The sequence below is a fragment of the Cupriavidus sp. 05L310 genome (assembly GCF_056398185.1).
The window spans coordinates 168,019-224,030 of sequence record NZ_JBFTOX010000007.1; the positions used below are offsets into that span (position 1 = coordinate 168,019).

The 56,012-nt window shown below is 65.1% G+C and carries 54 protein-coding genes, 2 tRNA genes, 1 pseudogene and 1 riboswitch (2 of these 58 only partly in view); of the genes and pseudogenes, 36 read left to right on the forward strand and 21 right to left on the reverse strand.

The features are described from left to right. Positions 1–1,014, forward strand: partial view of a kynureninase gene (kynU, locus tag AC1DS6_RS06805; protein WP_441624807.1) — the 3' portion only. It extends 243 nt beyond the left edge of the window; 1,014 of the gene's 1,257 nt are visible here — the last part of the coding sequence; its start codon lies beyond the left edge, outside the window; its stop codon occupies positions 1,012–1,014. Positions 1,015–1,053: 39 nt separating this feature from the next. Further along, on the forward strand, positions 1,054–1,917 hold the full coding sequence (gene kynA, locus AC1DS6_RS06810) for a tryptophan 2,3-dioxygenase (protein WP_441625010.1): 864 nt from the start codon (positions 1,054–1,056) through the stop codon (positions 1,915–1,917). A gap of 51 nt (positions 1,918–1,968) precedes the next feature. Here kynA and AC1DS6_RS06815 read toward each other — a convergent pair whose 3' ends face one another. Further along, complete coding sequence (locus tag AC1DS6_RS06815; protein WP_441624809.1) at positions 1,969–2,784, reverse strand: IclR family transcriptional regulator; 816 nt, start codon at positions 2,782–2,784, stop codon at positions 1,969–1,971. Between the two features lie 212 nt (positions 2,785–2,996). Here AC1DS6_RS06815 and AC1DS6_RS06820 point away from each other — a divergent pair, with 212 nt between their 5' ends. Continuing rightward, the gene (locus AC1DS6_RS06820; protein ID WP_035863960.1) at positions 2,997–4,190 is read left to right on the forward strand and encodes an acyl-CoA dehydrogenase; all 1,194 of its coding nucleotides are present in this window, start codon (positions 2,997–2,999) and stop codon (positions 4,188–4,190) included. 162 nt (positions 4,191–4,352) lie between these two features. On the opposite strand, the gene AC1DS6_RS06825 is transcribed toward AC1DS6_RS06820, so the two are convergent. Further along, positions 4,353–4,991: a peroxiredoxin gene (locus AC1DS6_RS06825; protein WP_441624812.1), complete on the reverse strand. Its 639-nt coding sequence runs from the start codon at positions 4,989–4,991 to the stop codon at positions 4,353–4,355. A gap of 229 nt (positions 4,992–5,220) precedes the next feature. On the opposite strand from AC1DS6_RS06825, the gene AC1DS6_RS06830 reads away from it, so the two are divergent. The 5 genes from AC1DS6_RS06830 (at position 5,221) to AC1DS6_RS06850 (ending at position 9,837) form a co-directional block, all read left to right on the forward strand. Beyond that, positions 5,221–5,538, forward strand: coding sequence for an ElaB/YgaM/YqjD family protein (locus tag AC1DS6_RS06830; RefSeq protein ID WP_324291756.1), 318 nt, complete (start codon positions 5,221–5,223; stop codon positions 5,536–5,538). A gap of 170 nt (positions 5,539–5,708) precedes the next feature. Beyond that, positions 5,709–6,089 (forward strand): phage holin family protein, encoded by a 381-nt coding sequence (locus AC1DS6_RS06835; RefSeq protein WP_441624814.1) that lies wholly within the window; start codon positions 5,709–5,711, stop codon positions 6,087–6,089. Continuing rightward, positions 6,086–6,586: a DUF3318 domain-containing protein gene (locus AC1DS6_RS06840; protein WP_441624816.1), complete on the forward strand. Its 501-nt coding sequence runs from the start codon at positions 6,086–6,088 to the stop codon at positions 6,584–6,586. The genes AC1DS6_RS06835 and AC1DS6_RS06840 overlap by 4 nt, the downstream gene beginning before the upstream one ends. A 148-nt stretch (positions 6,587–6,734) precedes the next feature. After that, positions 6,735–7,895: an AI-2E family transporter gene (locus tag AC1DS6_RS06845; protein ID WP_441624818.1), complete on the forward strand. Its 1,161-nt coding sequence runs from the start codon at positions 6,735–6,737 to the stop codon at positions 7,893–7,895. Positions 7,896–7,941: 46 nt separating this feature from the next. Next, positions 7,942–9,837: a S9 family peptidase gene (locus tag AC1DS6_RS06850; RefSeq protein ID WP_477102313.1), complete on the forward strand. Its 1,896-nt coding sequence runs from the start codon at positions 7,942–7,944 to the stop codon at positions 9,835–9,837. Positions 9,838–9,946: 109 nt separating this feature from the next. Here the strand turns inward: AC1DS6_RS06850 and AC1DS6_RS06855 are convergent. The 10 genes from AC1DS6_RS06855 to ybgC form a co-directional block, all read right to left on the reverse strand. After that, positions 9,947–10,022 (reverse strand) — tRNA-Lys (locus AC1DS6_RS06855). Positions 10,023–10,093: 71 nt separating this feature from the next. After that, positions 10,094–11,209 carry a YeeE/YedE family protein gene (locus AC1DS6_RS06860; RefSeq protein ID WP_477102314.1) on the reverse strand — a complete coding sequence of 372 codons (1,116 nt, stop codon included), beginning with the start codon at positions 11,207–11,209 and terminating at the stop codon, positions 10,094–10,096. Positions 11,210–11,292: 83 nt separating this feature from the next. Then, positions 11,293–11,976, reverse strand: coding sequence for a 7-cyano-7-deazaguanine synthase QueC (queC, locus tag AC1DS6_RS06865; protein ID WP_441624824.1), 684 nt, complete (start codon positions 11,974–11,976; stop codon positions 11,293–11,295). Positions 11,977–12,115: 139 nt separating this feature from the next. Beyond that, complete coding sequence (gene ybgF / locus AC1DS6_RS06870; protein WP_035863945.1) at positions 12,116–12,874, reverse strand: tol-pal system protein YbgF; 759 nt, start codon at positions 12,872–12,874, stop codon at positions 12,116–12,118. An 18-nt stretch (positions 12,875–12,892) separates the two neighbouring features. Beyond that, positions 12,893–13,408, reverse strand: coding sequence for a peptidoglycan-associated lipoprotein Pal (gene pal / locus AC1DS6_RS06875; protein WP_441624826.1), 516 nt, complete (start codon positions 13,406–13,408; stop codon positions 12,893–12,895). A gap of 17 nt (positions 13,409–13,425) precedes the next feature. Continuing rightward, positions 13,426–14,754 carry a Tol-Pal system beta propeller repeat protein TolB gene (gene tolB, locus AC1DS6_RS06880; protein WP_441624828.1) on the reverse strand — a complete coding sequence of 443 codons (1,329 nt, stop codon included), beginning with the start codon at positions 14,752–14,754 and terminating at the stop codon, positions 13,426–13,428. 225 nt (positions 14,755–14,979) lie between these two features. Then, complete coding sequence (gene tolA, locus AC1DS6_RS06885) at positions 14,980–16,140, reverse strand: cell envelope integrity protein TolA (protein WP_477102315.1); 1,161 nt, start codon at positions 16,138–16,140, stop codon at positions 14,980–14,982. 15 nt (positions 16,141–16,155) lie between these two features. After that, entirely contained in the window at positions 16,156–16,593 is a 438-nt protein-coding gene (gene tolR / locus AC1DS6_RS06890; protein WP_035863937.1) for a protein TolR, read from the reverse strand. A gap of 43 nt (positions 16,594–16,636) precedes the next feature. Next, positions 16,637–17,320 (reverse strand): protein TolQ, encoded by a 684-nt coding sequence (gene tolQ, locus AC1DS6_RS06895; protein ID WP_035863933.1) that lies wholly within the window; start codon positions 17,318–17,320, stop codon positions 16,637–16,639. Further along, complete coding sequence (gene ybgC, locus AC1DS6_RS06900; RefSeq protein WP_441624832.1) at positions 17,317–17,721, reverse strand: tol-pal system-associated acyl-CoA thioesterase; 405 nt, start codon at positions 17,719–17,721, stop codon at positions 17,317–17,319. The genes tolQ and ybgC overlap by 4 nt, the downstream gene beginning before the upstream one ends. Before the next feature lie 162 nt (positions 17,722–17,883). Continuing rightward, positions 17,884–17,986: riboswitch (ZMP/ZTP riboswitch) on the forward strand. Between the two features lie 123 nt (positions 17,987–18,109). Between ybgC and glyA the strand changes: the two genes are divergently transcribed. From glyA to AC1DS6_RS07000, 20 genes are all read left to right on the forward strand, one after another. Then, complete coding sequence (gene glyA / locus AC1DS6_RS06905; protein ID WP_276287961.1) at positions 18,110–19,357, forward strand: serine hydroxymethyltransferase; 1,248 nt, start codon at positions 18,110–18,112, stop codon at positions 19,355–19,357. Positions 19,358–19,515: 158 nt separating this feature from the next. After that, entirely contained in the window at positions 19,516–19,983 is a 468-nt protein-coding gene (gene nrdR / locus AC1DS6_RS06910; protein WP_035863927.1) for a transcriptional regulator NrdR, read from the forward strand. A 180-nt stretch (positions 19,984–20,163) separates the two neighbouring features. After that, a complete protein-coding gene (gene pilV / locus AC1DS6_RS06915; protein ID WP_441624835.1) occupies positions 20,164–20,751 on the forward strand; it encodes a type IV pilus modification protein PilV in 588 nt (195 codons plus the stop codon). After that, positions 20,751–21,776 carry a PilW family protein gene (locus AC1DS6_RS06920; protein ID WP_477102316.1) on the forward strand — a complete coding sequence of 342 codons (1,026 nt, stop codon included), beginning with the start codon at positions 20,751–20,753 and terminating at the stop codon, positions 21,774–21,776. Before pilV ends, AC1DS6_RS06920 begins: the two co-directional genes overlap by 1 nt. Beyond that, the gene (locus AC1DS6_RS06925) at positions 21,773–22,396 is read left to right on the forward strand and encodes a pilus assembly PilX family protein (RefSeq protein WP_477102317.1); all 624 of its coding nucleotides are present in this window, start codon (positions 21,773–21,775) and stop codon (positions 22,394–22,396) included. The genes AC1DS6_RS06920 and AC1DS6_RS06925 overlap by 4 nt, the downstream gene beginning before the upstream one ends. Before the next feature lie 35 nt (positions 22,397–22,431). Continuing rightward, positions 22,432–26,304: a pilus assembly protein gene (locus AC1DS6_RS06930; RefSeq protein ID WP_477102318.1), complete on the forward strand. Its 3,873-nt coding sequence runs from the start codon at positions 22,432–22,434 to the stop codon at positions 26,302–26,304. Continuing rightward, the gene (locus AC1DS6_RS06935) at positions 26,301–26,744 is read left to right on the forward strand and encodes a type IV pilin protein (RefSeq protein ID WP_441624843.1); all 444 of its coding nucleotides are present in this window, start codon (positions 26,301–26,303) and stop codon (positions 26,742–26,744) included. The genes AC1DS6_RS06930 and AC1DS6_RS06935 overlap by 4 nt, the downstream gene beginning before the upstream one ends. Next, the gene (locus AC1DS6_RS06940; protein WP_441624845.1) at positions 26,741–27,286 is read left to right on the forward strand and encodes a GspH/FimT family pseudopilin; all 546 of its coding nucleotides are present in this window, start codon (positions 26,741–26,743) and stop codon (positions 27,284–27,286) included. The genes AC1DS6_RS06935 and AC1DS6_RS06940 overlap by 4 nt, the downstream gene beginning before the upstream one ends. A gap of 128 nt (positions 27,287–27,414) precedes the next feature. Then, entirely contained in the window at positions 27,415–27,873 is a 459-nt protein-coding gene (locus AC1DS6_RS06945) for a type IV pilus modification PilV family protein (RefSeq protein WP_477102319.1), read from the forward strand. After that, entirely contained in the window at positions 27,870–28,835 is a 966-nt protein-coding gene (locus AC1DS6_RS06950) for a PilW family protein (RefSeq protein ID WP_477102320.1), read from the forward strand. The genes AC1DS6_RS06945 and AC1DS6_RS06950 overlap by 4 nt, the downstream gene beginning before the upstream one ends. Continuing rightward, positions 28,829–29,479: a pilus assembly protein gene (locus tag AC1DS6_RS06955; RefSeq protein ID WP_477102321.1), complete on the forward strand. Its 651-nt coding sequence runs from the start codon at positions 28,829–28,831 to the stop codon at positions 29,477–29,479. Before AC1DS6_RS06950 ends, AC1DS6_RS06955 begins: the two co-directional genes overlap by 7 nt. After that, positions 29,476–31,464 (forward strand): pilus assembly protein, encoded by a 1,989-nt coding sequence (locus tag AC1DS6_RS06960; protein ID WP_477102322.1) that lies wholly within the window; start codon positions 29,476–29,478, stop codon positions 31,462–31,464. Before AC1DS6_RS06955 ends, AC1DS6_RS06960 begins: the two co-directional genes overlap by 4 nt. Positions 31,465–31,579: 115 nt before the next feature. Then, on the forward strand, positions 31,580–32,029 hold the full coding sequence (locus tag AC1DS6_RS06965) for a type IV pilin protein (RefSeq protein ID WP_035863912.1): 450 nt from the start codon (positions 31,580–31,582) through the stop codon (positions 32,027–32,029). 1 nt (position 32,030) lies between these two features. Then, positions 32,031–32,624, forward strand: coding sequence for a pilus assembly FimT family protein (locus AC1DS6_RS06970; protein WP_441624855.1), 594 nt, complete (start codon positions 32,031–32,033; stop codon positions 32,622–32,624). A 46-nt stretch (positions 32,625–32,670) separates the two neighbouring features. Beyond that, entirely contained in the window at positions 32,671–33,789 is a 1,119-nt protein-coding gene (gene ribD, locus AC1DS6_RS06975; protein ID WP_441624857.1) for a bifunctional diaminohydroxyphosphoribosylaminopyrimidine deaminase/5-amino-6-(5-phosphoribosylamino)uracil reductase RibD, read from the forward strand. Between the two features lie 97 nt (positions 33,790–33,886). Next, the gene (locus tag AC1DS6_RS06980; RefSeq protein WP_441624859.1) at positions 33,887–34,516 is read left to right on the forward strand and encodes a riboflavin synthase; all 630 of its coding nucleotides are present in this window, start codon (positions 33,887–33,889) and stop codon (positions 34,514–34,516) included. Between the two features lie 267 nt (positions 34,517–34,783). After that, positions 34,784–35,896, forward strand: coding sequence for a bifunctional 3,4-dihydroxy-2-butanone-4-phosphate synthase/GTP cyclohydrolase II (gene ribBA, locus AC1DS6_RS06985; RefSeq protein ID WP_441624861.1), 1,113 nt, complete (start codon positions 34,784–34,786; stop codon positions 35,894–35,896). Positions 35,897–35,962: 66 nt separating this feature from the next. Next, positions 35,963–36,466, forward strand: coding sequence for a 6,7-dimethyl-8-ribityllumazine synthase (gene ribH, locus AC1DS6_RS06990; RefSeq protein ID WP_035863901.1), 504 nt, complete (start codon positions 35,963–35,965; stop codon positions 36,464–36,466). Next, positions 36,459–36,980, forward strand: a complete 522-nt coding sequence (nusB, locus tag AC1DS6_RS06995; protein ID WP_441624863.1) for a transcription antitermination factor NusB — start codon at positions 36,459–36,461, stop codon at positions 36,978–36,980. The genes ribH and nusB overlap by 8 nt, the downstream gene beginning before the upstream one ends. Positions 36,981–37,133: 153 nt before the next feature. Beyond that, the gene (locus AC1DS6_RS07000) at positions 37,134–38,315 is read left to right on the forward strand and encodes a pyridoxal phosphate-dependent aminotransferase (protein ID WP_441624865.1); all 1,182 of its coding nucleotides are present in this window, start codon (positions 37,134–37,136) and stop codon (positions 38,313–38,315) included. A gap of 149 nt (positions 38,316–38,464) precedes the next feature. On the opposite strand, the gene AC1DS6_RS07005 is transcribed toward AC1DS6_RS07000, so the two are convergent. Then, positions 38,465–39,523: a transglycosylase SLT domain-containing protein gene (locus AC1DS6_RS07005; RefSeq protein ID WP_441624867.1), complete on the reverse strand. Its 1,059-nt coding sequence runs from the start codon at positions 39,521–39,523 to the stop codon at positions 38,465–38,467. A gap of 631 nt (positions 39,524–40,154) precedes the next feature. On the opposite strand from AC1DS6_RS07005, the gene ubiD reads away from it, so the two are divergent. Together ubiD and AC1DS6_RS07015 are read left to right on the forward strand one after the other, a co-directional pair. Then, the gene (gene ubiD, locus AC1DS6_RS07010; protein ID WP_477102323.1) at positions 40,155–41,684 is read left to right on the forward strand and encodes a 4-hydroxy-3-polyprenylbenzoate decarboxylase; all 1,530 of its coding nucleotides are present in this window, start codon (positions 40,155–40,157) and stop codon (positions 41,682–41,684) included. Positions 41,685–41,831: 147 nt separating this feature from the next. After that, positions 41,832–43,856, forward strand: coding sequence for an acetoacetate--CoA ligase (locus tag AC1DS6_RS07015; RefSeq protein WP_477102324.1), 2,025 nt, complete (start codon positions 41,832–41,834; stop codon positions 43,854–43,856). Positions 43,857–43,945: 89 nt separating this feature from the next. On the opposite strand, the gene AC1DS6_RS07020 is transcribed toward AC1DS6_RS07015, so the two are convergent. Continuing rightward, positions 43,946–44,602, reverse strand: a complete 657-nt coding sequence (locus tag AC1DS6_RS07020; RefSeq protein ID WP_441624873.1) for a glutathione S-transferase family protein — start codon at positions 44,600–44,602, stop codon at positions 43,946–43,948. 480 nt (positions 44,603–45,082) lie between these two features. On the opposite strand from AC1DS6_RS07020, the gene AC1DS6_RS07025 reads away from it, so the two are divergent. Then, positions 45,083–46,297 (forward strand): polyhydroxyalkanoate depolymerase, encoded by a 1,215-nt coding sequence (locus AC1DS6_RS07025; RefSeq protein WP_477102325.1) that lies wholly within the window; start codon positions 45,083–45,085, stop codon positions 46,295–46,297. Between the two features lie 46 nt (positions 46,298–46,343). Here the strand turns inward: AC1DS6_RS07025 and AC1DS6_RS07030 are convergent, their stop codons facing one another. Next, a complete protein-coding gene (locus tag AC1DS6_RS07030; RefSeq protein WP_051648237.1) occupies positions 46,344–46,829 on the reverse strand; it encodes a cupin domain-containing protein in 486 nt (161 codons plus the stop codon). A 276-nt stretch (positions 46,830–47,105) separates the two neighbouring features. On the opposite strand from AC1DS6_RS07030, the gene AC1DS6_RS07035 reads away from it, so the two are divergent. Then, the gene (locus AC1DS6_RS07035; RefSeq protein WP_441624879.1) at positions 47,106–48,041 is read left to right on the forward strand and encodes an aldose epimerase family protein; all 936 of its coding nucleotides are present in this window, start codon (positions 47,106–47,108) and stop codon (positions 48,039–48,041) included. A 581-nt stretch (positions 48,042–48,622) separates the two neighbouring features. On the opposite strand, the gene AC1DS6_RS07040 is transcribed toward AC1DS6_RS07035, so the two are convergent. Continuing rightward, a complete protein-coding gene (locus tag AC1DS6_RS07040; RefSeq protein ID WP_477102326.1) occupies positions 48,623–49,510 on the reverse strand; it encodes a phage integrase N-terminal domain-containing protein in 888 nt (295 codons plus the stop codon). A 1,577-nt stretch (positions 49,511–51,087) separates the two neighbouring features. Then, the gene (locus tag AC1DS6_RS07045; RefSeq protein WP_477102327.1) at positions 51,088–51,495 is read right to left on the reverse strand and encodes a hypothetical protein; all 408 of its coding nucleotides are present in this window, start codon (positions 51,493–51,495) and stop codon (positions 51,088–51,090) included. Between the two features lie 127 nt (positions 51,496–51,622). Between AC1DS6_RS07045 and AC1DS6_RS07050 the strand changes: the two genes are divergently transcribed. Then, the gene (locus AC1DS6_RS07050; protein WP_267604026.1) at positions 51,623–51,838 is read left to right on the forward strand and encodes a helix-turn-helix domain-containing protein; all 216 of its coding nucleotides are present in this window, start codon (positions 51,623–51,625) and stop codon (positions 51,836–51,838) included. 89 nt (positions 51,839–51,927) lie between these two features. On the opposite strand, the pseudogene AC1DS6_RS07055 reads toward AC1DS6_RS07050, so the two are convergent. After that, positions 51,928–52,257 (reverse strand): annotated as a pseudogene (locus AC1DS6_RS07055) (hypothetical protein); the annotation flags it as partial. A 375-nt stretch (positions 52,258–52,632) separates the two neighbouring features. Here AC1DS6_RS07055 and AC1DS6_RS07060 point away from each other — a divergent pair. Beyond that, positions 52,633–52,707: transfer RNA gene (locus AC1DS6_RS07060), tRNA-Gly, on the forward strand. Positions 52,708–52,784: 77 nt separating this feature from the next. Next, the gene (gene trmB / locus AC1DS6_RS07065) at positions 52,785–53,552 is read left to right on the forward strand and encodes a tRNA (guanosine(46)-N7)-methyltransferase TrmB (RefSeq protein ID WP_477102328.1); all 768 of its coding nucleotides are present in this window, start codon (positions 52,785–52,787) and stop codon (positions 53,550–53,552) included. 74 nt (positions 53,553–53,626) lie between these two features. Here trmB and AC1DS6_RS07070 read toward each other — a convergent pair whose 3' ends face one another. The 3 genes from AC1DS6_RS07070 to AC1DS6_RS07080 all read right to left on the reverse strand — a co-directional run bounded on the left by AC1DS6_RS07070 (position 53,627) and on the right by AC1DS6_RS07080 (position 55,536). Continuing rightward, positions 53,627–54,508 (reverse strand): undecaprenyl-diphosphate phosphatase, encoded by an 882-nt coding sequence (locus AC1DS6_RS07070; protein ID WP_477102329.1) that lies wholly within the window; start codon positions 54,506–54,508, stop codon positions 53,627–53,629. 163 nt (positions 54,509–54,671) lie between these two features. After that, positions 54,672–55,232, reverse strand: coding sequence for a DUF1439 domain-containing protein (locus AC1DS6_RS07075; RefSeq protein ID WP_477102330.1), 561 nt, complete (start codon positions 55,230–55,232; stop codon positions 54,672–54,674). Between the two features lie 19 nt (positions 55,233–55,251). Then, positions 55,252–55,536, reverse strand: coding sequence for a YkgJ family cysteine cluster protein (locus AC1DS6_RS07080; RefSeq protein WP_477102331.1), 285 nt, complete (start codon positions 55,534–55,536; stop codon positions 55,252–55,254). Between the two features lie 202 nt (positions 55,537–55,738). On the opposite strand from AC1DS6_RS07080, the gene AC1DS6_RS07085 reads away from it, so the two are divergent. Then, positions 55,739–56,012, forward strand: the 5' end (the start) of a protein-coding gene (locus tag AC1DS6_RS07085; protein WP_477102332.1) for a TetR/AcrR family transcriptional regulator. The gene runs 521 nt beyond the window's last position; the window shows 274 of its 795 coding nt (coding positions 1–274); it begins with the start codon at positions 55,739–55,741; the stop codon falls past the right edge of the window.

A 56,012-nucleotide genomic window follows, 5' to 3' on the forward strand; every position in this document is an offset into this window, starting at 1 on the left:
CTGGCACCGCTGGTGGGCGCCGGCGAGGATGAAATCGTCGTCACAGATACCACGTCGATCAACCTGTTCAAGGTGCTGGCGGCCGCGCTGCGCGTGCAGCAGACGCGCGACCCGAAGCGCAAGGTCATCGTCTCGGAGGCAAGCAATTTCCCCACCGACCTCTACATCGCCCAAGGGCTGGCCGACCTGCTTCAGCAGGGTTACTCGCTGCGCCTGGTGAACGCCCCCGAGGAAATCGATGCGGCGGTCGACGCCGACACCGCCGTGCTGATGCTGACCCACGTCAACTACAAGACGGGCGAAATGCTGGATATGGCAGGCCTCACTGAGATGGCGCACGCCCGCGGCGTGCTCACCGTGTGGGACCTGGCCCATTCAGCCGGCGCGGTGCCGGTGGCGCTGAACGCGTCCAAGGCCGATTATGCGGTTGGCTGCACCTACAAATATCTGAATGGCGGCCCGGGCTCACCCGCCTTCCTGTGGGTCGCGCCGGCACTGCGCGACGCCTTCTGGCAACCGCTGTCCGGCTGGTGGGGCCATGCCGCGCCGTTCGCGATGGAACCCGGCTATCGCCCCCGCGAGGGCGTGGCCCGCTTCCTGTGCGGCACCCAGCCCATCACCTCGCTGGCCATGGTCGAATGCGGCCTGGATATCTTTGCCCAGACCGACATGCAGTCGCTGCGCGCCAAGTCGCTGCAGCTGACCGATCTCTTTATCGCGCTGGTGGAGGCACGCTGCGGCCATCACCCGCTCGAACTGGTCACCCCCCGCGCTCACACGCGCCGCGGCAGCCATGTCAGCTTTGCCCATCCGGACGGCTTCGGGCTGGTGCAAGCCCTGATCGAACGCGGCGTCATCGGCGACTACCGCGAGCCGCGTGTCGCGCGCTTCGGCTTCACCCCGCTGTACACCAGCTTCACGGAAGTGTGGGATGCGGTCGAGATCATGCGCGACGTGCTGGACAGCGGCAGCTACAAGGCCGAGCGTCACCAGACCCGTGGCCAAGTGACCTGAGCAGGAGCACGCAACATGAATAGCAACAAAGGATGCCCGATGTCGGGTACGGGCCTGGGTGCAAAAGAGACCGCCGGCGACGACGCCAACTGGCACGACGCCCAGATGGATTTCGCCAAGGAGATGAGCTACGGCGATTACCTGGCGCTGGACAAGATTCTCAACGCCCAGCATCCGCTCTCGCCCGAGCACAACGAGATGCTGTTTATCGTGCAGCACCAGACCAGCGAGCTATGGATGAAGCTGGCGCTGCACGAGTTGCGCGCCGCGCGCGAATGCGTGCGCCAGGACCAGTTGCCGCCAGCCTTCAAGATGCTCACGCGGGTGTCGCGCATCATGGAGCAACTGGTGCAGGCGTGGAATGTGCTGGCCACCATGACGCCGCCGGAATACTCGGCGATGCGTCCCTACCTCGGGATGTCGTCCGGCTTCCAGTCCTTCCAGTACCGCGAAATCGAATTCATCCTCGGCAACAAGAACGCCGCCATGCTGCGCCCGCATGCACACCAGCCCGAACACCTGGCCCTGGTGGAGGAAGCACTGCGCACGCCATCGCTGTATGACGAGGCGATCCGCCTGATGGCACGGCGCGGCTTTGCCATCGATGCGACCTGCATCGAGCGCGACTGGACCCTGCCGGCCGGCGAAAACGCCTCGGTGGAAGCCGCGTGGCTGGAAGTCTATCGCCAGCCGGAGGCGCACTGGGAACTGTATGAACTGGGCGAGAAGTTCGTCGACCTGGAAGACGCCTTCCGGCAGTGGCGCTTCCGCCATGTCACGACCGTGGAGCGCGTGATCGGCTTCAAGCGCGGCACCGGCGGCACAGAGGGCGTCAGCTACCTGCGCAAGATGCTCGACGTGGTGCTGTTCCCCGAATTGTGGAAGCTGCGCACGGATCTGTAGGCGCGACCGCAAGGCGGTGCCGGCCAGGCCGGTACCGCCGCCCCCGAGCGCTCAGAGCGCCGGGTCCGACAGCCGCGCCGCCAGCGCGCGCAAGGCCGGCGCCAGCTTGTCGTGGAATACCGCCTCCTCGACCGAGCCATAGGACGCGCTGCAACTGAGCATGTGCAACTCCTTCTCCCCCACTGGCCGGAACGCCACCGCGCACGCGTGGATGGCAGGATGCCAGTCGCGGAATGACGCCGCGTAACCCAGGGTCGCGGCCTCCGCCACCGTGGCACGCATCGCCGCCTCCTGCGTTTTCCACTGCTCCGGATAGGCCTGGGCAAACTCCGCCAGCACCCGCTCGCGCTTGGCCGCCGGCAAGGCCGCCAGGTAGGCGCGCCCCATCGAGCTCGACACCAGCGACAGGCGCGACCCTACCCCCAGCCCGAGCATCACACCCGCATCGTTCCGGATCGATTCAAGATAGATCACCTCCAGCCGCTCCCGCTTGCCCAGCGAGACGGATACCCCGTAAGCCTGGGCAAACGCCAGCATGTGCGGGCGCGCCAGCGTGACTACGTTGGAAGCGGAGAGGTAAGAATATCCCAGCGCCAGCACGCCGGCGTCGAGCGCGTACTTGCCCAGGCTATCGTCGTAGCGCAGGTAGCCCAGTTGCACCAGCGTGCCGGCCAGCCGGCTCACGGTTGCCTTGGGGAAGCCGGTGCGGCGCACGAAATCCTGGTTGCCGAGCATCGATTCGCCGGTGCGGAAACAACGCAGCAACTCAAGGCCGCGCGCCAGCGCGGTGACGAAATTGGGATCGCTTTCGCGCGGTGTGGCGCTGACGACATCTGCTGCGGGCGTGGCTTGCGATTCGGTGGCCAAAGGAAGTCTCCGCGGGTGGGATGAAGGCGCGCGCCTATTGCACGGACCGCGCATTGCGATATACTACATCATCGGAACAAGGTTCCGCAATGCGGAACTCAAAGAGTCCTCGGCAGAGCGCGGAATGCGCCGATAATTCATGAATTCAGGGCCGGCCCGCGCGGCTGCCCATCCCGACCTGCACCGACCTGCACTATCGAAGGAGACGTAATATGGCTGCCAACGCCGAATTCCACTGGGCCGACCCCCTCTTGCTGGACGACCAGCTGAGCGCCGACGAGCGCATGGTGCGCGATGCCGCACTGGCCTATTGCCAGGACAAGCTCGCACCGCGCGTACTGCAATCGTTCCGCAACGAGAAGACCGACATCGAGATCTTCCGCGAGATGGGCGAACTTGGCCTGCTCGGCCCCACCATTCCCGAGGAATACGGCGGCCCCGGCCTGAACTACGTGGCCTACGGCCTGATCGCGCGCGAAGTGGAGCGGGTGGATTCGGGCTACCGTTCGATGATGAGCGTGCAATCGTCGCTGGTGATGGTGCCGATCCACGAGTTCGGCAGCGAGGCGCAAAAGCAGAAATACCTGCCCAAGCTGGCCACCGGCGAGTGGATCGGCTGTTTCGGCCTGACCGAACCCAACCACGGCTCCGACCCGGGCTCCATGGTCACGCGCGCCAAGAAGGTGGCGGGCGGCTATGAACTCTCCGGCGCCAAGATGTGGATCACCAACTCGCCGATCGCCGATGTGTTCGTGGTGTGGGGCAAGCTGGTCGGCGACGACGGCAAGGAAGCCATCCGCGGCTTTATCCTGGAAAAGGGCTGGAAGGGCCTGTCGGCTCCGGCCATCCACGGCAAGGTCGGCCTGCGCACCTCGATCACCGGTGAAATCGTCATGGACCAGGTGTTCGTGCCGGAAGAGAACCTGATGCCGGGCGTATCCGGCCTGAAGGGCCCCTTCACCTGCCTGAACTCGGCCCGCTACGGCATCGCCTGGGGCGCCCTGGGCGCCGCCGAATTCTGCTGGCACACCGCGCGACAGTACACGCTGGACCGCAAGCAGTTCGGCCGTCCCCTGGCGGCCAACCAGTTGATCCAGAAGAAGCTGGCCGACATGCAGACCGAGATCACGCTGGGCCTGCAAGGCTGCCTGCGCCTGGGCCGCATGAAGGACGAAGGCACCGCCGCGGTGGAAATCACCTCGATCATGAAGCGCAACTCCTGCGGCAAATCGCTGGACATCGCCCGCGTCGCGCGCGACATGCTCGGCGGCAACGGCATCTCGGACGAGTTCGGCGTGATCCGTCACGTGGTCAACCTCGAAGTGGTCAACACTTACGAAGGCACCCATGACATCCACGCACTGATCCTGGGCCGCGCCCAGACCGGCATCCAGGCCTTCTTCTAAATTCCCGGGCCCGGAAGCCGGGCCGCCCGTTCTCCCGCAGAAAATTAAAAAGGCCCGGCTGCGAAGCCGGGCCAAGCACACTACCAAGGAGAGACGACGGGCGAGCCCATCGTTGTACAACACGGGTCGGCCGGCGGGGCGCGGTGCGCCCCGGCCAGCCGCTTACTTGTTGGGTTGCGGCGTCAGCCGCAGGTAAGGCCGCACGGCCTTGTAACCCTTCGGAAATTTCTGCTTTATCACCTCCTCGTCCTTCAGCGAGGGCACAATCACCACGTCGTCGCCGTCCTGCCAGTTACCCGGCGTGGCAACGCTATGGCTGTCGGTGAGCTGCAGCGAATCGATCACGCGCAGGATCTCGTTGAAATTGCGCCCTGTGCTGGCGGGGTAGGTGATGATCAGGCGCACCTTCTTCTTCGGATCGATCACGAACAGCGAACGTACCGTCAGGGTCTCGTTCGCATTGGGGTGGATCATGTCGTAGAGCTGGGAAACCTTGCGGTCGCCATCGGCGAGGATGGGGAAATTGACCGTGGTACCCTGGGTCTCGTCGATGTCCTTGATCCACTCGCGATGGGACTCGACCGGATCGACCGACAGCGCGATCGCCCTGACATTGCGCTTGGCAAAATCGTCCTTTAGCTTCGCCGTCAAACCCAGCTCGGTCGTGCAGACCGGCGTGAAGTCGGCCGGGTGCGAAAACAGAACGCCCCAGCTGTCGCCAAGCCATGGATGAAAGCGAATCGGGCCTTCACTGGAATCCTGCTCGAAATCCGGTGCGATGTCGCCAAGACGTAGTGTCATAAGGGTGTCCTCAAAGGGGGCAAATTCGGGTTGAACCAGTGTAGTGAGATTGCGATCCAACCCAAACGAATATAAAGTCACTACAAAATCACCTTTTTGTCTTAGGACCTTTGTCTGCGTCAATGTCCCACACACGGTGTCGGACTCGTGGTGTTGAAACCACGGCGGTTCCCCGCATATGCTAGTAAAGAGGGTGAGAAGCTGCCCGAGAACGTGCGAGGAAGGCAAAATGTCACAATCCGAAACCACCGCCCGCAAACAGGAGAAACTGATGAGCGATGTCAAGACCGTTTTGTCCGATGCCGAAGAACTGCTTAAGCAAGCGGCCTCGACCACCGGCGAGAAAGCTGCCGAACTGCGCGAGCGCGGCATGGGCCTGCTGAAGCAAGCCAAGGAAAAGGCCCAGGACCTGCAGGACGCCGTAGTCACCAAGAGCAAGGCGGCCGCACGCGCCACCGATGACTATGTACACGACCACCCGTGGCGCGCCGTCGGCGTGGCTGCCGGTGTTGGCCTGCTGATCGGCCTGCTGCTGAACCGCAAGTAATTCGCAAGGCCACAAGCCTCGCGTATGAACCCGAATGCCCCGCACCCAGTCCTCCGTAGGTCGCGAGGCGGTGCAGGGCAACGCCCCGCCAGTGGTCCGACACCGCTGGCGGGGCTTCCCGTCTGTAGCTGGTGCAGCGCATTGCCGCTGCACGCCTTCGCCGGAATTGCATGAGCGACCCCACCTCCTCCCCCAAATTTATGGATGCCCTGCGCAGCCTGGCAGGATCATTGGTGGCGATGGTGCAGACGCGCCTCGAACTTGCCAGCGTAGAACTCGCGGAAGAACGCGCGCGGCTGATTAAGATGGCCTTGCTGGCCTGTTTCGGCCTGGTGTTCTTCGGCCTGGCCCTGGTGACGCTGACCGTGCTGATCGCCATCCTGTTCTGGGACACTTACCGCTGGCAAGCCCTCTGCGTGCTGGTTGCGTGTTACCTGACCGCCTGCGCAGCCTGCCTCGCATTCGCCCGTCACCTGGCGCGCAATGCCCCGCCCCTGTTCGAAGCCACGCTGGCCGAGATCGACAAAGACCGGGAGATCCTGCGCCGATGAGCCACCCGAACAAGCCAGACCAGCCCACGGAGAACGTGGCCGGCACCCCGCACCGGGAACATCAGCGCCCGGTGCGTTTCTCGCGCGAGGTGCGCTTGCCGCTCGCCATCCGCAAGGAACTTCTGATCACGCGCGCCGCGCTGGAACGCTACGACTGCGCCCAGGCGCTTCACCATGTACGGGGCAGCGCAACCCGGTTCGGCCGTTTCAGCACCTGGCTGCCGCGCATGACCCGGCCTGCTTCCTGGCTCAAGCTGCTGGGCCTGGCCAAGGAATATCCGCTGCTCAGCTCGGCCGTGTCCCTGGCACTGCCGTTGCTGCGCAAGACGCCGGTGCTGCGCTGGACGTGGAAGGCCTCCAAGTTCGGCATCCTGGCAGGTGCCGGCTACTGGGTTTATCAAACCTGGCAGAAGGGCAGCGCGGAAGCTGCCCGGCGGGCTCCGCCCGACACCGTCGAAACCGTCGACACCGGATTTCGCGACCCGCTGGTACGCTAGTACCGCAACCCCCGACGCAAGGCCATGGCACACGCTGGCCTTGCCTTTCGAGCGCGCGCTTGCCCGTGGCGGGCGCGATGCGCCTTGGCGACCAGCGGCAGCCCGTGCGGCGCCCCCGCGATGCCAACCTGACCCAAGGGACAGCGCAATGACCCATCGATCGGATATGCAGCAGAAGGCGTTCTATCTGCTGCTGGCAGTAGTCTCGGTAGCCTTTTGCTTCGTCCTCTGGCCCTTCTTTGGCGCGGTGTTCTGGGGCACCATCCTGGCCATCATCTTCACGCCGCCCAACAACTGGCTGACCCGCCGCATGGGCGGCCGGCGCAACCTGGCGTCGCTGACCACCTTGACGCTGTGCATGCTGATCGTGGTGCTGCCGCTGATCTTCGTCACTGGCGCCCTGCTCCGGGAAGGCGGCACGGTCTACCAGCAGATCAGGTCGGGGCAACTCAATTTCGGCGCCTACTTCCAGCAGGCCGTGCACGCGCTGCCACCTTCGGTGGGACGGGTGCTGGACCGCTTCGGGCTCCTCGATATCGGCGACTTGCAGCAAAAGCTCACCAATGGCGCCGCCCAGGCCAGCCAGATCATCGCCACGCAGGCGCTGAGTATCGGACAGAACACCTTCCAGTTCGTGGTCAGCTTCGGCGTGATGCTGTACCTGCTGTTCTTCTTGCTGCGCGATGGTCCGCAGATTTCACGGCTGATCATGCAGGCCATTCCCCTGAGCGAGCCGCACAAACAGCACCTGCTGCGCAAGTTCACCACCGTGGCCCGTGCCACGGTCAAGGGCAATATCGCTGTCGCCGCGGTGCAAGGCGCGCTGGGCGGCCTGATCTTCTGGATACTCGGCATCCAGGGCTCGCTGCTATGGGGCGTGCTGATGGCCTTCCTGTCGCTGCTGCCGGCCGTGGGCGCCGCCCTGATCTGGGGGCCGGTGGCCATCTACTTCCTGCTGACCGGCGACGTGGGCAAAGGCTCGATCCTGATCGGCTTCTGCGCGGTGGTGATCGGCGCGGTGGATAACGTCCTGCGCCCCATCCTGGTCGGCAAGGACACCCGCATGCCCGACTGGGTGGTGCTGATCTCCACGCTGGGCGGCATGGCGCTGTTCGGGCTGAATGGCTTCGTCATCGGTCCGCTGATCGCCGCGCTGTTTATCGCCAGTTGGGACCTGTCCACCTCGACGCGCGACGAAATCGAGCGCCGCGATGCGGCCCAGGACAAGGATTCCACGCCACCGGCACCGCCGGAAGGCCCAGCCGGCGCCCGCGGCGACACACACCCCGAGGCGGCCCACACGGATTGAGCCCGCCGCTGTATTTGCCGGCCCCAAACACACCAAGGAGTGAGCATTGCGTCAAAACCACGATTCATCCGGTGCGCAGGCACCCGCGAAGGTAAAGCACTACAGCGTGCGCGAACTGTTTCGCAAGCCGGACCGCTCCCAGTTCTCGATCTCTCCGGATGGACGTCACCTGTCGTTCCTGGCCAGGCATCAGGGCCGCCAGAATATTTTCGTGCAGGCCATCGACACCGACGGCAACCTGCTGGGCGAAGCCCGGCCGCTGACCCGCGAAACCGAGCGTGACCTGCCCTTCCACGCCTGGAAAGGCAATGCGCACATCCTCTACGTGAAAGACTTTGGCGGCGACGAGAACTTCCACGTGCTGTCGGTGCCGATCGACGGCGGCGACCCGGTCGACCTGACGCCGTACCCCGGCGTACGGGCCGAGATCGTCGACGATCTCGAGGACGACGAGCGCCATATCCTGCTGTCGCACAACAAGCGCGAGCCGCAGGTCTTCGATGTGCTGCGCGTCGATGTCGTGACCGGCGAGTCGGTGCAGATCGCCGAGAACCCCGGCAATGTGATGAGCTGGGGCACCGATCATGCCGGCCGCCTGCGCGTGGCGACCGCCAGCGACGGCGTGAATACCACCCTGCTCTATCGCGATACCGAGGACCAGCCCTTCCGCCCGATCCTGACCACCGATTTCCGCGAGACGGTCGCGCCGCTGTTCTTCACCTTCGACAACAAGCAGTTGTATGTGCAATCCAATCGCGGACGCGACAAGCTGGCGATCTTCGAATTCGATCCGCAGACGGCACAGGAAGGCCGGCTGGTCTTCGAGCACGATGAAGTCGACGTCGGCGGCCTGAGCTACTCGCGTCACCGCCGTGTGCTGAGCGCCGCCTGGTACACGGACTGGAAGACGCACCGCCATTTCTTTGACGCGCACGCCGGGCAGATCCATGCGGACCTGGAACGGCAGCTGCCGGGCTACGAGCACCACATCACCAGCCTCACGCGCGACGAGACCCGCATGATCGTCTCCGCGTCGAGCGACAGGACCGCCGGCACCCGCTACCTGTACGACAGCGGCACGCGCAAGCTGGTCACGCTAGGCAAGGTGCTGCCGTGGCTCGATGAAGCCGACATGGCCGGCATGCGGCCGATCCGGTTCACCTCGCGCGACGGCCTGCAGATCCATGGCTACCTGACGCTGCCGGTAGCCGCTGCTGGCGAGCCCGCGCCCCAGGGCCTGCCGCTCGTTGTCAACCCGCACGGTGGCCCCTGGACGCGTGACGACTGGGGCTTCAACCCCGAGGTGCAGTTGCTGGCGAACCGCGGCTACGCGGTGCTGCAGATCAACTTCCGCGGCTCGACCGGCTACGGCCGCAAGTTCTGGGAAGCGAGCTTCAAGCAATGGGGCAAGACGATGCAGCGCGACATCGACGACGGCGTCGACTGGCTCGTCGCGCAGGGCATCGTGGATCCGAAGCGCATGGCGATCTTCGGCGGCAGCTATGGCGGGTATGCGACGCTTGCCGGCGTCGCCTTCACGCCGGACCGTTATGCCGCCGCCATCGACTATGTCGGCGTATCGAACCTGTTCACGCTGCTGGAGACGATTCCCGCGTACTGGACGCCGATGCTCGACATGCTGTACGAGATGATTGGCAATCCCAACGACGAAACCGACCGCCAGGCCATGCACGATGCCTCGCCGGTGTTCTTCGCGGACCGGATCCGCACGCCGCTGCTGGTGGCCCAGGGCGCCAACGATCCGCGCGTCAAGCAAGCCGAAAGCGACCAGATTGTCGAGGCGCTGCGAGCGCGTGGCATCGATGTGGAGTACCTGCTCAAGGAAAACGAAGGCCACGGCTTTCACAACGAGGAGAACCGCTTCGACTTCTATGAGGCGATGGAAGCGTTTCTGGCCAGGCATCTGGCAAGGCAAGGCTGATTGCTGCCGGCCAGGGGGCAGGCTTTTGTTCCCTGCCCAGCCGTTTTCCCCGGCCAGGACCCAAAACAAAAAAGGCGTAGCGGTTGCCCGCTACGCCTTTTCGCAATGCTGGTGGGTCGTGCGTGACTCGAACACGCGACCAACGGATTAAAAGTCCGCTGCTCTACCGACTGAGCTAACGACCCGGAAAAACTGAAGCCGCGATTATAGGAATATCCTGGCCCTAATGTCAACCTTAGCGCGTTAAACGTTCGTGCTAGATCATGCGCTCAAGGCGCCATATCTGGTAGCGGAAGCCCAGCACCGAGCCGGCCAGGATGCCGGCCAGCGCAATAAACGAGCCGATTGCCAGCGTCGATACGCCCGACAAGCCCTGGCCGATCGTGCAGCCCAGGGCGGTCACGCCGCCCGCGCCCATCAGGATGCCGCCCACCAGATGGTTGCCAACGTCCTCGGCGCTGCCAAAGCCTTCCCAGCGGAAGGTACGCGTGACCAGCGCATAGGCGGCGGCCCCGGCCACCACGCCGAACACGCTGACGATGCCAATGGTCAACACCTTGCTCTTGTCGCTGAACATCATCAGCCAGTCCAGCGTATAGGCATACGGAGCGACGAAGCTCAGGCTTTCCATGCGGCCGCTATTGGTGCCCACGAACAGCTCTCCGAGCGTGTTGGGATCTTCGGACACATAGCCAATATGCCCCGAGACGTACCACATCGCCACGATGATGAGCCCCACCGCAATGCCGCCCAGCAGGTTATCGAAAGTTCGGAAGCCACGTCCGGCCAGCGCCCAGATCACCAGCGCGCCGCCCAGCACCAGCCCGATGCCAAGCTGCAGGGTGCCACGCGCCATGCCGCTGGCATGCGCCAGCACGGAGGGCAGGTCCTGCGTGGTGGACAGCGTGAGCGCCACCGCATCGACGGTATTCACGCGAATCACGCCGAACAGGCCGCGCAACGTCATATAGGCGGACAGCCCGAGGAAGACGAATACCACCAGCGATTTCAGGTTGCCCGCGCCGATGCGCACCAGGGTCTTGCTGCCGCAGCCCGAGGCCAGCACCATGCCGAAGCCGAACATCAGCCCGCCCACCAGCGCGGAAAGCCAGCTGAGCTTGCTTGCGGCATAAATGGTCTTGGCGGGATCGATGTAACCGCCCGCCGCCAGCCCGGCGGTGCCGATCATGGCCACGCCGATGGCGAGGCCCCACATGCGCATGCGGCTCCAGTCGCCCATGTTGACGATGTCGGAGACCGCGCCCATGGTGCAGAAGTGCGTGCGCTGGAGCACCACCCCAAACAGGAAGGTCAGGATGAAGGTGCTCGCCAGTATGGTACGGCTGAGCGCTGCGAGATCGATATCGGGCATGAGAGTCCGGCGGGGGAATCGGAACGGGTGTGTGCGGCGTCAGGGTTGAGCGCGCGCGGACGCGCGCTCTTCTTGCGCAACCGTCAGGCGGCGCCCTGGTAGCGGGTGGGATCGGGCACGCCTGCGGCCTCGAAACCCGCGCGGCGGATGCGGCAGGAGTCGCACACCCCGCAGGCGCGGCCGTCGTCGTCGGCCTTGTAGCACGACACCGTCATGCCGTAGTCCACCCCGAGCCCGACGCCGGCGCGGATGATCTCGCCCTTGGTCATGTCGATGATGGGCGCGTGCACGCGGATGCGCTCGCCTTCCACGCCGGCCTTGGTGGCCAGGTTGGCAAGCGTCTCGTAGGCAGAAACATACTCGGGCCGGCAATCCGGATAGCCTGAGTAATCGACCGCGTTGGCGCCGAAGAACAGGTCGCGGCCGCCAACGGCCTCGGCCCAGCCCAGGGCCAGCGAAAGCATGATGGTATTGCGGGCCGGCACATAGGTGACCGGAATCCCGCCGACCGCGCCGTCGGTGGGCACGTCCAGGCTATCGTCGGTCAGCGCCGAGCCGCCGAAGCGGCGCAGGTCGAGGTCGATGATCTCGTGGCGCACCGCGCCCAGGGCCGCCGCCACGCGCTTGGCTGCCTCCAGTTCCGAGGAATGGCGCTGGCCATAGCGCATCGACAGCGCATAGGTCTCGAAATCCTGCGCATTGGCCATGGCAAGGACGGTGGCGGAGTCCAGGCCGCCGGAAAGCAGGACGATAGCGCGTTTTTTCATGATGGCGGGGGGGCGGCGCCTGGCGGCGCCACGCAAAATTCAAGGCGAATCGCGCATTTTAGCGCGACCACGACAAAAGGCCCGCGGATGCGGGCCTTGCGTCGTTCGCCTGCCACCGGCGCCCTGCCCAGCGCGGCGCTTACTTCAGCGTCTTGAGGCGATTGGTCGCCGCCTGCGCGCCCTCGGTGCCGGGGTATTTGGCTACCACCTGCTCCAGGGTCTTGCGGGCCGCGGGCTTCTGCCCCGATTCGATCTGGTTGTTGGCGATGGCGATCAGCGCATCCGGCACCTTGGGGTGATCCGGATAGGCCTGCACCATGTTTTGCAGCACCGTGGTGGAACGGCTGTAATCCCGCTGCGCATACAACGAGTTACCTAGCCAGTATTGCGCCAGCGGCACATACGGGCTCTGCGGGTACTTCTTGATGAAGGCCGAGAACACGTTGCCGGCACCCTTGAAGTCCCCGGTCTGGAACTGCTTGAGCGCGGCATCGTATTCAGTCTTCTCGCCGGGTTGCGACAGGCCTTCCCGGCCATCCACGGTGACCTGCTGCGGCTCGAATTTCTTCAGGCGCGCATCGAGGTCGGCGTAGTAGTCCTTCTGCTGTTTCTGCAGCGTGGTCACTTCGTTCTGCAGCATCTCGTTCTGGCCGCGCAGCCGCGCCACTTCCTGGCGCAGGCCCTCGAGCTGGTTCTGCATGTCGAGCTGGGCGCGGCTGTTCTGGTCGATGCGCTGCGATGCCGTCGCCTGGAAACCGTTGAACTGGTCCCGCATGGTCACGATGGCTTTGCGCGCCTCGTCATCATCGAACACGCCGGCCCGCGCCTGCGCAACATGCAGCAGGCTGGCGCAGGACATCGCAGTAAGCAATACCAACTTGGAGACGCGTGCTTTCATGAGTTGGCTATCCGCGGATTAGTACGTGATGTCCGCGCGGCGGTTTTCCGCCCACGAGGCTTCGTCATGGCCGGTTGCCTTGGGCTTTTCCTTGCCCAGGCTGACGGCTTCCATCTGGCTTTCCGGCACGCCCAGCGAGGACATGGAGCGGCGCACGGCCTCGGCACGCTTCTGGCCCAGCGCCAGGTTGTACTCGCTGGTACCGCGCTCGTCGGTGTTGCCCTGGATCAGGATGCGGCGGCCCTTGTTGGCGGCCAGGTACTTGGCGTGCTCGGACAGCATGCCCTGGTAGTCGGACTTGACGCTGTAGCTGTCGAAGTCGAAGTACACGCTGCGCTTGGCCAGCGGGCTGTTCGGGTCGTTCAGCGGATCGCGCGAGACGTCCACCGGCGCCACGGCGCGAGCGTCGTTCGAAGGCGTGCCCTTGCCACCGGCACCGGCGTTGGCGGTGTCGTCCAGCTTGACGCCGGAGCTGCAAGCGCCGAGGGCCAGCAGGGCAGCGACGGCAAGGGTTTTGGTCATCATTTGGGTCATGGCTAGGAACTCCTCGTTTATTGCATGAATGGGCCCCAGGACGGCTCGCGAACCTCGCCGGACTGGAGCGACAAAACCTGCCGGGTACGCCCGTCAGTGGACACTGCCGCCAGCACCGAGCGACCTCCCACCCGGGTGGCATAAAGAATGTACTTGCCATTGGCGGCGAAGCTTGGCGCCTCGTCGTTGGCGGTGTCGGTCAGCGACGTGACATCGCCGTTGCCGAGATCCATCAGCTGCAGCTTGAAGCCGCCGCTGCGGGTGATATAGGCCAGCTGCTTGCCGTCAGGCGAAATGCGCGGGCTCACGTTGTAGCTGCCCTTGAAGGTCACACGCTGGGCTGCACCGCCTTCTTCCCCGCCGGCCGGCATGCGGTAGATCTGCGGCGCGCCGCCGCGATCGCTGGTGAAGTAAATGCCGCGGCCGTCCGGCGCGTATTGCGGCTCGGTGTCGATGGCGCTGCTGCGCGTGAGGCGCTTGAGGCCGGAGCCATCGGCGTTGACCTGGTAGATCTGGGTATTGCCGTCGCGCGACAGCGCGACCGCCAGGTGGTGCCCGTCGGGCGACCACGAAGGCGCGCTGTTGTTGCCCTTCTGGTTGGACACCAGCGTACGGCGGCCACTTGCCAGGTCGTGCACGTAAACCACGGGCTTCTTGGCCTCGAAGGACACGTAGGCGACCTTGCTGCCATCCGGCGACCACGAAGGCGAGATGATCGGCTCGTTGCTGGTCAGCGCCACCTGGGAATTCTGGCCGTCGGAGTCCGAGATCAGCAGCTGGAAGCGCCCACCCACGCGTGAGACATAGGACAGGCGAGTGGCGAACACGCCACGCTCGCCCAGCAGCTTCTCGTAGATGTAGTCGGCGATCTTGTGCCCGGCGACGCGCAACTGGTTCGGCCCGACGGTGAAGGCCAGTCCGCCAAGGCTCTGGCCCTTGACGGTATCGTAGAGGCGGAAGCGCACGTCGTACTGGCCGTTGCCGGTCGGGGTCACGCTGCCTGCCACGAAGGCATCGGCGCCGCGCGACTTCCAGTTGCCAAGGTCGGCATTGGCGGATTCGGCCACGGTGGCGCCAGCCGGATCGATATTGCGGAAGCGCCCGCTGCGCTGCAGGTCGCCGCGAATGATGGCGGTGACATTTTGCGGGGCCTGTGCTTCGCCCTGGAAGTTGGCGGTGGCGATCGGGAACTGGCTGGCGCCTACGCCGGTGATTTCAACATTCAGTTGCGCCTGTGCGCTGCCGGCCGAAAGGGCCAGCGCCACGGCCAGCCAGGCAAACAGGGCGTGCGCGGGGGTGTTGTGCCGCCGTGCGGCTAGCCAAAGGGGGGCCCAAAGCTTTCGCATGCTGCTCCTCAGTCGAGATCAATATTCATCGAGCGCGGCCGGCAAACTGGAAGCCGTGGTACGGGCAAGCATGTCGCATGCCCGTATCGCGTGCACCGGGCACATTTGCCGGCCGCGTCAGGCAACCTGTCATCCTAGCGCCGGGATAGCCCGGCTTCGACGCAGGTTGCAATCTGTTGCAATTCGAAAACACCCGTGCCATCGCTATCGCCGCGCTCCCTCGCCTTAGTCGTTCGGCTTGAACGTGATGGTAAGGCTGGCCGGCGCCTTGCCATTCTCGTCGCGGGGCAGCGGGTCCGAGCGCTCGACGGCGCGCAGCACCGCGCTGTCCCAGGCGGCATTGCCGCTGGACTTCGCCAGCCGCGACGACATCAGGGAGCCATCCGGCGCGAGCTGGACGGACACCACCGCGGCCGGATTGCCGGGCACGTCTTCAGTAAATACGATATTCGGCTTGACGCGGCGACGCACGCGGTCCGGGTAGCCGGGCGAAGCCTTGCCGCCCGAGCCGGCGCCGCTGCCCGCGCTGCTGCCGACGCCGCCGGCGCCACCGGCGGTACCCGAGCCACCGGCCAGGGCCTGCAGGCGTGCCAGTTCGCCATGGCGCTGGGCATTGGCGGCAGCGTCGCGCTTGGCCTTGGCGTCGGCATCCGCCTTGGCTTTCGCGTTGGCGGCGGCCTTGGCTTCCGCGTTTGCCTTGGCGGTGGCGGCGGCCTTGGCATCGGCATTCGCCTTCGCCTTGGCGTCCGCCTCGGCGCGCGCCCTGGCATCGGCCTCGGCACGGGCCTTGGCATCGGCGCGGGCCTTCGCTTCGGCTTCCTTGCGCTCGCGCTCAGCCTGTTCCTTGCGCTGTAGATCGTGCTGGATGGCGGCCTGCTTGCGCGCGTCGTCCTTGCGCTGGGCCTCCTTCTTCTGATCTTCCTTCTTCTGCTCCTCGCGGCGTTGTTCTTCGCGGCGCAGGTCTTCCTTATGCTGGGCTTCCTTGCGGGCCGCCTCCTGGCGCTCGGTTTCCTGGCGCGCGCGCAGGTCGGCCTGCTTGCGCGCCTCCTCGCGGGCGGCGGCTTCGGCCTGGCGGCGCTTTTGCTGCTGGAGGGCGATCTCGGCGTCCTCTTCGGCGCGCGACTTCACTGCCGGCGCGGGCGGCACGGGGCGCGCCTGCTCGACCGCCACAGGTGCGGGCAGCGGAGCGGGAAGCGGCGTCGGCGCGGGGGTTGCGGGGATCTCGTCCCAGAGTTCGGCTTCGGCGCCGACGGGCGTGCTGCTCTGCCAGTGCACGCCAAAATACAGCACGATGCCAAGCAGCAGGTGCATGAAAACCGCGAGCAGGAAGGAACGCAGGGTTCCCCGCTCCGGGGCCGGCTGGTAAGGATAGGCGGCGGTCTTCATGGCGGGCGGCGGTGCTTACTTGGGCTTGACCATCAGGCCGACGCGCTTCACGCCATCGGCCTTGAGCACCGACATCACGTCGAGCACGGCCTCGTACTTGACCGAGCGGTCGGCAGCGATCACCACCGGCTGGTCGGGATTCTCGTTCTGGCGCTGGTGCACGAAATCGATCAGGCCCTGCTTGTCGAGCTTGCGCTCGAAGGCATTGCCGGCGCCATCCTTGCCGCGCGCGGTGAGCGCGCCGTCTTCATGCACGGTAACGACGATGGGCGGCGCTTTCTGCTGCTGCGTGGCATTGGCCACGCTGGGCAGATCGACCACGGCGGGGTTCACGATCGGTGCGGCCACCATGAAAATGACGAGCAGCACCAGCATCACGTCGATGTAGGGCACGACATTGATGTCGGCGCTGGCCCGGCGGCGCGAGCCGCCGCGGCGCTGTATCGCTGCCATTGCAGGTATCTCCTTGACCGATGACGTTGGTGGTTTCGGCGCTTTAGCGGGTCTGCCGTTGCAGGATATTCAGGAATTCTTCCATGAAGCTCTCGAAACGGATGGCCAGGCGATCCACCTCGGTGGCGTAGCGGTTGTACGCGATCACGGCAGGAATCGCCGCGAACAGACCGATGGCGGTGGCGACCAGCGCCTCGGCAATGCCGGGCGCAACCGCGGCAAGCGTTGCTTGCTGCACGTTGGACAATCCGCGGAAGGCGTTCATGATGCCCCACACCGTGCCGAACAGGCCGATATAAGGACTGACAGAGCCCACCGAGGCCAGGAATGGAAGATGCGATTCCATCACATCCATCTCGCGCTGGTAGGCCGCGCGCATGGCACGCCGGGCTGCGTCGAGCAGCGCCCCGGCGTCATGGTTGCGTTCACGCGCCTTCAGGTACTCGCCCATGCCGGACTCGAAGATCCGTTCCAGCGCGCCCGTGCTGTGGCGATTGTTGGCCGCGCTCTGGTACAGCGCCTGCAGGTCGCCGCCAGCCCAGAAGTCGCGCTCGAAGCCCTCGGTCTGGGTGCGCGCCGAGCGCAGCGAGAAATGCTTGCGGAAGATATATGTCCACGAGAACAGGGACATCACCAGCAGCAGGGCCATGACGGCCTGCGCCAGCACACTGGCGTGCAGCACCAGCGAAATGATCGACAGGTCTTGCGTGACGGTCACGGGATTCATCGAGCGGTCTTGATGGTTGCTAGGACGGGAGCGGGAATGGGCGTCGGGCGAAATGTGGTGCGATCGACACATCCAACCCGGATGGCGCCGGTAGCCAGCAATTGCTCATCACGCCAGGCTTCCTGGGCGAATTGGACAGACGCTGGACCAACCCGTTCAATCCGGGTCCGGATCTCAAGCATGTCGTCCAGACGGGCGGGGGCATTGTAGTCCACCGCCGTGCTTCTGACGATGAAGACGACACCGGTCTCATCGGCCAGCGCTTGCTGTTCGACGCCAAGCGAGCGCAGCCACTCGGTCCGGGCGCGCTCGAAGAACTTCAGGTAATTGGCGTAGAACACCACGCCGCCCGCGTCGGTGTCTTCCCAGTACACCCGCAAGGCCCACACATTGTTGCTCATGGCCGCGATTGTAACGGACAGCCGGCCCGACCCGGTGTATACCCTCACCCGACATTACAACAATTACATTACCTGACAGACTAGCCGTTGACTTTCGGGCGGCGAGCCCTCTCCGCCTTCTTGCAGCGAGCCGGCGCCTCGCGTTAAACTGCCGCCAACCATTCCATCTTGCGCGACTGGCGAAGTCAGTGGGCACTACCACGAGGAAGCGCAAGTTTCTCTGGCGCGATGTATCAAGCGCCTGCCGCTCGCCTGGGCAGCGAATGGGAAGCAGGGTGCGCCCTGCGCCGGACTAGCCACGCTTTCCGGCGCTGGTCGCATGTGCCTTCCCCGCGCGCCCTACCCCGAAGCCGATTCGGATCTCCTTTTTTTCAGACGAGTTTTCGCCATGTTCGAACGCAGCCGCTATACGATCGACCAGATCGACCCCGAGCTTTTTGCCGCTATCCAGAAGGAAGACCAGCGCCAGGAAGAGCACATCGAGCTGATCGCCTCGGAAAACTACACCTCGCCGGCCGTGATGGCCGCCCAGGGTTCGCAACTGACCAACAAGTACGCTGAGGGCTATCCCGGCAAGCGCTACTACGGTGGCTGCGAGTATGTCGACGTCGTCGAGCAGCTCGCCATCGACCGCGTCAAGCAACTGTTCGGCGCCGAAGCAGCCAATGTGCAGCCCAACTCCGGCTCGCAGGCCAACCAGGGCGTGTTTTTCGCCACCCTGAAGCCGGGCGACACCATCATGGGCATGAGCCTGGCCGAAGGCGGCCACCTGACCCACGGCATGGCGCTCAACATGAGCGGCAAGTGGTTCAACGTGGTGAGCTACGGTCTGGACGCCAACGAAGACATCGACTACGTCGCGCTGGAAAAGCTGGCACAGGAAAAGAAGCCCAAGCTGATCATCGCCGGCGCCTCGGCCTTCGCCCTGCGCATCGACTTCGAACGCATCGCCAAGGTTGCCAAATCGATCGGCGCCCTGTTCATGGTCGACATGGCCCACTACGCCGGCCTGATCGCCGCCGGCGAGTACCCGAACCCGGTTCCGCACGCCGACTTTGTCACCACCACCACCCACAAGAGCCTGCGCGGCCCGCGCGGTGGCGTGATCCTGATGAAGGCCGAGCACGAGAAGGCCATCAACTCGGCCATCTTCCCCGGCATCCAGGGCGGCCCCCTGATGCACGTGATTGCCGGCAAGGCCGTGGCCTTCAAGGAAGCCCTGTCGCCCGAGTTCAAGACCTACCAGCAGCAAGTGGTCAAGAACGCCCGCGTCATGGCCGAAACCCTGACCGAGCGCGGCCTGCGCATCGTCTCGGGCCGCACCGAGAGCCACGTGATGCTGGTCGACCTGCGCGCCATGCAGATCACCGGCAAGGAAGCCGAAAAGGTCCTGGGCGAAGCGCACATCACCGTCAACAAGAACGCCATCCCCAACGACCCGGAAAAGCCCTTCGTCACCTCGGGTATCCGCCTGGGTTCGCCGGCCATGACCACCCGCGGCTTCAAGGAAGAAGAAGCCCGCGTGGTGGCCAACCTTGTCGCCGACGTGCTGGAGAATCCGCACGACCTGGCCAATATCGCCAGCGTGCGCGAGCAAGTGGCAGCCCTGACCAAGCGTTTCCCGGTCTACGGCTGATCCCCCTGCGCCACCCGCCCACGCGCGGGTGGCCGGCAGTCCGCCGCGGCGCGCCAGCGCTGCCGGCGGGCCTTGCCAACCCAGCCCAGCGCGACACAGAATGACAAGACGCTGCGCGCGCAGCACGCGCCCCGGTTCAAACTTCGAGGTGGTCAGGCATGAAATGCCCCTTTTGCGCTCATTCCAATACCCAGGTCCTGGACACGCGCATGTCCGAGGAAGGCGATACAGTCCGCCGTCGCCGCCGCTGCGAATCCTGCGACCGCCGCTTCACCACCTATGAGCGGATCGAGCTGTTCTTCCCCGCCATCGTCAAGAAAAACGGCTCCCGCGCGGACTACACCCGCGACAAGCTGAAGGACTCCATGCGCCTGGCGCTGCGCAAGCGCCCGGTCTCCGCTGAAGCCATCGACGCCTCCATCACCCGCATCGAAGAAAAGCTGCTCGCGCTCGGCGAGAAGGAAATCCCCAGCAGCCAGGTCGGGGAACTGGTCATGCGCGAACTGCGCCGGCTCGACAAAATCGCCTACATCCGCTTTGCCTCGGTGTACCGGAGCTTTGAAGACGTGTCGGAATTCCGCGACATGCTGGATGAGTTTTCAACGTCTACCCCACGAAAGCAGTAGAAAAAGTAACGGGAACGTTGTTTAATTCTTTCCAAACTGTGCCCTAGGCTTCATTCCTATATCTATACTTCCGCCTGGGTAGTAGTGACAAAACAATAGAACGAAGCCAAAAGAACGTAGTCTTTTCGGACGAGGGTCAGAATGGGTCAGTCAAGCTGTCGGGGGACGGCCGGCTTTGCCATGCTCGAAGCATTGGTGGCAATGGTCGTATTGGCGATTGGCGTGCTCGGGGTCGCCAGCCTGCTCCTCAATTCCTCGCGTTTTTCCCAGCAAGCCTCCTACGATACCGTTGCCATGCAGCTGGCCACCGAAATGGCCGAGCGCATGCGTGCGAACACTGCCGTCTCCGGCGTGGGCGCGGCCGCCGAGGCCCTCGCGCCCAACCTGTATTTCATCGACACCCAGACCAGCCAGCTGCCCGCGCTGACGCGTAATCCCTATACGACGGCCTGCGCCAGTACGCTGCTCTCCTGCGCGCAGGACACAGCCCGCTTCGATGTGATCGAGTGGTGGAACCGGGTAGCCGCCGCCCTGCCCGGCGGCCGGGCGGTGATCTGCCGCGATACCGTTGCCTATAACCAGACGTCCGGCTTTTCCTGGGGCTGCACGGCCGCTGCAAGCGGCCGTGTCGACGATGCGCCGATCGTCATCAAGGTCGGGTGGATATCGCGCCTGAGCAGCAAGACGCTGGGCACCGGCGCCGATCTCGCCGACATGAACACGCGGCCGCAGATCGTCATCGTCGCCACGCCCGGCACGGTGAACTGATGCGTACGCTCCGCAAGCCGTACCGGCATGCCCAGTCGGGCATGTCGCTGGTCGAACTGATGGTCGCGATGGTCCTCGGCCTGTTGCTGACACTGGCAGCGACCGCCGTTTATTTGGGCAGCCGCACCAACTACAGCACCATCGACGACACCACCGCGCTCGACGAGAAGGGCCGTTTTGCCCTGGACACCATCGTCCGCATCGTGCGGCAGTCCGCATGGACCAACTACGCCGGCAACAGCGCGCCGGCAACAAACCCGGCCAGCGGGCCCATCGCCCAGGCGCCTGGCGGCATCATGCCGACCACCGTCGCGTTGTCACCCACGATCAGCGGCGTCGACAACTGCGCCAGCCCGGGCCAGGACGCGAGCCTCAACCTGTCGTGCCTGCCGGGCACCACCAACCCCGTGAACAAGAGCGACGTGCTGCAGGTGCGCTTTTTCGGTTCGGGCACGCCGTCGGATCGCACCGTGCCCGACAACAGCATGATCGATTGCTCCGGCAATGGCGTCGCGGAACCACAAGCATGGGAGGACGCGGACCTTGCGCGCGGCTTTGCGCGCTTCTTCGTGGCGCCAGACCCCAACGACCCGAGCGGCAACCCGCAACTGATGTGCGGCTATCGCGCTCGCGATGCATCCAACAAGGAAATCTCGAACACCGCGATCACCTCCGTGCCAATCATCTCCGGTGTTGAGGTGTTCCAGGTGCTGTACGGGGTCGACACCAACAATGACTACATCCCGGACCGCTACCTGCCGGCCACGGATGTGCTGGCTCTGGCCACCAAATGGCAAACCGTCGTGTCGCTGAAAATTGCCCTGATACTGGCCGGCGACACCGCGACCAGCCCGGTGCCGGAGGGCCCCACTTTCCAGCTCTTCGGCACGCTCTATGGCGGCGACAGCACCGTCAACGACGCGACCTACAAGCCGACCACGCAGCTACAGCGCTTGCGCCGCCAATACTCGGTCACCGTCCAACTGCGCAACGTCGCAACGTGCCGCACTTGCTCCCCATCATGAGCGCCCCTCTCAAGCCAGCCGCCCAGCGCGGCATTGCCCTGATCACCGGCCTGGTCATGCTCCTGATGATCAGCATCATGGCCGTGGCCGGCGCGCGCCTGGCGATCAACAGCAAACGCATGGCATCCAATCAGCGCGACCGCGACCTTGCAGTGCAAGCGGCCGAAATGGCGCTACAGGATGCCGAGATGGACATCCAGGGTGTCGTTGCCGTCAACAGCCGCTCCGCCCTGTTCTCTGGCAGCAATCCGAACCTGCTGCCCTTCGTCTCCGGCTGCAACACGGGGAGCACGCCTGGCGCAGCCTTCCAGGGCCTGTGCGCGGCCGTCGACAGCGGCACCCCGAACTGGGAAGCCGTGGACTTTGCGCAGACCGGGGCGAATGCCCGCGCGGTGGCCTACGGCACCTTCACCGGACGCCAGTTCCCGACCGCGCCCACGGGCCTGCTGCCCGCCGCCCTGCCCCGCTACATCATCGAGCCGATCCAGGACACATCGCCCGGTGCTTCCGGGAGCCCCGACGCTCCGGTCGTCTACATCTTTCGCGTCACCGCGATGGGCTTCGGTGCCAACACCGCCACCCGCGCCATGCTGCAGTCGTACTACCGGAAGGCCGAATGACTGACCTCGCTCCTGACCTACGCGGAGATTCTCTGATGACACGCTTATGCCGGATCGCGCTGGCCCTCGTTGTCGCCGGTGCAAGCTTGCTTCCCGTGCCAACGCGGGCGGCCACCGCCTTGACACCGTCCACGGTGGACATTGCGCAGTCGCCGCTCTACGGACGCAACCAGAATGTCAACCCGAACCTGCTGCTGTCGCTGTCGGTGGAGTTCCCGACGGTGGGCGCGGCGTACCGGACCGGCACCTACACCCGCAGCACGGAATATGTCGGCTATTTCAACCCGGCCAAGTGCTACAACTATTCATCCAGCGGGTACTTCGAGATCGCTGGCAATGCCAGCGCCAATCACGAATGCTCGGGCCAGTACAGCGGCAACTTCATGAATTGGGCCACGGCCTCCGCCATCGACATGCTGCGCTTCGCGCTCACCGGTGGCGACCGGGTGGTGGATACCCCCACGGACACCGTGCTTCAGCGCGCCGTGCTGCAGGATGATTTTTTCAACAGCGGTTCCTACTTTCCCGCCAAGACGCTGACCAAGTCCAGTTCCAGCGTACCTTCCGCGGTGACGCCGTTCACCACCGATACGCTTTACATCACGTCGTGCAGCAACAAGGTGTTCTTCGGCACCAAGACCGGCAGCGGCGCTTCGTGCGGCAGCCCGGGCAGCTATGCCAACCTCGGCACCATGTATGCCCGCGTCAAGGTGTGCGATGCGAGCGAAGGCAGTTCCCGCACCGACCTCTGCAAGCTCTACGGCACCAACTACAAGCCAGTCGGCGAAATGCAGAAAAACGCCGACCGCGTGCGCTTCGGCGCCTTCGGCTACCTGAACGACAGTTCGGCCACGCGGTACGGCGGCGTGCTGCGGGCCCCGATGAAGTATGTCGGCCCCAAGATGATCGACGGCAACTTCAGCCAGGTCAGCAATCCGAAGACCGAGTGGGATCCCAGCACGGGCGTCTTCGCTGGCAACCCGGAAAATGCCGGCGAAGGCATCAGCGGCGTGGTCAACTACCTGAACCAGTTCGGCCGCTCGGGCAAGTACAAGGGCCTGGACCCGGTCAGCGAGCTGTACTACGAGAGCATCCGCTACCTGCAAGGCAAGCAGCCCACACCGGAAGCGATCACTGACCTCCAGACCGCCTACAAAGACGGCTACCCGGTCTATACCAGCTGGTCTGATCCGGTCGTCGCGAAGTGCCAGCGCAACTACGTGCTGAGTATCGCCGACATCAATACGCACTGGGATCGCTACGTTCCCGGCAATACCCGCACGACCTATATATCGGGCGGCAAGGCGGTAACCGCAAACGACCCCGTGCGCGCGATCGAGGCCGACGGCTTCGACGTCATGGCCTGGACCAGGAAGGTCGCGGACATGGAGAGCACGACAACCTACGGCAATAGCAAGCCCAACTCCTCGCTGGCCAATATGAGTACGGCCGACACGGGCTCCAGCGGCCACGGGACGTACTACATGGCGGGTGTTGCCTACTGGGCGCACACCTACGGCTTCCGGGCGGATATGCCGTCGTTGCGCGTGACCACCTACACCATCGACGTCAACGAGAACGGCGATGGGACCGTCGGCACCGCGCAGCGCCAGAGCCAGTTGTACCTGGCGGCAAAATACGGCGGTTTCAACGATGTCAACGGCGACGGCAGCCCCTTCACCACGTCGGGCGCCAACAATACCGTCGCTAAAAACGACAGCGAATGGGAAGCGACCCCGACCGGATCCAATGTGCCTGCGACGTGGTTCCTGGCGGGTCAGCCGACCGCCATGATCAAGGCGATCCGCGATATCTTCTCCAAGATCGTCAGCTATGGCGGCACCATCTCCGGCGTCGCGCTCACCTCGTCACGCGTTTCCAGCGGCACCTTTATCTTCGCGCCGGGTTTTGACCAGAACTGGACGGGCAAGCTCTCCGCCTTCGCGCTGAGCAATGACAACGGCATCCAGATCGCAAGCAAGGAAAGCTGGGAAGCCGGCGCCTTGCTCACCGCGCGCAGCGGCGGCGCCGGCACACGCAACATTCTCACGTGGGTGCCCGCCAGCAGCGGCGCGGGTGCTGGCAGCGGCGCGCCATTCGACTGGTCATCCATCAACAGCGCGCAGAAGCTCTCTCTAAAGCTCAATGCCAACGAAAGCGACAGCGCCGGAACCGCGCGCCTGAACTACTTGCGAGGCGACCGCAGCAATGAGGAATCAACCGGTGGCACCGGCAGCCTGCGCGCGCGCAACTCCATCCTGGGCGACATCATCAACTCCGGCCCGGCCTACGTTGCGGCCCCCTCCACGGCGATCAACGAGTCCGACTACGGTGCCTTCTACAAGCTGTACCAGAATCGCACCCCGGTGGTCTACATCGGTGCGAACGATGGCATGTTGCATGGATTCAACGCACTGACCGGGGCTGAACTCTTTGCCTATGTACCCAATGCCGTGATGGGGAACCTGATCCAGCTGACGTCGTCCAGCTACGTCCATCGGCCCTATGTGGACGCCACGCCCGTGGTAGCGGAAGCCCGGATCGGCGGCAACTGGAAAACGGTGCTGGCATCCGGACTCGGCGGTGGCGCGCAGGGGCTGTTCGCACTCGACGTGACCGACCCGTCAAACGTGGGAGCCGGCAATGTGCTGTGGGAGTTCACCGACAAGGACGATGCCGACATGGGCAACATCATGTCGACGCCGCAACTCGCCAAGCTCTATGTCGGCGTGGACGCGAACAAGGTCCCGCAATACCAGTGGTTCGTGATCACCGGCAACGGCATCAACAACAACCTGAACGACGGATCGAGCAATGCGGCAGCGCCTTCCGCCCTGTTCATCCTGTCACTCGACAAGGCACCGGGCACACCGTGGCGGTTGAATTCGAACTACTGGAAGATTTCGATGGCGGCGGACAGCAACAGCACCGTCGCCAACGGACTGGGCTCACCGTCCCTGGTGACCCTGGCCTCGCGCCAGACCGTGGCCGCCTATGCCGGCGACCTGCAAGGGCGGCTGTGGAAATTCGTGCTTGGCGGCGGCCCTTCCACCTGGAACGCCAGTGGGGCGCTGCCCTACTACGGCGGGGGCAACCTGGGCCAGCCGCTGTTCCGGGCCCGCGATGCGAGCGGAAATCCGCAGGCCATCACGATCCAGCCGCAGTGGGTCTATGCCCCGGGCGGCTATATGGTGGTCTTCGGCACGGGCAAGTATTACGAATCGGCCGACACCGGCACAGGCTCCTCGCAGCCCCAGAACTCGATGTACGGGGTCTACGACAGCGGCGGCGCCCAGGCTGTGAGCGGGCGCTCCGTGCTCAACCGGGTCACGCTGAAGGCCAACTCGAATGGCGGCTACGACTTCAGCAGCAGTGCCTACAGCCTCGGTTTCCCCACCAAGGACAAACCCGCCCCGAGGGCCGGCTGGTACTTCGATTTCGTCGACAGTGGCGAGCGCCAGGTCACTTCGCTCGTCTCCGCGTACAGCCAGATCTGGTTCAATTCGTTGATGACGGGGGCCGATCTGTGCGGTGCCGGCAGCGGCAGCCATAGCTATCAGCTGTCCGCGCTGACGGGCATGCCGATCTCGGGCACCAGCACGGGCACGCCGGTCACGGCGCCCAGCTCAGGGACGACGTCGACCCTCGGTATGCTCGGCGCGCCGGTGCTGATCCAGACCTTGACCACTGTCGACAGCCAGCGCAATTCCGTCGGCCAGGTGACCACGAACAAGACCATTGATGTCTACTCCTTCGGCGCCAGCGGCGGCGGCCGCACGGGGGGCGCCAAGTTGTCCAGCAACCCATATGCCGACACGACCGCAACGCCTGGCTTGACTCCGGGCGGCCTGCCCATCACGGGCCGGTTGGGCTGGCGCGAGATCCGCAACTTCGGAGCGACGAAATGAACTGGCGCAGGCGTGCGGTACGCGGCTTCACGCTGATGGAGCTGCTCATCATCGTCACCATCATCGGCATCCTGGCGGCGATTGCGTATCCGAACTACACCGAGTACGTTGCACGCGGCCGGCGTGCGGAAGCCAAGGCGGCGATGCTCAATGCCATGCAGGCGCTCGAGCGCCATTACGGGCAATTCAACACATATGCGGATTCCGCCGATCCGACCAAGGGATGGCAGGGCTTCCCCCTGCAGTCCAACAGCAATCTCTATACGTTATCCGCCCTGGCGTGCGGCGCGCTCAGTTTCAATGAATGCGTGCAGGTCAATGCCGTCCCCAGGCTGACTGACGCCACATGCGGCACGCTGCTGCTGCGTAGCACTGGCGAACAGGGCATCCTGGTCAGCAATGTATCGAGCTTCACCAACCTGCCACAGGCTTGCCAATGACGCGCGTCCGCCCCGCCCGCCCATCGCGCGGCTTCACCCTGATCGAGCTGTTGACCACCATAGTCGTGATGACCATCCTGGTTGGCTATGCCATGCCCAGCTTTACGGGTTTCATGCAGCGCAACGCGCTGAATGCCGAGGCAGGGGCGCTCGCGTCCGCGCTGGGCACCGCACGCGCCAATGCCATCTCGCACAATACCTGGGTCACGGTCGCGCCCGTCAACAACGACTGGCAGAACGGCTGGACGGTATGCCTGAACCCCGCCCGCAGCGCCGACTGCTCGTCGGGCCAGACCATCCTGCTGCAACATGCCCAGCTGCCACGCAACCTCACCATCAGTTTCACCGGAACGCCGCAGGTCAGCGTGCTCTCCTATTCCCCCGTGGGCTACACCCGCACACTGACCGACGCCATGATGTCGGCGCAGATCCTGGTGACGCTCGGCAGCGACAGTCAGACTCGCCTCATCGACGTCAGCCAGCTAGGCCGGGTCCGCGTCTGCACTCCCGATACAGCCCAGCCGACGGCTTGCAAGGCGTAGTACGAAGGCGCGCAAGCGGATGATTCTCGCCAGTCCGCTCATACGCACCGTAGTCAGCACAATCCGCAACGTTTCACCCCGTTGTTTGACGTTATCGTCGGCACCTCTGCCCAACTTGCGAGCGTGCCGTGCCGATCCTCCATGCTGCCCTGACCGCCATGCCGGTTCCGCGCAACACGCGGGCCAGGCGACGCGTTGCCGTGCGCCGCCCGACAGGCGGCTACCTCCTGGTCGAGTCCCTCACCGCCCTGGCGCTCCTCGCGATCGGCATGCTTCCGCTTGCCACGCTCGCACCTGTCGCGCTCGGCGCGCTGCGCCACTATGAAGACATCGGGCACGCGACGCGTGCCGCCGCTGAACTGGCGGAGTTGGAGGATCCCCGCCTGGCGCTGTCGCCGCTGCACGCCCGCGGCATCGGCGCGCCTCATCTGCAACTGTGCCGGTCGCTCGCTCCGGCGGGCACGGAGCATGGCCTGCCGGGTTGCGCACCCGGGCGGAAGCTGGCGGTCGTGGGGCCGCTGCCTCGTTCCGCTAGCCCGGACGACGAAGCTGCATTGCGCGCCGTCGCGCTGTGGATCAGGCCATGAGACGCCTTTGCAGGCACGGCATCCGCATCTGGGGCGACACGCGTCCCAAGCGCCCGCGAGGCTTCTCGCTGATCGAACTGATGATCGGACTTGCGCTTGGCATGCTCGCAGGCGCGCTGGCTGCGTCGGCTTTCCACGCGGTACAAGTCGCCTACCGCGCCGCGGTCGACCTTGTGCTGCTGGAGGAGCGGGGCCAGCGTGCCATTGCCGTGGTCTCCCACCTGATCCGGCACGGCGGCTGGCGGCCGCCTGGTGCAACCGCCCTGCCCGACACGCCACCGGCGCTGTCCGGGCGCGACGATTGCGGCCAGCCCGGCATTGCCGCGCAACCCACCTGCGCGCGCCGCGGTGTCAATGGCAGCGACGCGCTGCTGGTGCGCTTCAGCGGCAGTGGGCGCGCGCAAGATCCCACGCTGCCCGACCAGACCATGACCGACTGCAGCGGCTATGCGCTCCCGGCTGCCAGCGCCGGCGGCGATGCCATCGGAAGCGGCGGTACCTATGCCGGCGCGAACTTGCTCTATGTAGCCAACGGTGCCGATGGCGAGCCGCAACTGTTGTGCCGCTATTCCAGCCGGCGCGACGGACGGGTGCAGCAGGGCAACTGGACTTCCGGCGCGCTGGTGCGCGGCCTGGAGACAATGCAGTTGCGCTACGGCATCGATACCGATGGCGACGGCAAGGCCGATACGTTCCTGCGGGCCGAGGAGATCCGCGCCAGGGGTGAAGCGGCCTGGCACGAGGTGCGGGTAGTCCAGGTGGCACTGGTGCTGCGTGGCGAACGCCCGTTGCCGCGGGCTGCCGCGGCCGCCGCGCTTGTCTTGTTTCCGCCGCCGGGGCCGGGCGCGCATGGCGGCGACCTCGTCTTCGATCCCCCTCCCGGGTCCACCTTGATGCGCCGCGTGTTCTCGACATCCGTGCGGCTGCGCAATGCAAGCCCTTGCGTGGAAACGCTATGTTGAATCCGGCGTGGACGCCAGGCGTGCCAATGCAGCGCGTGGCCACAGTGCACCGCAAGCGTGCCGGCGGAAGCACCACACTGCTGCTGACAGCCACGATGCTGCTGCTTGTGGTTGCCACCACGCTGGCCGGCCTGCATTTCCTGCTCTCCAGCCGTCAAGTGACCACATACCAGTTGGAACGCGAAATCGCCTTTCGCGCGGCGGAGACGGCATTGCTCGATGCGGAAGCGGAACTGCTGGAGGCGCTGCGCGCCGGCGCTGCCGGGGCCGACGCGCGCCTTGCCGCGTGGCCGCCGCCTGGCCGGTGCGGCATCGGAGCGCAACTGGGGCTGTGCCGGCCTGCGGCGAACTCTCCGCCGCCGTGGGAGGAATGGCTCGCGGCGCGCCGGCCGGATGAGGCCACCGGCATTGCGCTGGGCACCTTCAGCGGCACCACCTTGCCCGGCTTGCCGGCCGGAACGGCAGGCGTCGACAGCTTGCCACGCTATGTCGTGGAATTACTGCACGAGCGCCCGCCCGGCGAATGGCTGGGAGCGGACTATGCGGCTGGCGCGGGACCGCGGCTGCGCTTTCGCATTACGGCGCTCGGCAGGGGAAGAGACACCGCGGTACGCAGCTTGCTGCAAAGCGAGTTCCAGCCATGACGCTCTTCGCCCGGTGTTGCATCGCGCTGATTGCCCTCCCCGCGTGGCTGCCGTGTGCCGGCGCGGCGCGGGGCGCGGACGCTTACGTCGCGGAGCCTGGCATCCATGCCTGGAGCGGCCGCCTGCGCAGCCTGGCACTTCCATCGGGCGAGCACGAGGTAGCGCAAGCGTTGCCGCCGCCGGCCTGGGAGGCGGGCGCACTGCTCGACATGCGCGATCCCGAGTCGCGCCGCTTGTTGACGGCGCTCGCCGGCTCCGACGAAACGCCGACGCGACTAGCTCCGCTGCAATGGGAAGCACTGGATACCTCGACGCGCGCTCTGCTCGATCGAGCCGGCTCCGAAGGGCCTCACGACGGCGAGGGCCGGGACCGGCTGGCACGCTTGCGTGGCGCACGCCAGGCGCCGGACCCGGCAGTGCCGAAGTCACCGGTGTCCGGGACCGGACGACTGGGGCGCCCGGCCGGCACGCCACCGGTAATGGTTCCGCCGCCCTCCTGGCTGCCCGGCCGGCCCGGCCACGCGGATTTCGCCGCGTTGCACAGCGCGCGCCCGGCGCTGGTCTGGCTGGGCACGCGCGACGGCTTGCTGCACGCGTTCGAGGCGAGATCCGGCAAGGAAGTGCTCGCATTCCTGCCGCGCAGCTTGCTGAGCCAGGCCGCCGGCTGGGCATCGCGGACGGCAAGCCCGGCTCGGGCAGTCACCGCGCCCGTTGCGCCGTGCCCTTACCCTGAAGCGGCGGACGTGGCGCTGGAACCCGGGCGCTGGCGCACCGTCCTGCTATGTGGCGTGCCGGCCAACCCGCCCGGCGAGGAAGCGCGGGCAAGCGTGTTCGCCCTCGACATCACCAGCATCTCCGACCATGCCGCCCAGCCTCCGCCGGCGCTGCTCTGGGAAACCACGGCTTCCGGCACGCTGCCGCTGGCGCCTGCCGGGCCTGTCCGCGCCTTGGCGCTAGCCACGCCTGAAGGTAGGCGCTGGTATGCCATGGCTACGCTGGCCGCCGCGCCGGACGGCAAACTCCCGTCCGGCGGGCCACATCGCAATCCATCCGCGCGGCAGGCAGGCCTCGCCCTGCTGCCGCTGGACAAACCCACCCGCGCCCCGTGGCATGGGCGGTATGCGATACCGCGGCTACACCTGCCTGACCACGGTTGCGGGATCGCCGGCGCCCGCCCCGCCTTGCTGGCGGCGAGCGTCTTGCCGGACGCTTCCGGCATGGCCGTGGCAGCCTATGCCGTGGATGCCATCGGCAGGCTCTGGCGCTACGACCTGCGTGGCGCGGCGCCATGGCACGATAGCGGCCAGCGCGTTCGCTGCATCCACCGCGTGGAGAATTCCTTGCCATGGCCGAGCGGCACGGCAACGGCAGCGGCACCCGTCCTGATCGCCGCTCCCGGAGGCCACCTCGCGGTGTACGGCAGCGGCAATCACATTGCCGCTGTCTTCGACAGCGCCGCCCCCGCGGAGGCGGGAGACGCCGGGGCCGGGGCTGCGCGCGTCGCGGCCCACTCCCGCGGAGACGGCGTCGTGCTGCGCCGCCAGCCCCGCGAAGCAGACCGCCCCGGTCAGCCAGCGACGGCAGGCTGGCACCTGACCTTTCCCAACCCCGGCGAACGGCTGGACCGGCTCATTCCCGCCGATCCGGGCTACCTCGGCGTGGTGACGCGCACGCCCGATGCACATCAGCGCATTTACCTGATTCATGCGTTGAGCGGCGAGTCCACCATCAGCGAGCATGCCGGAGGCCCCCTAATTTATGCAACGACCGGGCTGGACGCGGGTGCCCATGCGGCGGTCGTTCTTGGCCGCGTGCCGCTACCACCCGAACGATCCCCACAGCCCGGGATCGCCTCACGCGAGGCCGTGGCGCTCACGCTCTGGTCCCTGGAGCATGGGCGTGCCGTCCCGCATAACCGCACTGTCGCCAGCCGCCGCACCGGCCGCCTTAGCTGGCGCGAACTGATCCGCTCCGGCTCGCCATGAGCCACCCCTTGCCAAAACCGCCACCCGGCACGTGGCCAGGTACGTGCCCCCAATCAATCGCCGGAAACCGGGTGCGCTCCCACGCATCGGCCGGCGGCCGCCATGGAGAATGCGCATGACGCACCACCCTCGCCCGCCCGGATTCACCCTGCTCGAAATGCTGGTCACGCTGACGGTGATGACCATCCTCACGGCGATGGTCGTGCCTGCCTGGCATCGGCATATGGAGCGAGGCTGGCGCGCCGAGGCGCGCAGCGCCATGCTTGGCGCGATGCTGGAACTGGAGCGCCACGCGCTGGCCACCGTGAGCTTCGCGAGTGAACCCGGCGGCGCGGTGGTAGCCGGCAAATGGCCACTGCCCGTGCCAGCGCCGCCGGCGCGCCCGCGTCACTGGATCAACGCCAGCGCCTGCCCGAGCGGCGGGCTGGAGCGCTGCGTCGAATTGCGCGCCGTGCCCCAGGCGCCGGACGCGTCATGCGGCACGCTGATTCTGCGTAGTACCGGCGAGTGGCTTGCGCAGCCCGCGTTGGCGGCAAAGCCGGTGCCGCTGCCGCGGGCTTGCTGACATGCCGGGGCATCGGCCTTCGCATGGCCGCCGGCATCGAAGCGGCGGCGCAACACTCGCCGAACTGCTGACCTGCCTGGCCGTGCTGTCCATGCTCGTGGCATTCGCCTACCCGTCCTGGCAGCGCTTGCTGGCGCGGCAGCAGGTGGTACTGGCGGCCGACCGGCTCGCCGGCTCGCTGGCACTCGCGCGCGCCACCGCCGTTGCCCGGCGCGCGGACGTATTGCTGGCGCCCTTGCCCGGCGCGGCAACGCTGGACCAGGGCTGGCGCCTGACACTGCCGCCCTCCGGCACCGACGGGCCTGACCGGCACGATGGCGACTTGCTGGCCATGGTCGAACTGCACAGCGCCTGCCTGCGCATCGCACTGCGTTCGACCACGCAAGGCAACCATACGCTGCACATGGCAGCTGTGGGATACTCTCGCTCAGAGCAAGGCGGTTTCCTCGCCGCCACCTTCACCGTGACCTGCCAGGGTGAACAGCGGCAACTAAGGCTCGGTGCCCACGGTCGCATCCGCCTGTGCACGCCGGGCCAGGATACCGATTGCGGTGGTCCCGACCAGCCCCCCGCCGCCCTGACACTTGAAGACTGAAACCAACCTCAACTCGCCGCCCGCGCGGCAGGAAGCACCAGGCCTCATGTTCTCCGATACCGACCACGCAGCCATGGCACAAGCTCTCGCGCTAGCGGCGCGAGGCATGTACACCACCACGCCCAATCCGCGCGTTGGCTGCGTTTTGTCCAAGGACGGCAAGATCATCGGCCAGGGCTTCACGCAACCCGCCGGACAGGATCACGCCGAGATACAGGCGCTCAAGGACGCCGCCGCGCGCGGCAACGATCCGGCCGGCGCCACGGCCTTCGTCACGCTGGAGCCTTGCAGCCATTTTGGCCGGACGCCGCCCTGCGCGGATGCGCTGGTGCGCGCCGGCATCGCGCGCGTCGTAGCGGCCATGGAAGACCCGAATCCCACCGTTTCCGGCCGCGGCTTGCAACGGCTGCGCGAAGCCGGCGTGGACGTGCGCTGCGGGCTCCTGGAAAAAGAAGCCCGCGAACTCAATATCGGATTTGTCAACCGCATGACGCGCGGACTGCCCTGGGTGCGGATCAAGGTTGCCGCCTCGCTCGACGGCGGTACCGCGCTGCACGATGGCACCAGCCAGTGGATTACCGGCCAGGCGGCACGCGACGATGGCCATGCCTGGCGCGCGCGCGCAAGCGCCATCCTCACCGGCATCGGCACCGTGCGCGACGACAACCCACAGCTGAATGTGCGCGCCGTGGACACGCCACGCCAGCCACAGCGCGTGGTGGTGGACTCCCGGCTGGAGATCCCGCTGGACGCACGCCTGCTGACACCGGACACCGGCGATTTTGCCAAGCCGGTGCTGGTGTTCTGCGCATTCGACGACGGCGCGCGCCGGCGCGCGCTGGAGGCTCGCGGCGCCGAGGTGGTGGTGCTGCCCAATCCGCACGGCAAGGTGGAACTGCGCCACATGCTGGAAGAACTTGGGCGGCGCGGCGTCAACGAGCTGCATGTGGAAGCCGGGTTCAAGCTGAACGGCTCGCTGATCCGCGAGCATTGCGCCGACGAACTGCTGGTCTACCTGGCGCCCAAGCTGCTGGGAGATGCGCAAGGCATGTTCCAGTTGCCGCCCCTGGCACGGCTGCAGGACGCCGCGGCCTTCCGCTGGCACGACGTACGCATGATCGGGGAAGACCTGCGGCTGATCGCACGCCGCGCCGACCACGCCTGACCGCCTGCCGCCCCCCCCGACAGGAAGCCGCGGGCAAATACGAACTGGCGCCGCACCTGCTAGCATGCGTGTTTTCCCATCGCATTTCGCACCGACCATGTTCACTGGCATTGTCGCGGCCGTCGGCCGCATCGAATCCGTTTCCCCGCTGGGTGCCAGCGAAGCCGCAGCCGACGCCGGCGTGCGCCTGCGCATCCGCGCTCCCGGGCTTGACCTGTCCGATGTCATCCTGGGTGACAGCATCGCCATCCAGGGCGCTTGCATGACGGTGATCGCGCTGGACGGAGACGCCTTCGACGTGGATGTATCGCGTGAGTCACTCGACAAGACCGCCGGCCTCGACAAGCCAGGCCGCGTCAACCTGGAAAAGGCGCTGACCCTGGCCGACCGTCTCGGTGGCCATCTGGTATCCGGCCATGTCGACGGGCTAGGCGAAGTCACGCACTTCGCTCCGGTGGGCGAATCCCACGAGTTGCGCGTGCGCGCCCCGCGCGAGCTCGGACGCTACCTGGCCTACAAGGGGTCGGTGGTAGTCAACGGCGTATCGCTCACGGTCAACAAGGTCATTGACGAGCAGGACAGCTGCACCTTCTCGATCAACCTGATCCCCCACACGATCGAGGTCACCACGCTGCAGGATCTCAAGCCCGGCGCGCGCGTGAACCTGGAGATCGATCTGATCGCACGGTACGTGGAACGCATGCTGAGCGCGCCGAAAGCCGCCTGATATGCGCTCTTCCAGGCGCCGCTAGCCGGCCGCCATTGCCACGCACCCCAAGCACCAACCGCCACAGGGAAGTCCCCGGCGGGCAGCGCGCGCCTTGCGGCGCGCGGTTGACGTACAATATTGGGCCAGACCGCTGCCGCGGCCGGCCGGTTTCCCCCAAGGCGGGTCCCGGCGAGCCGGTGCCGACAGCCGGCCAGCAAGCCATCCCGCCCGAAATTCAGCCAGAATTCCAGCCCCAACCTCAGCCCGCTTTCCAGCCTGCATGCCATGACAATCGCCCGTACAGAAGAAATCATTGCCGAAATCCGTGCCGGCCGCATGGTTATCCTGGTTGACGAGGAAGACCGCGAGAACGAGGGCGACCTGGTGCTGGCTGCCGATTTCGTCACACCGGAGGCGATCAACTTCATGGCCAAGTATGGCCGCGGCCTGATCTGCCTGACGCTGACCGCCGAGCGCTGCCGCCAGCTTGAGCTGCAACCCATGGTCAGCCGCAACGGCACCGTCCACGGCACCAACTTCACGGTATCGATCGAAGCGGCCGAGGGCGTCACTACCGGCATTTCGGCAGCCGACCGGGCCCGTACCGTGCAGGCCGCCGTGGCAAAGGACGCCCGCGCCACAGACCTGGTCCAGCCCGGCCATATCTTCCCGCTGACGGCCCAGCCCGGTGGCGTGCTGATCCGCGCGGGCCATACCGAGGCCGGCTGCGACCTGGGCGCCCTGGCCGGCCTTACGCCGGCTGCCGTGATCTGCGAGATCATGAAGGACGACGGCACCATGGCGCGCCTGCCCGACCTGGTCGAGTTCGCGCAGGAGCATGACATCAAGATCGGCACCATTGCCGACCTGATTCACTACCGCAGCCGCACCGAGAGCATTATCGAGCGCGCCGGCGAGCGCACCATGCAAACGCCCTACGGCACCTTCAACAGCATCATCTATCGCGACAAGCCGAGCGGCCGCGCGCACCTGGCGCTGGTCAAGGGTGCGCCGCAGCCCGACCGCGAAACGCTGGTGCGGGTGCACGAGCCGCTGTCCACCCTGGACCTGCTCGAAGTGTCGCGCACCACGCATTCGTGGAGCGTGCCCGCCGCGCTCGAGGCCATCGCCCAGGCCGATCACGGCGTGATGGTGCTGCTGAACTGCGGGGACACGGCGGAGCAGCTGTTCACGCAGTTCTCGGCCCTTGATGCCCCGCAGAATCGCCCCCGTGTGAAGCCGGACCTGCGCACCTATGGCACCGGCGCCCAGATCCTCAAGGATCTCGGCGTGGGCAAGATGCGTGTGCTGGCTTCCCCGCTGAAAATGCCGAGCATGACCGGCTATGACCTTGAAGTGACTGGCTACCAGCCCATGAGCGGCGGCCAGGCAAACTGAACTACCGGATATCCGGCGGCCGCAATCCTATCGCCGGCCGCCACCCCGAACCCAGGAGAACACAAGATGGATCACGGTTTCTATCCCAGCAACCTCGAAGGTGAAGGCCTGCGCATCGGCATCGTGCAAGCGCGCTTCAACGAGCCGGTTTGCGACGAACTGCGCGAAGCCTGCGTGGCCGAACTGGAAAAGCTGGGCATCGAAGGCGAGGACACCCTGGTGGTGACCGTGCCCGGCGCCCTCGAGATTCCGCTGGCACTGCAAAAGATGGCCGAAAGCGGCCAGTTCGACGCACTGATCGCGCTTGGCGCGGTGGTCCGCGGCGAGACCTACCACTTCGAGCTGGTCTCGAACGAATCCGGCGCCGGCATCACCCGCGTCGGGCTGGACTTCAACGTGCCCATCTCCAACGGCATCCTGACCGTCGACACCGACGCCCAGGCTCACGCCCGCACCCGCGAGAAGGGCCGCGATTGCGCCCGCGCCGCGGTGGAAATGGCAAACCTGGTCTCCGCGCTGGATTCGCTGCGCGGCCAGGAAGAGGATGAAGACGAGGACGACGATGAGTGACGCGCCCGATAGCAGCAACCCCGCCGGCAAGCCGGCGGACGACGCCGGCGCCAAGCCCGCCGCCAAGTCCGAGCCCAAGGCAGCGCCCAAGAGCGCGCGCCGCCGCTCGCGCGAACTCGCACTGCAGGGCCTGTACCAGTGGCTGCTGAATCGCAACGATACCGATGCGATCCAGGCCCATCTGCACGACGCCCAAGGCTTCAACAAGGCTGACCGCGAGCACTTCGACGCCCTGCTCAATGGCGCCATCCGCGAAGAAACCAGGCTGACCGGTGCGTTCGAGCCTTTCCTGGACCGCCCGGTGGCCGAGCTGTCGCCGGTGGAGCGCGCTGCCCTGCTGATCGGCAGCTACGAACTGATCCACTGCGTCGACATCCCGTACAAGGTTGTCATCAACGAAGCCGTGGAACTGACCAAGACCTTCGGCGGCGTGGAAGGCTATAAATACGTCAACGGCGTGCTGGACAAGCTGGCCGCCAAGGTGCGCGCGCCCGAACTGGCCGCCCGACGCTGAGCGACGGCAACCTGCGCCGTTCACGGCGCCAGGCTTGCCGTTCAGACACCCGCTCCGGCGGGTGTTTTTACTTCTACGCCGATCAACTCGGCTTAATTCCGCTTTAACTTCGCACCTCCTCCCCCAACCCAGCCCACCAAGCCTATTCCCGCCATGGACATGCAGCGCCTCGCTACCGCCTCCCGACTTGCCAATATCGATGCCTTCCACGTGATGGAGCTGGCCAAGCAGGCCGCCGAACTCGAGCGTGCCGGGCGCCACATCATCCACATGGGCATTGGCGAGCCCGACTTCACCGCCGCCGAGCCAGTCGTGCGGGCGGCCGAGGCGGCCATGCGCCGGGGCGTCACCCAGTACACCGGCGCGCTGGGCATCGCGCCGCTGCGCGAGGCCATCGCCGGCTATTACAAGACCATGTACGGGATCGACATCCCGGCGCGCCGCGTGATAGTCACCGCCGGCGCCTCGGGCGCGCTGCTGCTGGCGTGCGCCGTGATGGTGGAGATCGGCGCCGAGGTGCTGATGCCGGACCCCAGCTATCCCTGCAACCGCCATTTCGTCGCAGCCTTCGACGGCCGTGCCAGGATGATCCCGAGCGGCCCGGCCCAGCGCTTCCAGCTCACGGCCGCGCAGGTGGAAGCACACTGGGGCGAGCAGACCCGTGGCGTGCTACTGGCCTCCCCCTCCAACCCCACCGGCACCTCGATCTTGCCGGATGAGCTGGCGCGCATCCTTAGGGCCGTACGCGCCCGCCAGGGCTTCGCCATCGTCGACGAGATTTACCAGGGCCTGTCGTACGACGCGTCGCCGGTATCGGCGCTGAGCCTGGACGACGATGTGATCACCGTCAACAGCTTCTCCAAGTACTTCAATATGACCGGCTGGCGCCTAGGCTGGCTGGTGGTGCCGGACGAACTGGTGAATGCCTTCGAGAAAGTGGCGCAGAATCTGTTTATCTGCGCCTCGGCGGTGGCCCAGCACGCGGCGCTGGCCTGTTTCTCCCCCGAAGCGCTGGCCATATATGACGCACGCAAGGCCGAATTCCATCGCCGCCGCGACGCCATCGTGCCGGCGCTGGAATCGCTCGGCCTGCGGGTGCCGGTCAAGCCGGATGGCGCTTTCTACGTGTATGCGGACTGCCGGGGCGTCAACCACCCCGCCGCGGGCGACGCCGACACCCTGACCCAGGCCATGCTGCGCGATGCGGGCGTGGTCATGGTACCGGGTCAGGATTTTGGTCCCTATACGGCCAGCGACTATATCCGGATCTCGTACGCGACCTCCATGGAGAACATCGAGGAAGCCATGGCGCGACTGGGCAAGTTCTTCGCCTGAGGGATGCACAAACGAGACCCAAACGAAAAAAAGCACCCCTGTGGGTGCTTTTTTTCTGCTTGCCGGCTCCGTCTTGTCCTGGCGGGCCCGGAGGCGCCTTCTCGCGCGTGCCGGCAAGCAGCAGCCGTCCAGGCCGCCGCCGGTGCGTATCAGGCGCTTCTCGGCACGTTCCCGGCGGCTTCCAACTTGTCGCTGGCCGTACCTTGATGGTGCTCTGCCTGCGACTTGGCGTCGGTAGTCACTTCCGGCTTGGCAGCCACGGGCTCGGCCGTGACGCTGCGTACGCCCGGCAGCTGACGCAGGCGGGCACGCTCTGCCAGCACCTTGGCGCCATAGCCGCCGTCGGTGTTGGTGGTCGCTGCGCCGACGTAGTACTTCAGGCCGCCTTCCAGCGAACCCGCGCGGGCGATGCAGTCCTTCAGCACCAGCGCGCCGATCTTGATATTGGCGTACGGGTTGAGCGCGGCTGCCACGCCGCCCACGGCCTCGTACTTGTCCTGGTGGACCTTGGTCATCACCTGCATCAGGCCCTGCGCGCCCACGCCGCTCTCGGCGTACGGGTTGAAGCTGGACTCGATGGCGATCACGCCCAGGATCAGCAGCGGATCAATGCCAACCTCACGCCCGGTCAGGTACGCGGCCTTCACCAGTTGCGCGGTTGCCTGCGCCGCCACGCGGTACTTGCGTGCGATGTACTCAGCCACGACTGCCTGCTCGCGCGCGCTGCCCAGCGTCGCCGGGTTGCGCGCATCCAGCGCCACGCGCTGCGCCGGGATCTGCGCGGCCAGGTGGGCCACGGAGGGCACCTTGCCGGCCGGCTGGCTCCAGTCGTCGGTGCCGGACACCGTGGGCAGACCCACGGGCTTGGCCGGTGCCAGACCGATCTTGGCCGCGGCCACGTCGGCCGTACTGGCAGGCACCGCCGCTTCCATCAGTACCGCGGGCGCTTCCTCGCCGGCCAGCGCGCCAGCGAGGGCCGTACGCCACTCCTGGCTGACCGATAGCGATACAGCTGCGACTGCAGACAACACCCCGAGACTGTTCAGGGCATATTTCAATGTTGCGCGACCGCGCCGTAAGGCGCGGCCAGCGACCGGATGCGCGAGACGGACCTGCAATGCCCGATTCACTCCGGGTACCGGTTGTCTGAAACGGACCTGCAATGCCCGCCCGACTCCGGGAAGATGAAGGGTTTTCCAACCACTCATACTTACCTCCATCCGCCGTCCGCTTCGCGCCGCGTTGTTGCGCCGCACGTCCGTTGACCGCGTATTCAAGTAAGGATGCCGCGCCGCCTAGCAATGACGTCCAGCACCTGTTGGTGAGCGCTCCCCATGCGCCCAACGAGAAACAAGGTAGGCTCTTGGGGGAGCCTGCCCTGCCGCGAACTACTCAAAGCACCCGGCCAGCGCCGGGGCGATCGACCGGACCCGTCCTGCTCTGACGGATCCGCTCATATGATCGGATATGGATGATTCTTCACTAACCCCTTGACAGGGCGCAAAAAAATGTGCTGCACCGCAACACTCCAACGAGCAGAAACGGATTGTAGAAACCCTTTTATACATCGTCAAGAATAACGATTTCAATTAACCAATCTTTTGGTTATATGTAACAAGGCTCTTTGACGCACTTTCACCACCCCCCGATTCTGGGAAAGTCAGCACTGGCAATGCATGGAGGCCATCGCGGCCGACCGCGGCGGTGTCAAAAAATTTACAATTTGGAGATGCAAATGAGGATGATTTTTTTGCGCCTCATCGCACCAATGTGTAGATAGAAGCATATGACTTGCCAGGACAGGCGCGCTCCGTCGCCTGTACACCACTAGAATTCACTATGAAATACAACGACTTGCGCGATTTCATCGGCCAGCTGGAAGGCCTTGGCGAACTGAAACGGATCGATGCGCCGGTGTCGCCCAACCTCGAAATGACCGAAATCTGCGACAGACTGTTGCGGGCAAGCGGACCGGCAGTCGTGTTCAAAAACCCGAGCGATCCCCGGAGGCCTGGACAGAGTTATAGCGTCCCCGTACTGGCCAATCTGTTCGGTACGACACGCAGGGTGGCGCTGGGCATGGGCGCCGAAAGCCTGGCCGATCTACGTGATATCGGCCGTGTCCTGTCGGCGCTCAAGGAGCCCGAACCGCCCCGCGGCCTGCGCGAAGCCGGCAAGCTGTTCACGCTGGCCAAGTCCGTGTGGGACATGGCGCCCAAGCGTGTCGGTAGCCCGGCCTGCCAGGAGGTGGTCTGGGAAGGCAATGACGTGGACCTGGCGCGCCTGCCCATCCAGACATGCTGGCCGGAAGACGCGGCGCCGCTGATCACCTGGGGCCTGGTGATCACCAAGGGCCCGCACAAGAAGCGGCAGAACCTGGGCATCTACCGCCAGCAGGTCATCAGCCGCAACCAGGTCATCATGCGCTGGCTGGCGCATCGCGGCGGCGCGCTGGACTTCCGCGAGCATGCGCTGACCAACCCCGGCAAGCCATTCCCGATCGCGGTGGCGCTTGGTGCGGACCCGGCCACCATCCTTGGCGCCGTCACGCCCGTGCCGGACACCTTGTCGGAATACCAGTTCGCTGGACTGCTGCGTGGCAGCCGCACCGCGCTGGCCGGCTGCATCACGCCCACGCTGTCCGAACTGAGCGTGCCGGCTTCGGCCGAGATCGTACTGGAAGGCCATATCCAGCCCGACCCGAACCACCCTTCCGGCTACCAGCACGCGCTGGAAGGTCCGTACGGCGACCACACCGGCTATTACAACGAGCAGGACTGGTTCCCGGTCTTCACCATCGACCGCATCACCATGCGGCGCGATCCGATCTACCACTCCACCTACACTGGCAAGCCGCCCGACGAGCCGGCCGTGCTTGGCGTGGCGCTTAACGAAGTCTTCGTGCCCCTGCTGCAAAAGCAGTTCCCGGAAATCACGGATTTCTACCTGCCGCCCGAGGGCTGCAGCTACCGCATGGCCGTGGTGCGCATGAAGAAGCAATACGCCGGCCACGCCAAGCGCGTGATGTTCGGCGTCTGGAGCTTCCTGCGCCAGTTCATGTATACGAAGTTCATCGTGGTGGTGGACGACGACGTCGACGTGCGCGACTGGAAGGAAGTGATCTGGGCCATCACCACGCGCGTCGATCCCGCGCGCGATACCGTGCTGGTGGCGAACACGCCGATCGACTATCTCGACTTCGCCTCGCCGGTATCCGGGCTGGGCTCGAAGATGGGCATCGACGCCACCGACAAATGGCCCGGCGAAACCACCCGCGAATGGGGCCGCCCGATCCAGATGGATGCCGCCGTCAAGGCACGCGTCGATGGCCTTTGGGACTCGCTGTTCGAGGCCCGGTCCAAGGCATGATGGCGGACTGCATGTAAGATCACGTTTTCCGGGTCGGCGGCGAGCGAAGCCGCTCCCGACCCCAAACGGTATCGCGAGGCATCGCACCGCATTACATCGTATCGCAACCCATCCGCACGTCCGCGCAGACGGACCCGAGGAGGAGACATGACCACCCTTGAAGAAGGGAAACTGATGTGGACGCCGTCGCCGGCGTTCCGCGACGGCAGCCGCATTGCGCACTTCATGCGCTGGCTGGAAAGCGAGCGAGGCCTCGCCTTCACGGACTACGCCACGCTATGGCAGTGGTCTGTGACCGACCTGGAAGGTTTCTGGGACGCCATCCGCGCCTACTTCGACCTGCGCTTCGACACTCCGCCCTCGCGCGTGCTCGGCGATGCCGGCATGCCCGGCGCGCGGTGGTTCGAAGGCGCCAGCCTGAACTATGTGCAGCAGGTATTCCGCCATGCCGGCGGCGGCGCGGCGCGCCAGCGCGCCGCCATCCGCTACGCCGGCGAATCCGTTGAAGTCACGGACCTTGGCTGGGACGCACTCGAACAACAGGTAGCCTCGCTGGCGCACGCCCTGCGCGAAATGGGCATCACCCGCGGCGATCGCGTGGCAGGCTACCTGCCGAACATCCCCGCCACCGTCGTCGCCTTCCTGGCCACCGCCAGCCTGGGCGCGATCTGGTCGGGCTGCGCGCCCGACATGGGGCAGGTGGCGGTGATCGACCGCTTCCGCCAGATCGAGCCCAAGGTGCTGATCGCCGTGGACGGATACCGATACGGCGGCAAGGCTTACGACCGCGCACCGGTACTGTCCGACCTGGCGGCCGCCCTGCCCTCGCTCACGGACCTGGTGCTGGTGCAGGCGGGAAATCCCGGCGAAGGCACGATCCCGCTTCCGCCCGGCCTGCGCCGCCACGCATGGCAAGACGTGCTGGCCCATCGCGTGCCGCTGGCGATTGAGCCCGTACCGTTCGACCACCCGCTGTGGATCGTCTACTCTTCGGGCACCACGGGCATGCCCAAACCCATCGTGCACGGCCACGGCGGCATCGTCATCGAGCAACTCAAGCTCATGGCCTTCCACAACAACCTCGGGCCGGACGACGTTTTCCACTGGTACAGCAGCAGCGGCTGGATCATGTGGAATGCCCAGGTGGCGGGGCTGTTGCTAGGCACCACCATCGCGCTCTACGATGGCAACCCCGCCTGGCCCGACGCCGGAGTGTTGTGGCGCTTCGTGGATGCCGCCGGCGTCACCGCCTTTGGCGCCGGCGCGGCATTCTTCACCAGTTGCATGAAGGCAGGCATCGAGCCGGCCCGCGTGGCCGACCTGTCCCGGCTGCGCGCGCTTGGCTCCACCGGTTCGCCACTACCTGCAGAGGCCTACGACTGGATCTACCGCCACGTGCGCACCGACATCTGGCTGGCGCCCATGAGCGGCGGCACCGACTTCGCCGGCTCCTTCGTGGCGGGTTGCCCGATCCTGCCCGTCTATTCAGGCGAGATGCAGTGCCGCTGCCTGGGCGCAAAAGTAGAGGCCTTCGACGAAGCCGGCCAAGCGCTGACCGAAGAAGTGGGCGAACTGGTCTGCACGGCGCCGATGCCGTCGATGCCGCTGTTCCTGTGGGGCGATGCCGACGGAAAGCGCTACCGCGACAGTTACTTCGATACCTATCCCGGCGTCTGGCGCCACGGCGACTGGATCAAGATCACCGCGCATGGCGGCGCCATCATCTACGGCCGCTCGGACGCGACCATCAACCGCCACGGCATCCGCATGGGCACCAGCGAGTTGTACCGGGTGGTGGAAGATCTGCCGGAAGTACTCGACAGCATGGTGGTGGACCTCGAGTACCTCGGCCGCGACTCCTACATGCCGCTGTTCGTGGTGCTGCGCGAAGGCGTGGTGCTCGACGATGCGCTGCGTGACATCATGCGCGCGCGCATCCGCAGCGCGCTGTCTTCGCGCCATGTGCCGAACGAAATCCTGCAGGTGCCAGGCGTGCCGCGCACGCTGTCGGGCAAGAAGATGGAAGTGCCGGTCAAGAAACTGCTGCTGGGCCACGCCCCGGACAAGATCGCCAATCGCGATGCCATGGCCAACCCGGAGACGCTGGACTGGTACTTTGCCTACGCCGAGCATTTCCTCGCGGCGCGTGCGAGCGAATCCGCGCCGGTGTAAAGCAAAGAGGGTGCGCCACGGCGCACCCTCTTCTTAATTGCTTAATTGCCCATCTCCTTTTTCCCCTTTTCACCCCCTGCACCGGCGAATCAGAACTCCACTTCCAGCTCGCTGATTTCATCGGGCTCTTTCTTGGCGTCCGCGATCCATTCCTGCAACTCCGGCATTGCCAGGATTTGCTTGCAGTATTCCACCGGAGCGGGATCCAGCATTACGCCATAGGTCACAAAGCGCGTTACCACCGGCGCATACATCGCATCGGCCATGGTGCGTTTCTCGCCGAACAGGTAGGGGCCGCCATACTGTGTCAGGCACTCGGTCCAGATCTGTGTAATGCGGTCGATGTCGGCTTGCGCGCGCGACCACACCTTGAAGCCGGGAAAGTGCCCCTTCAGGTTCATCGGCAGCGCCGCGCGCATGGCCGCGAAGCCCGAGTGCATTTCTCCGCAGATGGCGCGGCAATGCGCGCGCGCCGCGCGTTCCTCGGGCAGCAGGCCGGCTTTGGGACTGACCTCGTTGAGATACTCGGCAATGGCCAGCGTATCCCACACCGTCACGCCCTGATGCAGCAACCGCGGGACGAGGATGGAGGGCGACAGCAGCAGGATTTCCGCGCGCGCCGCAGCATCGTCGGGCGGTACCAGCACCTCTTCGAACTCCAGTCCCGCGAACCGGGCCAGCAGCCAGCCCCGCAGGGACCATGAAGAATACGTCTTGCTGCTGATGGTCAGTGTCGTCCTTGCCATCCCGCCTCCTTGCCACCTGGAAAAGCCGTTGCATGGCGGGCGAATGCCGTTGTGTGTGCCAGTGAACGGTGCGCCCGTATCTCTCGGTGCAGTGTCGTGCTATGTGCTTTGCGCTCGCTGCTTCTACTATGAGTTTGTACTACATCATGGCGATGACATTTGTATTGCGCCTACGTACTTCGCCAGGCTCCGGGGTAGTCGACCCACATGACGAACACGCACATCGCAAGCGGCTGTTCATGCCCCGACGCGCTCCAGCCGGCGCGGCACTCGCACGGTGCAACGCGCCGCACCAGCAAGAGGCGGCGATCTTGGCAAAGGCCAGCAAGCTTCGCCCATGCGCGGCGCTCGCGCCGCAAACGAACCAGAACAGGTCACCCCGTTGCACCATACGGGCAAGCCCGCAAGCCTCATGCCAGCCACATCGCCGTGGCACGCATATTGCGGCTAATGAGGTCAACGCATAAAAAGGGGTGAGCCATGCTGTACCAGGTGTACCAGAGCTATGCGGACCTTATGCACCCTGCCTGCAGCGTCGCCGACCTCGTGGCGTCGGCGCTGGCAGTGAACTCGCGGCTCTCGGGATGCGAGCCGATGCGCGCCACGCGCGCCGCCTGCGAAGTGCTCGCGCTGAGCCGGCTGACGCATCATCGCCCGGCCTTTGGCATTGATAGCGTCGCCGTAAACGGCACGCCGTTACAGGTGACCGAGGAAGTGGTCGCGAGCACGCCTTTCTGCTCACTGCTGCGCTTTCGCAAGCATGGCGTCTCCGGCCAGCCGCGCGTGTTGCTGGTGGCGCCGATGTCGGGCCACTTTGCCACGCTGCTGCGGGGCACCGTGCAGACCATGTTGCGCGACCACGACGTCTACATCACCGACTGGCACAACCCGCGCGACGTCTCGTTGCTGCACGGGCGCTTCGGCTTTGACGAGTTCGTCTATCACCTGATCGATTTTCTCCACGTCCTCGGCGGCGGCACGCACTTGATGGCGGTTTGCCAACCCACCGTGGCGGCGCTGGCCGCGGTGGCCCTGATGGCGGAAGACAATGACCCTGCCCAGCCGCCCAGCCTGATCCTGATGGCCGGCCCCATCGACGCGCGCATCAACCCGACCAAGGTCAACGAGCTCGCCACCAGCCAGCCCATCGAATGGTTCGAGAATTCGCTCACCGGCTACGTGCCGCTGCGTTTCGCCGGCGCGATGCGCCGCGTCTATCCCGGCTTCATGCAGCTGATCGCCTTCATGAGCATGAACCATGAACGCCACCAGCAGGCGTTTCGCGATCTTTACGACCTTCGCGCCCACGGCGATCACGCCCGCGCCGATGCGATCCAGGTGTTCTACGAGGAATACTTCGCCACCATGGACCTGAGCGCGGAGTTCTATCTCGAAACCGTGAGCATGGTGTTCCAGCGCTTCTTGCTGGCGCAGGGCCTGCTTGAAGTGGGCGGGCGCCGCGTGGACACGAACGCGATCCACCGCACGGCGCTACTCACAGTGGAAGGCGAGCGCGACGATATCTGCGCCATCGGGCAGACCATGGCCGCGCAGGAACTGTGCGGCAGCCTGCGTCCCTATATGCGCATGCACCATGTGCAAACCGGAGTTGGCCACTACGGCGTATTCAACGGCAAGCGCTGGGAAACGCAGGTCTATCCGCTGGTGCGCAACGCCGTACACATGAGCGCATGAAACGCGCGAGCCCGTGAGCGCACCCCGCGCTTCCAGGGCAGCCCGGCTAGGCGGCGTCGCGGTCCTTCGGCCACGGTGTCACCGCGGGCACCGCGCATGGTCCTTCCACCTCGACCGTACCGAAGTCGGCCGGCCCCACGATCTCCAGGTACTCCATGTCCGGCGAGTAATCGAACAGGTAGTGGGTGATGCCGGGGCGCTGATGGACGCAATCGCCGGTCGCCACCAGCGTCTCCTTGTCCTCGTACATGAAGCGCGCCCATCCCTTGAGCATCAGCACCACATGGAACTGCGCCTCATGGCGATGCCAGCCTGTGCCCTGCTCGGGCGGCTGGTTGGCCTTGACCAGTTGCACCAGCAGCTTGCCGCCGGTGGCCTCGGCAATGCCAAGATCGCGATAGAGGAAAAAATCGCGCAAACCCTGGTCGACAAAGGCGGTGTCTTGCGGGCGCACGTGGGAAAACTTCGTCGGGGTGGAGTCCGCGGCGGGATCGCCGGCGGGCGCGCTGGACTTGTTGAGGGACTCGGCCATGACAAGCTCCTTTCGCTGGGGGGAAAAGCACTACGCTGCGACGCAACATTCACGCCAGCAGCGGGCCAGTTGAATGTGGAGCACCGTCCGCTGCGCGTGGCATGCGCCGGGGACCTGGCATGCCACGCATGCACTTGCCGGGGGCGCTGTGTACCAGCCCGGCACCGGGCCGGTGCCATATGATTATGCATCCCGGACGCCCGGCCGGCGGCACGCCCACGCGGACAATGCAATGGCGGCTATGATGCAGCGATATGCATTCGCCGGAACCTCTGCATGCAACCCCTTTCCCATACCCGCTTCCAGGGCCAGGCATTGATCCGGGTCGGAAACGAAGATAGTTTCCTTCTGCTCGCCCCGCAGTTCGGCGGCCGCCTGGTGCGCTGGGTACATCGCGGCGAGGACATGCTCTACTGGCCGGACAACGCCGACTGGTCCCAGCCCGCCCGCGTTCGCGGTGGAAATCCCCTGCTATTCCCCTTCATCGCCAGGCACTTCGCCGACGGTGCGCAGGGCGCCTGGAAAGACGCCAGCGGCGCCGTGCGCGCCATGCCGAACCACGGTTTTGCGCGCGACCTGCCCTTCGCGGTCACGCGGCACGAGCCGGGACGCAGCATTGCCATGGAGCTGCAAGCCTCGGATGCGACGCGCGCTTCCTACCCGTTCGATTTCAGTTTCGAGGTCACTTACCGCCTGCTGGAGGACGGGCTCGAAGCCAGGCTGCGCACGCGCAATGCCGGTGCACAGCCGCTGCCCTATTACGCCGGCCATCATTTCTATTTCGCGCTTGCCCACCAGGGGCGCGGGGCATCCGGGCTGGCCATGCCGGCCGCGATCCTGATGCATCAGCGCGCGGATGGCTCGCCGGCATCCAGCGGCGCAGGCGCCGCAGCGTATCGGCTTGATGACCTGCGCCTGCAAGACACCTTCCACGTCCTTCAGCCGCGGCTTACCGCGCCGCGCGCGTGTACGCTGGCGATGCCGCCCAACGCCGCCGCCCCTCAGGGCCGCAAGCTGGTGATCGACCTGGACCCGCCTGGCAGCGTACCGTGGTTCGCCGTCACCACATGGTCCGAGCACGTCGACGCCGACTACTACTGCGTGGAGCCCTGGCTCGGCCTGCCAAACGCGATCCACCATGGCATGGGGTTGCGCTGGCTCGCGCCGGGCCAGGAAGAGGCGGCGATCTGCCAGCTGCGGCTGGACCGATAACGCAGGCGCGCCGCCCAAGCGGCAAGGTTGGGAAAAAGCGCTACTCGAGTGGCTGGCCGACACCGAAGCGGTGGCCTTGGGGCACTGCCATGACCTAGTTCGAGAGGGGGCGACGAAATCAAGCACAAGCGAATCATCGCCTATCTTCGCTCGCTTCGCTGCCCCCTTGGCTCAATGATCCATCCCTCGACAAAAGGGGACACGACCGAGGGAAATCAGGACTACGGCGTGTCTGGCCAGGTGCTCAGATCCACCATCACTCGCCCGCACCCCAGGTCGCGCAGGTACGCCAAGGTCCTTTCCAGCGGGAAGAATCGGTACGGGCACTCGCGAGGCGAGCGCAACCACTGCCAACCATTGATGCGCACATACCAGCAATCCGGCGCCGGCACCAGCTCGACCAATCCCACCGCGCCGCGCTCAAGCAAGTGAATGAATTGATGTTCCAATAGATCTGACAAGGTGTCACTCTCTTTCGTAAAAGGACAGGGTTGTACAACAGGCACGACACAACGCTGCTTTCCAAACAAATGGGCTGCCGCGACTTAGTAAATGGCGTCAAACAAGGCCGAGACAATGCGCTAGCGGCCCAGATAAACTGCCGTAATTTCCTCACGATTGTGGCCCAGCTCGGCTGACACCCGCAGTCGTGCTGCACGATCCACGGCACGCTGCTGCGGCGTGAGCTGTGCCGACACTGGTCCACCTGCGGCGGGAGCAAGCCAGCCGGTGAGCTGGTGATAGCGCTGCTGGGCATACTGATGCCGAAGACCATGTAGCTTCGACATGCCAGCCTTCTCGACGGCCCAGATATAGCGGTGAAGCTGGTCGATGTACTTGAGATGCTTGGGGATCATGGAGCCGCTACCAGAGAGCGCAACCGCACGCGCAAGCACAGCTCGCTGACGCTCATTCGTGACAGGCACAGCACGTGCCCGACCGCCCTTACACCAAGTCGGCTTGAGCTGAATCTCTCGCACTACATCCGGCGTCACGCCTGCCAGCGCATACCTCGGCTGAAACTTGAGGCACTCCTCTCTGCGCAACCCAAAAGCCTGCTGCAACTCGACAGAACAGCGCAGACGTTCATCGGCAATCTTCTCAATATCCCCCGAAGCCAGCACCAGTGCCTTCGAAACGTTGGTCACATACCTGCGCCTGCCAATGCCCAGCTCGGCATTGGTACGCGGGACGCAATTCCGCTTGCCGACCTTCTCTGCCCACCAACGCACATGTGACATGCGGTTCTTCATGGTCCCCACAGCAATGCCGGAGGCCTGCCAACGCTTGACCAGCGCTGTAACATGCTTTGGCTTCAACCCAGTAGCAGGAAGCGTTCGAAAGCCCATGTCCTTGAGATCATGAGCCACCTGCGCGAGCACTTCCCTGCGGGCCGCCTGGGTCGCATACGAGCCATCCCTATTGCGCTCAACCAGGCGCATCAGGTCCACAAAAATATCGAACTTCATTGGGTTCCTCACTTAGTCGGTGTTAACTTTGGTCAGTGTTAACTGCGGCTGGCTAAACCAGCCCTGGCACCGGAACCCTCGGGCACGCGGTACGGGTACAGCGACCAGCTTCGGCACCACCAGCGGGCCGGTGCGTCCCGTCAGGCACACATCGGCGTTTTGGCGACAACATGCCGGGACTACATGAGGCGGAGCCCTACGTCCACCTTCCTTACCTTCCCAACGGCAACGGTTGAGTTCCGTTCGTTTGGATGCCTGCTTTGAGAGTGCAGACGAACTCGCCAGATACAGTCCGGCCATGCTCAGGCTGTCCTGAGTACGCAATTAGGGGGAAGGGCTTGGAACCCCTTATGACGCTGCCGATTGCGGTCGCAGCGAAACGGCAAGAGTGGAAGTGGCACCAGGGCGCGCAAAACGCTTCTGACTACCGCTCAGGAATGCGAAGGGGATGGGAGAAGAGAGGAAAAGAGGGGATAGCCGCGGCGAGTTACGGAGCTCACTGCGGGCAGGAGATGGGCATCGGTGGACTTGGAACGGTCCGCCCAGATTGGCCCAAGAAATGGACAAGCGGTAGCTAAGGCAAGCGTTTAGAGTGCGAGGCGCTCGCCCCATCCCAATTGTGGCGCAGAACGCCTACCCGTTATCGACGCTGCCGGTACGGCCAGAGAGCGCCGAAAGTGGCCGGCACTAGGGCATGCGAAACCATTTGCGTACTGTTCAGGAAGGTTGCGAAGGAATGGAAGAAGCCAGGAAAACGGGAGATACCCGCAGCAAAATTACCAAGTTCACTGCAGGCAGGAGAACTGGACGGACTTAGACAGCCCGCCCGGATTGGCCCCAAAAATGGACGACGGCGGCTAAGGCAAGCGCTTACATTACTAAGCGCCCAAGTCAGTGATAGCCGTACCGCATCCAATCGTGGCGCGCAGCGCCAATGTCGATGCCCAGAAGGGCGAAAAGTGCGTACAGAATAATCTATCGAATTTGATTTGACAAGATTGCCAGCGTTCCATAGCCGCTCGCCTTAGTTCAGGCGAGCTTCTTGAGCTGCCATGCACTACGCCCAGTAGCACAGTTGACTTGTCCAATGTCCCCTTGACCAACGAAACCCTCGCTCACCGTCGACGCTACCACTGTCGCGCCGAGGAAAAAATGCTCGGGATTTTGACCGGTCGGTCGTGAAACACTGGTTGCCATGCCGTAGTCGGCCCCGCAGTGCAGTGGGCTCAGACACTCGAAGTTGACAATGACCACTGGCTTACCAATTTCCACGGACCTGATCGATGCGACCGGTTGCGTTGTGACCGTAGTGGAGCCCACCCGCTGGGCACTGTGCTGCTCGTGCCGGGCGATTGTGCCCTGGGATGGATCTGACACCGATAAGCCTCGGCTGTCTTTCTTGCCAGAGGGCTATGGAGGCAGTTGGTGGTCGGTGCTGGTCTGCCGGCGCCGGCAGTGGCAGCTGCGCCCACGGCGCTCCGCCCGTTCCGCCTCCTGTGCGCGAAGACTGTTCCGGGCAACCCAGATGAAGAATGCCGCGATGGGCACGCCCACGGCCAAGACGGCTAAGCCGATCGTCATAGCGATGCTCCCAGACTACAGTGTGAAATATAGGGATACAAATCCTGCCTGACCGCGTAGACGCGGCTCGACAGAAACAGTGGACGTGCCAGGCTGAATTCAAAGCGCAGCACCTGGTTGCGGATCCGGCGCCAATGGCACGGCAGCGCGCCTCTGCCCTGCCAGTAGGCGGTACAGGCAGCCACGCACTGTACGGCTTCCTGGTAGTGGGCCAGTTGGCCCTCCTGGTATTCCAGGTAGGCCGCCACCAGCCGCTGCAGTTGCAGCGCGGCAGCCTGCTGAGGAGCAGGAAGGCGAAACGGCCGCTGCGCCAGGGTGGCACCTAGGGCGTGGTACGGCGCGGCCGTCCGGGCGAGATCGCCGGCGTGGCGTGCCGTTTGCCAGAGGACAAACATGCCGCTCATGGTGAGAGTGTGCTCCGGTTCGGCGCTGGCAAGGGGTTGCCGACGCCGACATAGCATAGCCAACTCCGCCCGAAATGTCACGATTAGTGTGTGGCCGATTAGTGTGCACCATCCCACAGTAGGGGCCATGAAAACGATCCTACGCCGTCGCTTTGGCAAGCGCATTCGTGAACTTCGCCAAGCCACCGGCCTGTCCCAGGAAGCCTTTGCCGATCATGTGGGTTTTGCCCGCACCTACATGAGCCGGATCGAGACCGGCGCTGCCAACCCCTCGCTGGACGCGATCGAAGCGCTGGCCACGGCGCTGCGGATCAGCGTGGCGGAACTCTTCAGCACACTTTGAGCGCGGTGATCTGCGATCCTTGGGTCCCTAACAGGCTGCTGAAACAAACGATGAACCTTTCCCTCTGCGGTTCTTGTGCCCCGTTTTTTTCACAGTCCGGAAGCTGCGCGCCACTTCATCATCTCAGTGACTGGGGGCCGGTTTCCAGGCCCTCGTCCCAGCGAGCGCATGCGCACGAGGTTGTAGGTGACCATGCTCAGAACAAACCGCTGGTGGACCTTCTTCACGCTGCGCACCATCACCTGACGCATGCGCCCCACTGCCTTGACCCAGCCAAAGCCCTGCTCGATTAGCTTGCGCGTTGGCTGCAAATGGCATAACCATCACTGCGAGCAATGGCACCAGTAACGGTCCGAGCGTGGTCCCGAGGTGTTTTGTGCCACGTGCGGCGCTACCTTCATCTCCAAGCATGCGTGAATGTGTTAATTTGCATCCAAACCTGACCCAGGTAAGGCTGGTTTTTGCATCGAATATTGATCCACGTATAGAGCACTGTCCTGCTCGGGCACGGGCGCGGGTTGGGAATGATCGACGAGGCCATACTAAGCATCACTCGACGCTGGCATCTTCTCGTGATTAGATCTCGCTGCGCGAGATCACCAGACGCCGGGACAACTCCAGGAACACGGTCACCTGCGCGCTGACGGCCCCCGCCTATCCGGCCCGCCAGAGTCCAAGCAAGCTGGACGCCACGCTCTCGGCCTGGCTCAAGACCGAGGCCAATAAGCCACGCAAGCAGCATCCAACGCCTACCCTTGCATTCCCCGCGGAATCACGCGTAGAATCGCGGTTTCGCGGGCGTCGTATAATGGCCATTACCTTAGCTTCCCAAGCTAAAGACGTGGGTTCGATTCCCATCGCCCGCTCCACATCAGATTTAGACGAGCCGCCTTCGCCACCTGATCGCATGCGCGATCAGGACTCGCCCGGCGGCTTTTTTGTTGCCATGCTCCCCCAAAATCCCAGCTCCGATCCGACGCCAGCCGACGACGCTGACAACGCGCCTACCCCGGCCGACACCGGCGCGGACGTCGCGCATCCGCGCCGCATCCGTTCCTTCGTGCGCCGCGCCGGGCGCACCTCCACCGGCCAGCAGCGCGCCATCGATGACCTGGGGCCGCGCTTCATCCTGCCGTATGCCCCGCAGCCGCTCGACTGGGAGGCCGCTTTCGGCCGCGCTGCGCCGGCGATCCTGGAAATCGGCTTCGGCATGGGCGAGACTACCGCGCATATCGCGCAATTGCGCCCGCAGGACAACTTCCTGGGTTGCGAGGTGCACGAGCCCGGCGTGGGCGCCCTGCTCAAGCTGATTGGCGAACGCGAGCTCGGCAATGTGCGGATCATGCCGCACGACGCGGTCGAGGTCATCGCGCACATGCTGACGGAATCCTGCCTGGACGGTGTGCATATCTTCTTTCCCGACCCCTGGCACAAGAAGCGCCACAACAAGCGGCGCCTGGTGCAGCCGCCGCTGGTCAAGCTGCTGGCCAGCCGCCTCAAGCCGGGCGGCTACCTGCACTGCGCGACCGACTGGGAAGAATACGCCCACCAGATGGTGGAAGTGCTCTCCGGCGAGCCGGCCCTGGTCAATACCTCGGGTGCCGCCGGCGGCTTTGCGCCGCGGCCGGACTACCGCCCGGTGACCAAGTTCGAGCGCCGAGGCGTGCGCCTTGGGCATGGCGTGTGGGACGTGGTGTTCCGCAAGCGGGCCTGAGGCCGCGCCGTAGCTGGTGGAATAAAAAAAGGCGTGGCCACGAGCCACGCCTTTTTCATTTGCTGCAATCCGTATCAGGCATACCAGGCGATCAGCCCCGAGTAAGCCGTCACCAGCACGATGATGCCGAAGACGATGCGGTACCAGGCGAACGGCTTGAAATCATGGGTGGCGACGAAGCGCAATAGCCAGCGCACGCACAGGAAAGCGGACAGGAAGGCGAAGACAAAGCCGATGCCGAAGATACCGAAGTCGTCGGCGGAGAGCAGCGCTCGCGACTTGTACAACTCGTACACCGTGGCGCCGAAGATCACCGGGATCGCCAGGAAGAAGGAGAACTCGGTGGCCACCTGGCGCGACAGCCCGAACAGCATGCCGCCAATGATGGTCGCGCCGGAACGCGAGGTGCCGGGGATCAGGGCGAAGCATTGCGCGAGCCCAACCTTGATCGCATCGCGCCAGTTCAGGTCATCGACGGATTCGATGCGCGGCGCGCCGGCCTGGGCAGCCTTCAGCAAGGCGTTGCCTTGCGGATGGGATACCCGGCCCCGATGGCTTTCACGCCACTCCGCCCACAGGATCACCACGCCGCCAACGATAAACGCGGTCGCCACGGTAATCGGGTTGAACAGGTGAGCCTTGATCCACTTACCGAACACCAGCGCCAGCACGATCGCCGGCACGGTGGCGACGATGACGTTGATGGCGAATCGCCGCGCTTTTTCATCGGTGGCCAGTCCGCCCACCACGGTGGTGATACGGCGGCGGAACTCCCAGCACACCGCCAGGATGGCGCCGAACTGGATCACGATCTCGAAAATCTTGCCCTTTTCATCGTTGAAGTCGAGCAACTGGCCGGCCAGGATCAGGTGGCCGGTACTGGAGATAGGCAGGAACTCGGTCAGTCCTTCGACGATGCCGAGGATCACGGCTTTCAAGGCGAGAGCAATATCCATTCTTATTGGGAGAATTGGGAGAGCGAAGGAAAACGAAGGAGAGGCGAGGAAAAGAAAATGAGTACCCGTACGGTCTCACACACAGGGAACCACCACTATCAACCACGAGCATGACGCTACCGTGTGCAAGGCAAATGCCTCGCACGCAGCGCGCCGCTCGCCCTTACGGCCGATTGATCTTGACGTTGATCCCGTTGGGCAAAACGGTGATTGTACCGGGCTCGACACTCGCGCCGGCAAGGCGCAGTTCGTCGGGGCGGAAGGTATAGAGCGGGTAGTCTTGCAGCAATTGTTCCGCGAGGATGCCGCCGAGCGCATTGAGCTGGCGCGAGAACTGTGGCGGCAGGCCATTGACGTCGAACTGCTGGACCTGCGGATCCTGCAACACGACCGCGCGGCTGGCCGGATCGTAACGCAGGCCGCTGTCCAGCGCGAAGCGCCCGCTCAGCGGCTGGCGGAAGAACAGCCGGTTGTCCACGGTCGCATCGAACTGCACGTTGACGCGGTTGCGGCCGGGATCCAGCGTGAGCTGCGGGTTGGCAAGCTGGATATCGAACAGCTCCATATATCGCTTGTTGAACGGAAACTTGCGCTCCAGGGCCGACTGCAACTGGCTCTGCGAGAAGGTGTAGTCGTTGCCCATCACGCCGCAGGCGGCGAGTCCCGCGAGGAGCGCGGCGGCACCGCTTGCTGCCAGCCAACGCCGGCGAGTCATCTTGAACATCTGTTTGATCCTTGCGGGTTTAGCCGGCATGGCCGGGCGCGGTAGCGGCCTCTAGCTTCGACAACCATGCCAGCGCATGCACACGCGAGTCGCCGCACATGTCGGCGGCGGGCTTCAGCCCGGCGCAAAACGCCGGCCGCGTGGGCTCGCCGAAAATCGCGCAGCGCCGGTCGGGCAGCAGCTGCACGCAGGGTACGCCGGCCGGCTTGCCGTTGGGCATGCCTGGAATGGGCGAAGTGATCGAGGGCGCAGTGCAACAAGCGCCACAATCGGGCCGGCAGGAAAGTTCAGACTGAAGGGGCATGGCAAAGGTTCAGGCGCAGGCATCTCCCGGCAGCCCCATATTGTGCCCCAAGCCGAGCCCCCTCCTTCACGCTTCGGCACCGGCGGCGCCATGGATTGGCTGCGCGCTTGACCGCCGGAATCGCGTCTACTACATTACTGACCCAAGAGTTATTTATCTGCAATTCTCGCGGAACGCGCCTGCATAGGTGCGCAGCGGCCCAGTGAAAAAGTCTCCAGACCAAAACCAGGAAGTGGCAAACACAAAACGTTGGGCTCGCCGCAAAGCCGCACGCCCGCAGGAACTGGTGGCTGCCGCACTCGAGCTTTTCGTCCAGCGCGGCTATGCGGCCACGCGGCTGGAGGATGTCGCCGCCGCGGCAGGCGTGTCCAAGGGCACGGTGTATCTGTATTTCGCCAATAAGGAAGAGCTGTTCAAGACCGTGGTGCGCGAGAACCTGGTGCCAACGCTGACCAGGGGCATCGACCTGGTAGAGA

Excerpts from the sequence above, each read along its gene's own strand:
- kynA (WP_441625010.1), top strand. The coding sequence starts at position 1,054 with ATGTCGGGTACGGGCCTGGGTGCAAAAGAGACCGCCGGCGACGACGCC.
- AC1DS6_RS06820 (WP_035863960.1), top strand. The coding sequence starts at position 2,997 with ATGGCTGCCAACGCCGAATTCCACTGGGCCGACCCCCTCTTGCTGGAC.
- AC1DS6_RS06825 (WP_441624812.1), bottom strand. The coding sequence starts at position 4,991 with ATGACACTACGTCTTGGCGACATCGCACCGGATTTCGAGCAGGATTCC.
- AC1DS6_RS06830 (WP_324291756.1), top strand. The coding sequence starts at position 5,221 with ATGTCACAATCCGAAACCACCGCCCGCAAACAGGAGAAACTGATGAGC.
- AC1DS6_RS06835 (WP_441624814.1), top strand. The coding sequence starts at position 5,709 with ATGAGCGACCCCACCTCCTCCCCCAAATTTATGGATGCCCTGCGCAGC.
- AC1DS6_RS06840 (WP_441624816.1), top strand. The coding sequence starts at position 6,086 with ATGAGCCACCCGAACAAGCCAGACCAGCCCACGGAGAACGTGGCCGGC.
- AC1DS6_RS06845 (WP_441624818.1), top strand. The coding sequence starts at position 6,735 with ATGACCCATCGATCGGATATGCAGCAGAAGGCGTTCTATCTGCTGCTG.
- AC1DS6_RS06860 (WP_477102314.1), bottom strand. The coding sequence starts at position 11,209 with ATGCCCGATATCGATCTCGCAGCGCTCAGCCGTACCATACTGGCGAGC.
- queC (WP_441624824.1), bottom strand. The coding sequence starts at position 11,976 with ATGAAAAAACGCGCTATCGTCCTGCTTTCCGGCGGCCTGGACTCCGCC.
- ybgF (WP_035863945.1), bottom strand. The coding sequence starts at position 12,874 with ATGAAAGCACGCGTCTCCAAGTTGGTATTGCTTACTGCGATGTCCTGC.
- pal (WP_441624826.1), bottom strand. The coding sequence starts at position 13,408 with ATGACCCAAATGATGACCAAAACCCTTGCCGTCGCTGCCCTGCTGGCC.
- tolB (WP_441624828.1), bottom strand. The coding sequence starts at position 14,754 with ATGCGAAAGCTTTGGGCCCCCCTTTGGCTAGCCGCACGGCGGCACAAC.
- tolA (WP_477102315.1), bottom strand. The coding sequence starts at position 16,140 with ATGAAGACCGCCGCCTATCCTTACCAGCCGGCCCCGGAGCGGGGAACC.
- tolR (WP_035863937.1), bottom strand. The coding sequence starts at position 16,593 with ATGGCAGCGATACAGCGCCGCGGCGGCTCGCGCCGCCGGGCCAGCGCC.
- tolQ (WP_035863933.1), bottom strand. The coding sequence starts at position 17,320 with ATGAATCCCGTGACCGTCACGCAAGACCTGTCGATCATTTCGCTGGTG.
- ybgC (WP_441624832.1), bottom strand. The coding sequence starts at position 17,721 with ATGAGCAACAATGTGTGGGCCTTGCGGGTGTACTGGGAAGACACCGAC.
- glyA (WP_276287961.1), top strand. The coding sequence starts at position 18,110 with ATGTTCGAACGCAGCCGCTATACGATCGACCAGATCGACCCCGAGCTT.
- nrdR (WP_035863927.1), top strand. The coding sequence starts at position 19,516 with ATGAAATGCCCCTTTTGCGCTCATTCCAATACCCAGGTCCTGGACACG.
- pilV (WP_441624835.1), top strand. The coding sequence starts at position 20,164 with ATGCTCGAAGCATTGGTGGCAATGGTCGTATTGGCGATTGGCGTGCTC.
- AC1DS6_RS06920 (WP_477102316.1), top strand. The coding sequence starts at position 20,751 with ATGCGTACGCTCCGCAAGCCGTACCGGCATGCCCAGTCGGGCATGTCG.
- AC1DS6_RS06925 (WP_477102317.1), top strand. The coding sequence starts at position 21,773 with ATGAGCGCCCCTCTCAAGCCAGCCGCCCAGCGCGGCATTGCCCTGATC.
- AC1DS6_RS06930 (WP_477102318.1), top strand. The coding sequence starts at position 22,432 with ATGACACGCTTATGCCGGATCGCGCTGGCCCTCGTTGTCGCCGGTGCA.
- AC1DS6_RS06935 (WP_441624843.1), top strand. The coding sequence starts at position 26,301 with ATGAACTGGCGCAGGCGTGCGGTACGCGGCTTCACGCTGATGGAGCTG.
- AC1DS6_RS06940 (WP_441624845.1), top strand. The coding sequence starts at position 26,741 with ATGACGCGCGTCCGCCCCGCCCGCCCATCGCGCGGCTTCACCCTGATC.
- AC1DS6_RS06950 (WP_477102320.1), top strand. The coding sequence starts at position 27,870 with ATGAGACGCCTTTGCAGGCACGGCATCCGCATCTGGGGCGACACGCGT.
- AC1DS6_RS06955 (WP_477102321.1), top strand. The coding sequence starts at position 28,829 with ATGTTGAATCCGGCGTGGACGCCAGGCGTGCCAATGCAGCGCGTGGCC.
- AC1DS6_RS06960 (WP_477102322.1), top strand. The coding sequence starts at position 29,476 with ATGACGCTCTTCGCCCGGTGTTGCATCGCGCTGATTGCCCTCCCCGCG.
- AC1DS6_RS06965 (WP_035863912.1), top strand. The coding sequence starts at position 31,580 with ATGACGCACCACCCTCGCCCGCCCGGATTCACCCTGCTCGAAATGCTG.
- AC1DS6_RS06970 (WP_441624855.1), top strand. The coding sequence starts at position 32,031 with ATGCCGGGGCATCGGCCTTCGCATGGCCGCCGGCATCGAAGCGGCGGC.
- ribD (WP_441624857.1), top strand. The coding sequence starts at position 32,671 with ATGTTCTCCGATACCGACCACGCAGCCATGGCACAAGCTCTCGCGCTA.
- AC1DS6_RS06980 (WP_441624859.1), top strand. The coding sequence starts at position 33,887 with ATGTTCACTGGCATTGTCGCGGCCGTCGGCCGCATCGAATCCGTTTCC.
- ribBA (WP_441624861.1), top strand. The coding sequence starts at position 34,784 with ATGACAATCGCCCGTACAGAAGAAATCATTGCCGAAATCCGTGCCGGC.
- ribH (WP_035863901.1), top strand. The coding sequence starts at position 35,963 with ATGGATCACGGTTTCTATCCCAGCAACCTCGAAGGTGAAGGCCTGCGC.
- nusB (WP_441624863.1), top strand. The coding sequence starts at position 36,459 with ATGAGTGACGCGCCCGATAGCAGCAACCCCGCCGGCAAGCCGGCGGAC.
- AC1DS6_RS07000 (WP_441624865.1), top strand. The coding sequence starts at position 37,134 with ATGGACATGCAGCGCCTCGCTACCGCCTCCCGACTTGCCAATATCGAT.
- AC1DS6_RS07005 (WP_441624867.1), bottom strand. The coding sequence starts at position 39,523 with ATGAGTGGTTGGAAAACCCTTCATCTTCCCGGAGTCGGGCGGGCATTG.
- ubiD (WP_477102323.1), top strand. The coding sequence starts at position 40,155 with ATGAAATACAACGACTTGCGCGATTTCATCGGCCAGCTGGAAGGCCTT.
- AC1DS6_RS07015 (WP_477102324.1), top strand. The coding sequence starts at position 41,832 with ATGACCACCCTTGAAGAAGGGAAACTGATGTGGACGCCGTCGCCGGCG.
- AC1DS6_RS07020 (WP_441624873.1), bottom strand. The coding sequence starts at position 44,602 with ATGGCAAGGACGACACTGACCATCAGCAGCAAGACGTATTCTTCATGG.
- AC1DS6_RS07025 (WP_477102325.1), top strand. The coding sequence starts at position 45,083 with ATGCTGTACCAGGTGTACCAGAGCTATGCGGACCTTATGCACCCTGCC.
- AC1DS6_RS07030 (WP_051648237.1), bottom strand. The coding sequence starts at position 46,829 with ATGGCCGAGTCCCTCAACAAGTCCAGCGCGCCCGCCGGCGATCCCGCC.
- AC1DS6_RS07035 (WP_441624879.1), top strand. The coding sequence starts at position 47,106 with ATGCAACCCCTTTCCCATACCCGCTTCCAGGGCCAGGCATTGATCCGG.
- AC1DS6_RS07040 (WP_477102326.1), bottom strand. The coding sequence starts at position 49,510 with ATGAAGTTCGATATTTTTGTGGACCTGATGCGCCTGGTTGAGCGCAAT.
- AC1DS6_RS07045 (WP_477102327.1), bottom strand. The coding sequence starts at position 51,495 with ATGAGCGGCATGTTTGTCCTCTGGCAAACGGCACGCCACGCCGGCGAT.
- AC1DS6_RS07050 (WP_267604026.1), top strand. The coding sequence starts at position 51,623 with ATGAAAACGATCCTACGCCGTCGCTTTGGCAAGCGCATTCGTGAACTT.
- trmB (WP_477102328.1), top strand. The coding sequence starts at position 52,785 with ATGCTCCCCCAAAATCCCAGCTCCGATCCGACGCCAGCCGACGACGCT.
- AC1DS6_RS07070 (WP_477102329.1), bottom strand. The coding sequence starts at position 54,508 with ATGGATATTGCTCTCGCCTTGAAAGCCGTGATCCTCGGCATCGTCGAA.
- AC1DS6_RS07075 (WP_477102330.1), bottom strand. The coding sequence starts at position 55,232 with ATGTTCAAGATGACTCGCCGGCGTTGGCTGGCAGCAAGCGGTGCCGCC.
- AC1DS6_RS07080 (WP_477102331.1), bottom strand. The coding sequence starts at position 55,536 with ATGCCCCTTCAGTCTGAACTTTCCTGCCGGCCCGATTGTGGCGCTTGT.